This window comes from Brotaphodocola sp. (assembly GCF_050873065.1).
In the GTDB taxonomy this organism is placed as follows: Bacteria; Bacillota; Clostridia; order Lachnospirales; family Lachnospiraceae; genus Brotaphodocola.
The window spans coordinates 1-57671 of the sequence record NZ_JBNMIC010000003.1; the positions used below are offsets into that span (position 1 = coordinate 1).

Consider the following 57671-nt stretch of genomic DNA (forward strand, 5'->3'; position numbering starts at 1 on the left):
CTCGCGCCGAGGCGCGGTTGCTTTGGCAACCATCTTCCCCTGCGCCGAGTGCGCATCCTTGCGGAGCATTTTTTGTATGATAGGACGCAATTTCCTATCATACAAAAAAAATCCCTTAAAGGGATTTCTCAGGGTGGATAAAGGGATTCGAACCCTTGGCCTCCAGAGCCACAATCTGGCGCGCTAACCAACTGCGCTATACCCACCATATATCATTTTGTCATACTTTTCAGTATGCAAATGAGCCTGAAGGGATTCGAACCCCCGACCCACGGCTTAGAAGGCCGTTGCTCTATCCAGCTGAGCTACAGACTCATTCTCGAAAAACAAAAGTTTTTCGGAAGCGGGCGATGGGAATCGAACCCACGTATCCAGCTTGGAAGGCTGGTGTTCTACCATTGAACTACGCCCGCAGATTGGCTTGATCTGCCTTGTTGTGTTGTCACACAGTCGGGGTGACAGGATTCGAACCTGCGACTTCCTGGTCCCAAACCAGGCGCTCTAGCCAAGCTGAGCCACACCCCGGATGTTTTGAAATCGCTTGTTCCAGCTCTGTTTCCGTTTCAACCGCTGTCGAACAACGCGAGTATCATTATAAAACACACTTCGGTATTTGTCAACACTTTTTGCAAAACTTTTTTTATTTTTTTATCTTGCCCATTTTCCGCAGAAAAACCATTCAAAATGCGCGTAATTCCGATCCGCTTTGCCGACAGATTCAAGTCCCTCTGACCGCATCGCCAATCATCATACAGATGTGCAAAGCAATCGGAATCACCACGCATTTCTCTTAGAGGTATCTTAGAGGTAATAGGTGTGGAAATGCACCCTTCCGTCGTCCTCCATATCCATGATCATATAGGATGGACGGCGCCCCTCCTGTCTCGGGTAGGAGAGACTGCCCGGATTGAGGATCGTCACCTGATCGCCAATCTCGAGGTAAGGGCGATGGGTATGGCCATACATCGCAATGTCACAGCCTCTCTCGATCGCCTCCTGCTCAAGCGTCTCAACGCCGAGCGAGACGTTGTAATAATGGCCATGCGTCAGGAAAATCCGATGCGGTCCGAGATCAAGCTCGATCTCCCTCTCGAGCGAGGAGAAAAAGTCGTTGTTTCCGCGAACCATGACAATCTCACATCCCTCATTGACCCACTTGGGAATCTCCACCTCACTTCCCTCTGCATCTCCGAGATGAATCATCATGTCAAGAGGAGCTTCCTCCTTCAGAACCCATTTCAGGTTGTCATCCTTCCGATGCGTATCACTCACAATCAGAATTTTCATCTACTCCATTTCCTCCCCGAGAACTTTTCGCAATTCTTCTTTCATCGCCTCGAGCGCCTTTCCTCGATGGCTGATCTGGTTCTTCTGCTCCATCGTAATCTCTGCCGACGTCTTTCCGAACTGAGGAAGATACAGAATCGGATCATAGCCGAATCCGCCGCAGCCTGCCGGCTCCTTTGCAATCAGCCCTTCCATCGTCGCCTCTGTGTGAAGCACACGACCATCCGGAAGCACAGCCGCAATGTTGCACACAAAGCGCGCAGAACGCTCCCCGCCCTCGGCTCCCTCAAGCCGGTCAATGATCGCCTGGTTCTTGATCTCATAAGAAGTCTCCTCACCGAGATAACGCGCAGAAAGGATTCCCGGCTCTCCCCCGATATAATCCACGACAAGTCCGGAATCATCTGCGAGGACAATACCTCCTGTGCAGTTCCAGACCGCGCGTGCCTTGATCTCTGCATTCTCGGCAAAACTCTGTCCATTCTCCTCGATCTTTGGTGTTGCTCCCGCTTCCTTCATCGATACAATCTCACAGCCGAGATCCCCGAGAATCTCCCGGATCTCTCTCATTTTTCCGGCATTTCCGGTTGCAAATACAATTCTGTGTTTCATTTATTATCCTCTCTCCCTCTGTTTCTCCCCATCAAAGGTTCTATTCATGTATCCATGATTCTGTGTTTCTGAATTCAAGCTGCCGCTCATCCGCTCGTTTTCTCTGTCTTCGTGTAGGCTTTCAGGCACAGGTTGCACTTCTGGGCATCCTCCGTTCTCTCCCACATCGTTCCATCCGGGCTCACATATCCCTCTCCATCGCTCAAATCAACGCGGAAACGGCCGTCTCCCGTGTCGTACTCGACTGCGGCAGGGTGAACTGCCCCCGGCGTCTTTAAGCGCACCATGACCGCAAATCGCGTCCCTGGCAGGACTTGAACCTGTCGGTCAAGAGAGATCGTGTAATATCCCGCATCGTCAACCGTTCCTTTTCCGCAGAGGAACTTTGTCTTTTTTGCACCGCCTGCGGAGAGTTTCGCCTTCGCTGATTCCTGATTTTTCGGAATGTCCGGAATCACATAGACCTCATACTCCGTGTTCGAATCCGTCGCATAAAATCCGACTGCACAGACATTCTCCGCCGTCTCCCCGGACTGATACACATTTGCCGCCCAGACCGTCTCCTCTCCATAACCGATCTGACCGAGCCAGCCGCACAGGTCACTCTGATAAATCCGGCTGTAATTGTCCGGATCTTCCGTCTTTGAATAGAGCAGATTGGTCTTTCCGAGGTTCCGGTCATAATAGGAGACATAGAAATATCCTGCCTCGCCAAACTGGGTGCCCCAGCTGTTCTCACACAGATAAGCTCCGTCGCCCGGGACTTCGGTTGTAAAATTCTCCGCCGGGAAATCATCGTCCCAGCCCACAATCACCACATCGTGGTTCGGCGCCTCGTCCCCCGGATAACAGTAAGCCTGCGTGTTCTGATTGTAGTAAGCCGTGTCATTTCCATCTTTCTGAAGTTCTGTGTAGAGCGAACTCTGCACGCCTCCCGTCGTGTAAACCGCGCGCTTGATCGCCTCGCGGTCCCCGGAGGGCAGAAGGCGGATTTCCTGAACATGTTTGGAAGGGGAGAGTCCCTCCGGCGAAACTCCGTCACCGTAAGGATCTTCCGACTCGAGAACCGGTCCGCGCCACGACAGAAGATAGGCCATCGCCATCACATAGTCACCGCCCTCCTCCGAGCTCAAAATAAAGTCCGGGTCGTGCACCATGTGATCCTCCGAAAAGTCGTATGACTCGTCCGGAAGCAGGGAGCTCTCAAGTGCCTGCATCGCCGCAAAAGCCCAACAGGTTCCGCGTTCTCCCTGATCTTTGACAAAGGACGTTCTTCCGTCTTCCCGCGCATCATAGCGCCTTGGGAGAGCCTCTCCCCGGGACTCCTCTGTCCCGCCTTCCGCCTCCCCGGTCTGTTCTCCCGCCGTCCCATCTACTTCACTCTCACGTTCAGCAAGATCCACACCTGCCGTCTGCCCGGACTCTATCGTGCCCGCATTTTTCTCTCCCCAGCCGCCTGCGCAGCCGGAGACTGCAAGAACAGTGCCCAGAATGATGAACAGGCGCGCAGGAATAAAAAAACCGTTGGATCCGCTGTGTGAAATACTACTTTTCTTCATGCTCCGGTTTGCGCTTCGGCGGCTTCGGTCCGAGGAACTGGTAGAAGTACGTCTTCATCATGCCATTATAGATTTTGCGGTTGCGGTCTGCCTTCCGTCCCATATATCTCTCCACATCCTCATAGGAGGTGATGATAAATGCAGACCAGCTGTCAAGAGCCGCAAACCGCTCCCCGATCTGGCTGTACAGCTCCGGCAGGTTCTTCTTGTCCTCAATACGCTCTCCGTAAGGCGGGTTTGTGATCAGGAAACCATACTTTTTCGGATGACTCAGCTGGCTCACCGGGCGCTGCTGGAAGTGAATCATATGACCGACTCCCGCTGCCTCCGCATTCGCTCTCGCGGACTTGATGATGTCCCCGTCCACATCGTATCCCTGAATATCGACGCTCACGCTGTCATCCACAAGCTCCTCGGCCTCATCCATCGCCTCATACCAGCATTTGCGCGGAATCAGATTCTTCCAGTCCTCAGACAGGAAGGAACGGTTCATTCCCGGCGCCATGTTTGCAGCGATCATCGCCGCCTCGATCGGGAACGTTCCACTTCCGCAGAACGGGTCGACAAGGATTCTGTCCTTATTCCACGGAGTCAGCATGATCAGCGCTGCGGCGAGCGTCTCCGAGATCGGCGCCTTGCTCGTAAGTTTGCGGTATCCGCGCTTGTGCAGGGACTCTCCGGTTGTGTCGAGCGCCACTGTGATCACATCCTTGTAAAATGCTACGCGGATCGGATAGGAAGCGCCTGTCTCCGGAATCACGCCGACGCCATATGCGTGCTTCATGCGATCCACCATCGCCTTCTTCATAATCGACTGGATGTCCGACGGGCTGAACAGCTTACTCTTGATCGAGTTTGCCTTTTTCACCCAGAATTTTCCGTCAACCGGAATATATTCTTCCCACGGAAGTGCCTTCGTCTTCTCAAACAGCTCATCAAAGGTCACTGCCCGAAACTCTCCGACTTTTAACAGAACTCTCTCTGCTGTCCGCAGAAAGACATTTGCCCTGCAGATCGCCTCCGCATCTCCGATGAAAGTCACCTTTCCATCTTCCACGCGAGAAATCTCATAGCCAAGATCCAGAATTTCTCTCTTGAGGACCGCCTCCAGTCCAAAGTGACAAGGTGCAATCAGTTCGTAGGTTTTTATCGCCATATTTTTTATTTTCTCCTGCTGAATAATCTTACAAATGAATCGTAGAATATATTATTTTTTGTTCGTGGCAATCCCCTAGCCCAAGGTGATCTCCTTGACAACCTTTCCGTCAAAGTCCAGAATCCGGAATGTCTTTCCGTCCAGAATCGCATAGGTCGCCGGATTTCCGCCCTTCGGGATCGATACAGAACCCGGATTGAGGATGTAGTTGTCTCCCACCTTGTCTGCGCGAAGCAGATGGGTGTGGCCGTGAACAAGGATATCTCCTGCCTTTAACGGCGGCATATGCTCCTCGTTGAAGACATGTCCATGAGTTGCAAAAAAGGTGAGATCGTTGAGCTCAAGCAGCGCATAGTCTGCCATCACCGGGAAGTTTAAGACCATCTGGTCCACCTCTGCCTCACAGTTTCCGCGCACGGTGCAGATCTCATTTTTGCGCTCATTGAGCATGGCGATCACTTCCTTCGGCGCATACTCCTTCGGAAGATCATTTCTCGGTCCGTGATACAGAAGATCACCGAGCAGAATCAGACGCTCTGCGCCGGAACGGTCATAGGCCTCCAGCATTTTTCTGCAATACCATGCAGATCCGTGAACATCTGATGCAAACATGTATTTTTTCATCATATCTTTCTTCTCCCAGTCGCCCTTCCGTCTCAAAAATTCTGACAGATGCGGCAACGGTTCTCCTTCCTTTTTTTCAGGTAACTGTCGCAATTTTGGCACAGAGCAAACGGCGACAGGTGTTTTTTATCGTCTCCTGATTGTTACATAATATTTTATAACCTTGCCAGATAGTTGTCAACGAAAGACACTATCTGTCCACCGTAATATATTTTCCGCGGTAGCCGTCCATTCCGCCATATAAATCTGCTGTCTGAAAACCCATCGCGGACAGCTGACGCGCTGCAAGCAGACTGTTCGGTCCATGATAACAGTAAAGAACGATCAGACGGTCTCTCGGGAATTCTAAGATCCTCATCCGCCAGGAATCTCCCGGAAAATTGATCGCTCCCTGAATATGTCCTGCCTCATAATCCCGGCGTTCCCTTAAATCCGCCAGAAAGAGCTCCCTTCCTTCGTCAAGATAGCGTTCCAGATCCCTGCTGCTGATCAGACACCACATGCCAGCCCCTCTATCGTCCTCTTTTTATCAGAATATGTAAGGGCACACCACTTTGTCCCAGATTTCTCCGGGATGAAATGGTATGCCACTTTTCGCGTATTTTCGATCTCAATCGGATCTGCTGTCTGAAAGCCCATTTGCGGGCTTCACTCAGATTTACTGTTCTCTCTGATTGTTCTGATTACTCTGATTGTTCATCTTGTTGCGGGATGAATTTCTGCCGTAGCTTTTCTCGTAATCATCGCGCTCTTCCCCGCTGTTGTTCTCACTGCGGTTTGAGTAGGAATCCCGGCTGTTGTTTCTCGCGTTATTTCTGCTGTTGTCTCTGAAGCTGTTTCTGGAATTGTCTCTGGAATTGTTCTGACTGTTGCTGTAAGAATCTTTCATGTCATTTTCCTCCTGAACATCATAATTTTTAATGCAGGATTAGTATGAACCTGTGATGTCTCATCTATACCGCCAGATTCTGGCTTCCAGATCTGGAAATTCATCGCCGTTTTAGAATGCAAAGCACCGACAAAATCCATTGGTGTTTGTGCAACACGAAAACGCCGACACTCCCTGTGATTTGCCCGCTTCCAGACAGTTAATCTCTTGCATTTTTCCGGCGTATAACGTATAATAAACTAGAAGAAAATCGATTTCCCTTAAAATCATTTTCTTCAGCCTTATTAATTATTTTATACTCCCCTCAGAAAGAGTCGGAACAGCTCCCCTGTCCCGGCTCTTTCTCCATTCATGCAGAATTCCGCAAGATAAAAAATCCCCCAACGATTGACATAGAGCCCTGATATAGAACCAGTAATAAAAACAATAATTGAGAACGTGTATCTACGCAAAAAGACGGCAAAAGGCCGTAAAACGCCTCTTCCCGTCTCATTTTTTCTGTCTCGTCCTGCTGTCCTGTTCTATTTTCGCATCTTTCTTTTAACTGATCCTGGTCTGACAGATTATGTGAAAATCAGAATCGATTAGAATACACTGACAATCTTGATCGGTGTGCGGTAATTCCACTTGGAAACCTTAATTCCGGTACGCTCTGTGGAAGCGTGAACGATCTTGCCGTCACCAATGTACATTGCTACATGGCTGATGCTTGATCCCTTTCCGTAGAAAATCAGATCGCCCGGCTGCATATCGTTTGAAGTGATCTTGTGTCCCTGTGTTGCCTGAGAGCTTGAGGAACGGTTCATGGAGATTCCTGCTGCGTGCTCCAGAACGTATTTTACAAATCCGGAACAGTCAGCTCCGGTGTGCGGGTCATTTCCGCCTGCACGGTACTTTCCGCCGACAAACTGAAGCGCATATGCGACAACATTCTGACGAGCATCTGCTTTCGCCTTTACTGCTGCTTCCTCTGCTGCTTTTGTCTCCTCTGCTGCCTTCTTCTCTGCTAAAGCTTTCTGAACAGCGATGTCCGGGCCGGCCTGCATATCAATAACCTCTGCCTCAACATCTGCTGCCTCTTCTTCCTCAACCTGTACTTCTTCCTCGACAACAGCTGCTACATTTGCGATTTCCGGAATCTCAAGCTCCGGAAGATTTAAAGCCTCAGAGATTTTGATTGCCTTTGTTGAGGTCTCTGCACGGGATACCATAGGGTTTGTCCAGAATACAGAACCTGTTGTCAGCACTGCTGCAGCTATGTAAAGTACCGATTTATTCATTTCTTACATCCACTCCAATCCAGAATTTTTCCTATATCTATTTTGCTTGTTTATATGTTCTCAAAGCAATGCCGGCGAGCGCTTTCACCGTCTTACAGCTTCCAGCTCTCTTCCGGCACCTTAATTATTACATAATTATTAAATATGTTACATCGTTATTATACATATCAAGATTGGAGGCGTCAAGTTTTTTGGACCATTGTTTACACTTTATTAATATTTTGTGACGGTTTCTCTTAAAGATTTCTCTGTTTTTTTGTCACTATTGACTTATGACGTTCCTTTATCTTCCTCTCACGAACCACATCACAATCATGACAAGGAAGATAATCGGAAGAATCGGAATCAGGATGCTCAAGATTCCTCCGACAACCGTGATGATCAGTGTGACAACCAGCACAGCCACAAGAACAGCCGCGAGCTTCCAGTACCACTTGTTTAAATCATAGTAATGCACACTGGAATTCCCCGTAAAGATGCCTCCCTGCGCCTGCGGCTCGCCCTCATTCCGGGTCTCACCCGCATAACCGCTATCCGCGCTCGAAGAGCCAAACGGAATGAAGGAGCGGTATTCCTCAAACATTCCCTCTCCGGCTCCCGGAGTCGCATCCATGATCGTTCTCGCAATCAGGCGCGGATCTCCGAGTTCTTCCATCACGTCTTTCTCGGATCTTCCCTTCTGTACCTCCGCCCGGATATAGTCGCTGTAATAGCGCAGATTTTCCCGCACAGTCTCAGGCGGTACATTTCCGGAAAGGGCTGACTGAAGCCCCTGTAAAAATTCTATTTTATTCATAATTGTCCTCGATTCTAGTCGTCTAGTCATTCTGTCTAGTCGTTCTGCTCTTTGATGTCACCTCTGCGGAATGCTGCCACCAGCTCGGTTAAATCATCGATCATCGCTTTCAGCTCTTTTCCCTTGTCGGTATTTCCAACCATCACCCTGCTCTTCATCTTCTCCACGATGGAGACACGCGGAGTGCTCTCCACATTCGGGTTAAACGGTTTGTGTTCAGCGAGCGCTAAATGATTTGAATTGTAGATCAGCGTGTAACCTGCAATTCCGGTATATTTCTGGTAAGCTTTTGACAGACCTCCGTCAATGACAAAGAGTTTTCCGTTTGCCTTCACCGGTGTCTCCCCGTCCTTGATCTTCACCGGCACATGGCCGTTGATGATGTGGGATCCGTGTTTCGGAAGTCCAAACTCCTCAAAAATCCGGTCACAGACTTCCTCTTTCTGACTCAGCTTGTAATACGGATTCATGTGCTCCCTCTGGAGGGACTTGTCCGCAATGAAGTAATGCTCAAACGTCGTCATCTTATCTTTTCCAAAGACCGGCGACTTTGCCCCGCACCACAGATACCACATGAAGTCTCTCGCACGCTCCTTGCCTGGTTCTCCGTCGTTTAAGAAGTACGCCTGACGGATCTGGCCGCTGATGTAGTCCATCAGCGCACGGCCGGACAGTGCCTCCCCGTCACAGATCATCTCCTCAAAGCTGCCGTCCTCCTTCATCGGAATGCATCCGTGATACATGAGATTTCCATTGCAGCACTTGTAGAGTTCTCCGCGCGCATAGAGGAAACGAATGTGGCGGTGGAGAAGTTCACTGTGTTTGAAAGAGAGCACAAGGGTGTGGAGAAGTTCCTCCTCTTCCTTGGAAAGTTTCAGCGGATGCGCCGGATCGATCGTCGGGAAATTCGTGTCGAGAAGCGGATAATTTTTTCCGTCAATGCACACGGTTCCGGCATTGTAATCAACCTGCTCAAGCAGGATGCGGTCATCCATCTTGTACCCCGGATGGCGGCGGATGATCTGTCCCTCCACCTTGAACTGGAGTACAGCAATCGCCTTGTGCATCTTCGCCGCAAGTCCCGGATCTACCGCATCGTAAATATTCTGATCAAGGATCTTCGGCGTAAACCGCGTGCACGGGTCATCGCGGTAAACTTTTGCCGCAAACATCGAAAGCGGGCGCAGGTTGATTCCATATCCATCCTCAAGCACATCAAAGCTGTTGTAGCTGATTGCGATTCTCAGCACGTTGCAGACACACGCCGGGTTTCCGGTCGCCGCTCCCATCCAGGAAATATCATGATTTCCCCACTGGATATCGACATCATGGAACTGCATCAGCTCATTCATGATGATGTCCGCGCGCGGTCCTCGATCAAAAATATCTCCGATGATGTGCAGGTTGTCAATCGTCAGGTTCTGAATCAGCTCACAGATCGCGGCGATAAACTTATCTGCCACCTTCGTGTCGATAATCGCACGGATGATTTCTCCATAATATACCCGTTTATTCTCATCATTATAATCCACATGGAGAAGTTCGTCGATGACGTAGGCGAACTCCTTGGGCATCTTTTTTCTGACCTTGGAGCGGGTGTATTTTGACGCAACCACCTTGCAGATCTCCACAAGGCGATAGATCGTGATTCTCTGCCAGTCTTCGGTGCACTTTTCCTCCGCAATCAGGCGCGCTAAATTCCGGTCCGGGTAATAGATCAGGTTTGCCAACTCCACCTGCTCGTCTTCCGGAATGATATGGCCGAAGGTCTCACGGATCTTCTCACGGATGATTCCGGAAGCACTTCTGAGCAGATAGACAAACGCCTCATACTCTCCATGAAGGTCGCTGAAAAAGTACTCGGTTCCTTTCGGCAGACCACAAATTGCCTTTAAATTAATGATCTCACTTGAAGCTGCCTTGACACTCGGATATTCCCTCGCCAACAGCTTCAGATATTCCAAATCTCTCATACTATGTTTTCTCCTACTCTGTTACGGCCCGCACTACTTACACACTGCACAGCCGGTAACGAACTTTCCCGTCTCTCCCCATCCTGTCATGTCGGCAGAATCTGCTGCCACCACTGTATCATACGGCATTTTCCGTCCAGAAAATGCCTACCCATGTACAGTAACTCCGCTTTTTCTGCGATCCCGTCTTCTCATTGCTTTTTCCATAAAATTATAGTAGCATAAAGTAATGTTGGGGTCAAAGATATTTTGCCACTGTACCCGATAGGCACTGTTACTGTACAGCTTTTGTCCTCTCATGCAAAATCAGAGGAAATCCTACGAAACTGGAGGAAATACACATGGAACAATTATATGTTTTCGGAACCGGAAATGCCGCTGTCACCCACTGTTATAACACCTGTTTTGCCATTAAGCAGGACGACCAGTTCTTCATGGTCGACGCCGGAGGCGGCAATGGGATCCTGCGCATTCTCGAAGATATGCACGTCCGCTATGAGCAGATCCACCATCTCTTCGTGACCCACGAGCACACCGATCACCTTCTCGGAGTCGTGTGGATGGTCCGCTTCGTCGCAACCCGCATCCTGAACGGAAGCTACGAGGGTGACTTCCACATCTACTGCCATGAAGATCTCGTCTCCACAATCGATACCTTCTGCCGCCTGACACTTCAGGGCAAGCTTTACCGCCTGATCGGTGACCGGATCCATCTGACCGCTGTTCACGACGGGGAAACCCTTCACATTTTGGAGAGCGATGTGACATTCTTCGACATCCACTCCACAAAGGCAAAGCAGTACGGATTCACAATGACGCTCAAAAACGGCAAGCGCCTGACCTGCGCCGGAGATGAGCCGTACAACGATCTGTGCGAGAAATACGTTGCAGGCAGCGACTGGCTTCTCCATGAGGCATTCTGTCTCTACGAGGACCGTGAGCGCTTCAAACCGTATGAGAAGCATCACAGCACCGCAAAGGATGCAAGTGAGCTTGCTGAGCGTCTCGGCATCTCCAACCTCGTGCTGTGGCACACCGAGGACAAGACTCTCGCAACCCGCAAGGAACTCTATACCGCGGAAGCCCGCAAATATTTCCACGGGAATGTCTATGTTCCGAATGATGAGGAGATCATCGATCTCTAAACATTCTCCTTTCAACCCATCATTTCCCGTAACGTAAATAAGATAAAAAAGATCTGGCTGTTGAAATTCTTCAGCCAGATCTTTTTTATCATTCATTTTATAAACCTATATACAGGCAACGAGGCGAGTTTGCAGGATTTTACTCGCCATCGGAGCCGTAATTTTTACCAGTTTAGTCCGTCTTCGGTGTTCCGTCAAATCCAAGAATTGTTCCGTCCGGTGTCGTCGTGTTCGTGAGCATCACACCGTTCTTGTCACAGTAATATCTCTTTCCGTTCCAGTCGATCCATCCCGTCTTCATGTAACCGTCCTCACCGAAGAAATACCACTTTCCGTCAATCTCTTCCCAGTTGTTCTTCGTGTAGCTCTTATCGCTGTGCTTGTACCACCAGCCGGTCTGATCGGACAGCCACTCACCCGTCACAGGCATGCCTCCGCCTTCTCCGTTTCGGATTCTTGCGGCATCCTCAGAACTCAGTCTGATGACCGTCGATTCTTTCCAGGTTCCCTTATTTTCCGTATTGACCTTATTGACCGGGCGCACCTTGACCTGATAATCTCCCGGCTTCGTCATCACGTTCTGGAAATTGTAATGAGGCACCTCCGTCGTGAGCATTGTCGCTCCAACTCCCTCACCATTGCGGTAAAGGCGGACTTCATAGCTTCCTGCCCCGCGGACCTCTTTCCAGATCGCATAGCCATTGTTGGTCAGCGTGACATCCGACTGGTCGCCGACACTCTCTGCCAGCGACGGCAGCTTGACAGTCAGCTTCAGGGTCTCGGAGGAATCCTCCTTCGTTGCCTTGACATAGGTCGCACCGGAAATCTTAACGGAACTTGCTTTCGTCAGCGAGAAATAATATCCGGCCTCCGCTCTCAGATAAATGCTGATTTTCGGAATGTCGTCCGTTCCCCACTCAAATCCGTCATTCTCCACATCATAGTAATCGTAGTAATACTTTCCGCCCTTGACGCTCACATCAATGGTCTCTTCTCCGATTCGAGTCTCCGGCTGGATCTGGGCCTCAACCTCGATATTCACAGAACTGATCCTCTTTCTGCTCGCTGCAAAAACAGGCATTGCAGCCATCCCAGCAAACAGGCATCCGAGTACCAACAGGCCCGCTGCCTTCGCTGTTATCTTTGTCTTTCTCACTTGTTCCCCCTCCATCTCCATATCATTCTATCCCGTACGCCCCGTTTTTTCTCTTTCTCTCGGTCACTCTTTTCTCAGAACATACGGGCCTCTCATGGGTGCTGTTTTGTGCACACATTTTCTGTATTTTCACTCTATTACATGACAACTCTTCTGTCAAGGGACTTCCCTGTTTCGTAAACTTTAGAACAAAATCGTAAGAAAAAAGACCGAAGATGTACAGGCATTTCTGCCATATACATCCTCGATCTTTTTGTACTTTATCCAAGCTGATTTATTTTATTTTGCGTAATCAGTTGCACGAGACTCGCGGATCACATTTACCTTGATCTGGCCCGGGTATTCCAGCTCATCCTCGATGCGCTTGGAAATCTCGCGTGCCATCAGCACCATATCATCATCGGAAACCTGCTCCGGAACGACCATAATGCGAACTTCACGACCTGCCTGAATGGCAAAGGACTTGTCTACTCCCTTGAAGGAGTTCGTGATATCCTCAAGCTGTTTCAGACGGTTTGTGTAAGTCTCAAGGGTCTCTCGTCTTGCACCCGGTCTTGCAGCGGAAATCGTATCTGCCGCCTGCACCAGACATGCAATCAGACTCTGAGGTTCTACATCTCCATGATGGGACTCCACCGCATTGATCACAATCGGGGACTCCTTATACTTCCGGCACAGTTCTGCACCGAGCTGTACATGAGAGCCTTCCATCTCATGGTCAACGGATTTTCCGATATCATGCAGAAGACCTGCACGTTTTGCCATGCGAACATCCACACCGACCTCAGCTGCGAGAAGTCCGCAGAGCTGAGCGACCTCAATCGAATGTTTCAGAGCGTTCTGTCCATAACTGGTACGGAATTTCATCTTTCCGAGCAGTTTCACGAGTTCCGGATGGATTCCATGAATTCCAACCTCAAGCGTTGCAGACTCACCGTCCTCACGCATATTGGACTCCACTTCGCGCTGTGCTTTCTCCACCATCTCCTCGATTCTTGCCGGATGAATACGTCCATCCACAATCAGGCGTTCCAGGGCGATCCTTGCCACCTCACGGCGAATCGGATCAAAACCGGAAAGAACAACTGCCTCCGGGGTATCATCGATAATCAGTTCCACGCCGGTCAGGGTCTCCAGAGTACGGATGTTGCGGCCTTCACGTCCAATGATTCGGCCCTTCATCTCATCATTCGGAAGCTGAACAACCGATACCGTGCTCTCAGCCACATGATCAGCCGCACATCTCTGAATGGCGGTTACCACATAGTCTTTTGCCTTCTTATCGGCCTCTTCCTTTGCCTTGTTCTCCATCTCCTTGATCATCTTGGCAGTGTCATGCTTGACCTCCGCCTCAACAGACCGGAGAAGATATTCCTTGGCCTGCTCCGTTGTCAGTCCCGAGATTCGTTCCAGTTCCTCGATTCCCTTCTCGTAGAGGGCCTCTGTCTCGGCGTTGCGCCGGTTCAAAGCCTCCTCACGGGCAGCGAGGGCTGATTCCCGTTTCTCCATGTTCTCTGATTTCTTGTCCAGATTTTCTTCCTTGCTCAGTACACGCCGCTCATAGCGCTGAAGTTCCGCTCTTCTTTCCTTTGTCTCTTTATCCAGCTCATTCTTCGTCTTTAAAGACTCTTCCTTCGCCTCCAGGAGAGCTTCTCGCTTCTTTGTCTCTGCCGTCTTTAACGCTTCATCTATTATCTCTCTGGCTTTTTCTTCCGCAGTCCCGATCTTCGCTTCGTAAGTCTTCTTCCGATTCGCAACTGCCAGACACCAGCTAATAGGCGCCACAACACACAGTGTTATTATAACCGCTATTACTATCATGACACAGGAGCACCTCCTTATTTAGTTTTCATTGTACACCAATACAACACTACAATTTTAAACTGTTTTATGCATTATGTCAAGCGTAACAGGGGTCTGCGCCAACCCTCTGGGTAACTTTTATTTCCATGAAAATCCGTCTGTTTTTGACAAAATTCTCATCAAAAATCCGTGTCGTTCCATTCGCTCCCGGATGCCATATTTTCCATTGTCCTGCGGATCACATCCCAAGAAAATCCCCGCCTTGCAAGCGCCGCTGTCAGTTTCCGGTATGCATCCGCCTCCAGTCTCTCCCCGGCCCGATAACCCTTCTTTTCGAGAAAAGCGCGAACCTGGCGCTCCTCCTCAACCGGCTCCTCCTCAAGGCAGGAGGCGATGATCTCCCGATTCACTCCCTTGCGCTCAAGGGCTGCGCGGATCTGGCGCGCGCTCTTTTTTCCGGACTGGGAGCGGATAAATCTCCCCGCATATGCCTCGTCATCGAGATAACGGTATTCCTTCAAAAAAAGAACGGCTTCTTCGATTTCGTCCTCCGAATACTCCCGTTCCAAAAGTTTCTGTCTGAGCTCCTGTTCTGTGCGATCCCGGTATTCGAGAAGAGAGAGTGCACACTCTCTGGCACTCCTCCTCTCCCGGATACGCGATCCTGCACGGTTCGTGCTGTCACAGCCCTCTGAACCACCAACATCTCCCAAGGCTTTACAGTCTCTTTTGTCGGTGTCAAATTCTGTCCCTGCACGTCGTCGTCCCGCCCAGCCTGTCTGCTTACTCCTCACCGTCAGTCTCCGCCTCATCCGCGGTCTTTCCTGTGCTCTCCGGCATCACCGGGCTTCCCTGAAGACCATGAATGGCGCGGACTTTCTGCTCAACCTCCGCGAATACTTCCGGATGTTCTTTGAGATAAATCTTTGCATTCTCACGACCCTGTCCAATCTTTGAGCCATTGTAGGCATACCAGGCACCGCTCTTCTCGATCACGTTGTCCTTCACTGCCAGATCAATGATATCTCCCTCTCTCGAGATACCCTGACCGAACATGATATCAAACTCTGCCTCACGGAATGGCGGTGCAATCTTATTCTTGACTACCTTGACGCGGACATGGTTTCCGACAACCTCACCGCCCTGCTTGATCGCCTCGACACGGCGCACATCCAGACGAACGGAAGAGTAAAACTTCAGCGCACGTCCGCCGGTCGTCGTCTCCGGATTTCCGAACATGATGCCGACTTTCTCACGAAGCTGGTTGATGAAGATGACGGAACAGTTGGACTTGCTGATGATACCGGTCAGCTTTCGCAGTGCCTGAGACATCAGACGCGCCTGAAGACCGACATGGGAATCGCCCATCTCTCCATCAATCTCTGCCTTCGGTACAAGAGCTGCCACAGAGTCGACAATCACGATATCCACGGCACCGGAACGCACCATCGTCTCCGTAATCTCAAGACCCTGCTCTCCGTTGTCCGGCTGGGAAATATAGAGGTTATCAATATCAACGCCGATATTCTTTGCGTAAACAGGATCCAGAGCATGCTCTGCATCGATAAATCCGGCAATACCGCCTCTCTTCTGTACCTCTGCAACCATGTGAAGTGCAACCGTCGTCTTACCACTCGACTCCGGTCCGTAGATCTCAATCACACGTCCCTTCGGCACACCGCCAAGTCCAAGTGCAATGTCCAGACTGATCGAGCCGGTCGGAGTCGTCTCGATATTCATATTTGCTCCGGAATCTCCAAGTTTCATGATCGATCCCTTGCCATAGGATTTCTCAATCTGCGTAATCGCCGCATCCAATGCTTTCAGCTTATCATCTTTATTCATGTCTTCCTCCATACGAACATACGTTCTTTCTATGCTTATAATCATAGTATAATCTTGGGGTTCTGTCAACTGTTTTTTCTTGGTCAGAAGTCGCCATTAAATTCTTTTGGTTTCTTTTTACGGCTCTGTCCGGTGGATAAAGTCCTGTAAACACGCTCGCGCTCCGGGTTCGACGTAATGGTGCATAAGACCGCAAACTACGCGGTCTAAACACCAACGTCTCACACGGGTTTGCAGAATCTTTCCCGCCGTCAGAGCCTGTTTTCTCTATTTTCACCTTCTCTCCGTAATTTTAGTAAAAGCAAAATATATTTTACATCTAAATCCCCTAAGAAAGAAAACCGGAATGGATTCTAACTTGGATTAGATTTAAACAGAAAAATATATAAAGGAATTATCAAATCGTTGTGTATACAAAAACCTTATAAAATAACTATTATAGTTTGTGAATCTCTGGCGATGCGCCCTGAATAAAACAGATAAAATTTTGTGAACTCTAAAAAGACCTATTTAAAAACCTGCTGTCACAAACACCCTGTGTCGTGATGGGGGACACAGGGTGCTTGTTCGTGTTAGGAATTCCGATTTCAAAAAGGACTAAGGATTGTTTCCTGCATTTATTATGGTCTTAGTATAGCACATCATTTTCCGAAAAAAATGTATATTGTTTAAATAGATTCTGAAGAAATTATTAAGATTCCTACAAAGGATTTTTTCGTCAGATTTTCCTGGATTTTCACGTGTAAGTGTGAAGGTGCGGGAACGTTGCGAATAATCTATAACTAACAGAACAACCAGAAATATCCGGGAGATTTTCATGGATCAAGCAAGACTTCTCATAAATGGAAACGATGACTGTTCTCTGACCGGATCAGGCATTGGTGTTGCCGTGCTCGATACCGGATGCGCTCCCCATCCGGATCTCAATGGACAGATCAGAGCCTTTTTCGACATCATCGGGCGCAGATCCCTGCCCTACGATGACAATGGCCACGGAACCCACGTCTGCGGCATCATCGCCGGAAACGGTTCGCTCTCCGGCGGGCGCTTTCGCGGAATTGCCCCGGGATGTAACCTGATTCCGGTAAAAGTCCTCGATCGTCAGGGAAGCGGACGCGCCTCCGATGTACTCGCCGGGCTGCGCTGGATCCGCCAGCATCAAAAGCAGTTTGATATCCGAATCGTCAACATTTCCGTCGGCTCCTTCTCCCGCAGAAATATGGGGGAGAATTCCGTTCTCGTCCGCGGTGTCGATGCCGCCTGGGATGCCGGCCTTGTCGTTGTCGTCGCTGCGGGAAACCGCGGGCCGGAGCGAAGCTCCATCACTACCCCGGGCATCAGCCGAAAAGTCATCACCGTCGGCTGTTCCGACGATGAAAAGGAGATCCTGATCATGGGGAACCGCATGGTTCATTACTCAGGGCGCGGGCCTACCTGCTCCTGCATCTGCAAACCGGATATCATTGCCCCGGGAGCATCGATCACAAGCTGCTGTGCCTCGTCTCCGGGATATATCGCAAAGAGCGGAACAAGCATGGCGACCCCTCTCGTCTCCGGAGCGATTGCCCTGCTCCTCGAAAAATATCCCGATATGTCAAACCGCGATGTCAAACTTTATTTAAGAGAAAAAGCCGTCGATCTCGGGCTCCCCCACAACCAGCAGGGCTGGGGAATGCTCGATCTCAAACGGCTCTTAGAATAAAAATCGCACGTCAATCACTGCGCACTATATTTTACAGAACACGCACACGCAGAACACCCTGAATTGCATTCAGTTTCTGAACGAGAATATCATCCGGAACGGACTCAAGATCCATCAGCGTGTATGCATACTTATCACGGCTCTTGTTTGTCATGTCGGAGATGTTGATTCCGCCGCCTGCAAGAACGCCGGTGATCTGACCGATCATGTTCGGAATGTTCAGATGAAGCACTGCCACACGGGATGCGCTCTTCTTCACACCCATATCACATGCCGGGTAGTTTACGGAGTTGCGGATATTTCCGTTCTCGAGATAATCCATAATCTCCTTCACTGCCATCTTCGCACAGTTGTCCTCAGACTCTGCCGTGGAAGCACCGATGTGCGGGGTGACAATCGCGCCCTTCATATGTACGGATTTCGGATTCGGGAAATCGGTCACATAGTGCTTTACCTTGCCAGACTTAAGTGCCTCTGCCATCGCATCCTCGTCGACGAGAAGATCACGGGCAAAGTTCAGGATGACAACACCATCCTTCATCTGCTCAAATGCTGCCTTGTTGATCATTCCCTTTGTGCTGTCAAGTGCCGGCACGTGAAGGGTGATGTAATCACACTCCTTAAAGATCGTGTCGAGATTTGTCGTGTGCTTGACATCTCTTGAGAGCATCCATGCCGCCTGAACAGAGATGAACGGATCATAGCCGTACACTTCCATGCCGAGTCCGGCAGCTGCATTTGCGACCTCTGCACCGATTGCACCAAGTCCGATCACGCCAAGTTTCTTTCCGCGGATCTCACATCCTGCGAACGCCTTCTTTGCCTTCTCAACAGACTTCGCGATATTGGCATCCTCCGCATTGTCGATGCACCAGTTGATTCCGCCGAGAATATCGCGGGAAGCCATCATCAGAGCTGCAATCACCAGCTCCTTTACGGCATTTGCATTTGCACCCGGAGTGTTGAATACGACAATTCCCTCCTGTGCACATGCGTCAAGCGGAATGTTGTTGACACCTGCTCCGGCACGGGCAACCGCCAGCAGGGAGTCCGGGAACTCCATCTCGTGAAGAGAAGCACTGCGGACGAGAATGCCCGCTGCCTCCTTCACATTATCCGTCAGCTCATAATCTGCCGTCAGCAGATCTGTGCCGTGTTTCGAAATTGCATTTAAGCAGTGAATTTTTCTCATGCCTGATGTGCCTCCTCAAATTTCTTCATGAACTCTACCAGTTTCTCCACACCCTCAATCGGCATTGCGTTGTAAATGCTTGCACGCATACCACCCACAGTGCGGTGTCCCTTTAAGTTTACAAATCCGGCTGCGGTCGCCTCTTTTACAAACTCCGCATCCAGATCCGGGTTGCCTGTCACAAACGGAACGTTCATCAGGGAGCGGTCTTCCTTTGCAACCGTTCCGTGGAACAGCTTGCTCTGGTCAAGGAAATCGTAGAGAATCTTTGCCTTCTTCTCATTGTACTCTTTCATTGCCTCAAGACCACCCTGCTTCTTGATCCACTTGAATACTTTTCCGCAGATATAAATGCCGTATGCCGGCGGGGTATTATACAGAGATTTTGCATCTGCCTGTGTCTTGTACATGCAGATTGTCGGGGTTCCCTCGAGCACATCCTCCGTCACAAGATCCTCTCTGACAATCACGATGACAACGCCTGCCGGTCCCACATTCTTCTGTGCGCCGCCGTAGAGCAGACCGTATTTTGTCACATCGATCGGCTCGGACAGGAAACAGGAAGAGATATCGGATACTAGCGGTTTGCCTTTCGTGTTCGGCAGAGTTTTAAACTTGGTTCCGTAAATCGTGTTGTTCTCACAGATGTAAACGTAATCGGCATCTTCATCAATCGGCAGATCGGAGCAGTCCGGAATGTAGCTGAACGTCTTGTCTTCACTTGAGGCAACCGCAACTGCCTTTCCGTACTTCTGAGCCTCTTTGTATGCCTTCTTCGCCCACTGTCCGGTGATGATGTAATCCGCAACGCGATTTTTCATCAGGTTCATCGGAATCGCTGCAAACTGCAGATGTGCACCACCCTGCAAAAACAGAACTTTGTAATTGTCCGGAATGTTCATCAGATCGCGCAGATCCTGCTCTGCCTCCTGAATGATCGTCTCAAACGCCTTGGAGCGATGACTCATCTCCATAACAGACATGCCGGTACCCTTGTAATCCAGCATTTCCTCTGCTGCTTCTCTCAGAACTTCCTCCGGCAGTACAGCCGGGCCAGCCGAAAAATTATACACTCTTCCCACGTTTGTTCCTCCCTCTCTCTGTTCTCTCTTGGAGTTTTCCTTCATGTTTCGTCCACAGAAACATGCAAATGAAATGACAGATTTCTGTGAACAGAAGCACTATTACTACATATGCGGGAGCGAACCCCCGCATGTAAGTAGTCAGACATGTTTTCGATGCTATTCAGTTGTTTGTTCTAGTTGTTCATTCTAGTTAATCTTTAAATCTGTATCATCAAAGGCGTCCTGAATCGGAGCACCCGGGGATACCATCGGGTATACCTTGTCGTCACAGTTGATCTGACAGTCAATCACAACCGGACCCTGATGTGCCATCGCTTCCTCAAGAACGCCCTTTAAGTCGTCCTTTCCGGTTACGCGATATGCCTTGACTCCAAGTCCCTCCGCAGTCTTCACGAAATCAACCTGATCGTCAAGCACGGTTGCAGAGTAACGCTTTCCGTAGAACAGCGTCTGCCACTGGCGCACCATACCGAGAACGTGGTTGTTGATGACCACTTCAATAATCGGAATGTTGTAACGGGAAGCCGTTGCAAGCTCATTTAAGTTCATGCGGAAGCATCCGTCACCGGCAATGTTGAAGACCGGAGTATCCGGACATCCCATATCGCCGCATCCCATCTTCGCGCCCATTGCAGCACCAAGGCCGTAGCCCATCGTGCCGAGACCGCCGGAAGTCAGAAGGGTTCTCGGTTTTCTGTATTTGTAATACTGGGCGGCCCACATCTGGTGCTGGCCGACCTCAGTTGCGATAATCGCATTTCCCTGTGTCAGCTCGCTGATCGTCTCCATGATGAACGGACCGGTCAGCTGGCTCTTGTCGTAGCGGAGCGGATACATATCCTTCAGGCGCTCGATGTGCGCAAGCCACTCCTCATGGTTGATCGGGTCAAGACGGGCATTGAGTTTTCTCAGAACCGTCTTCAAATCTCCGACAACGCTTGCATGGGTGCGGATATTCTTGTTGATCTCTGCCGCATCGACATCGATCTGGAGAATCTTCGCGTTCTTTGCAAATTTGGAGGCATTTCCGGTCACACGGTCGCTGAAACGCGCACCTGCAACGATCAGCAGGTCACACTCGGTGATACCGAAGTTGGAAGGCTTTGTTCCATGCATGCCGACCATACCGGTGTAAAGCTCGTCCGTTCCGTCGAATGCGCCCTTTCCCATCAGGGAATCGGCAACCGGAGCCTGAATCCGGTGTGCCAGAGTGCGCAGTTCCTCGGAGGCATTGGAAAGCACAGCACCGCCGCCGACAAAGATAAACGGCTTCTTTGCATTTCGGATCAGGTCAAGTGCCGTCTCGATATCCTCCTCGCGGATCGTATCCGTCTGAGGAACGATCGGCTCCGGATCCTTCGGCTCATACGGATATTCTGCCGCGGTCACATCCTTCGTGATATCGATCAGAACCGGGCCCGGACGTCCGCTCTGCGCAATCTTGAACGCTCTGCGGACAACATCTGCAAGCTTGCTGACATCTTTCACGATGAAGTTGTATTTTGTGATCGGCATCGTCACACCGGTGATGTCGATCTCCTGGAAACTGTCGCGTCCAAGCAGACTCACACCGACGTTGCAGGTGATTGCAACGAGCGGAATGGAGTCCATGTAAGCAGTTGCAATACCGGTAACCAGATTTGTTGCACCCGGTCCGGAAGTTGCAAAGCATACGCCGACTTTTCCGGTTGCACGCGCATATCCGTCTGCCGCATGTGCAGCTCCCTGCTCATGAGATGTCAGGATGTGATGAATCTCATCCTGATGCTTGTAAAGTGCGTCATAAATATTTAAAATTGCTCCGCCCGGATAACCGAATACCGTCTTGACACCCTGCTCTTTCAGGCATTCAATCACGATCTCCGAGCCATTGAGTACTCTCGTTTCCGCCATGGCAAACATTCCTTTCTCTCGCGTTAATTTCCCTGCAGTACTGCTCCCTTGTCTGCGCTTGTTACCAGCTGTGCGTAACGCTTCAGATAGCCGGTAACCTCTTTCTTCTTAGGAGTCCAGTTTGCACGGCGTCTTGCCAGCTCCTCATCGGATACTTTCAGCGTGATCGTATTCGCATTGATGTCGATTGCGATCATATCGCCTTCCTCTACCAGACCGATCGGGCCGCCTGCTGCTGCCTCCGGACATACATGTCCGATGGATGCTCCTCTCGATGCTCCGGAGAAACGTCCGTCTGTGATCAGTGCTACGGAAGAACCAAGTCCCATTCCTGCGATTGCGGAAGTCGGGTTGAGCATCTCTCTCATTCCCGGACCGCCCTTCGGTCCCTCGTAACGGATGACAACGACGTCACCGGCAACAATCTTTCCACTCTTGATTGCGACAATCGCATCATCCTCACAGTCGAAGACGCGGGCCGGTCCCTCATGCACAAGCATCTCCGGAACGACTGCGGAACGTTTTACAACACAGGAATCCGGTGCCAGGTTTCCGCGGAGAACAGCGATTCCGCCGGTCTTGGAGTACGGATTGTCGATTGTGCGGATAACTTCCGGATTGTGGTTGACCGCATCCTTGATGTTCTCGCCAACGGTCTTTCCGGTCACGGTCATGCAGTCGAGGTTCAGAAGTCCGAGCTTGCTGATCTCCTTCATAACTGCATAGATTCCGCCTGCCTCATTCAGATCCTCCATGTAAGTCGGACCTGCCGGTGCAAGGTGGCACAGGTTCGGGGTCTTTGCGCTGATCTCATTTGCGATATCCACGTTCAGCTCCACACCTGCCTCATGTGCGATTGCCGGCAGATGAAGCATGCTGTTCGTGCTGCATCCAAGTGCCATATCCATCGTCAGTGCATTGCGGAATGCTGCCTCTGTCATAATGTCACGCGGACGGATATTTTTCTTGAGCATATCCATAACAGCCATTCCTGCGTGCTTTGCGAGGACAATACGCTCGGAATATACAGCCGGAATCGTACCGTTTCCGCGAAGACCCATTCCGAGAACCTCAGTCAGACAGTTCATGCTGTTTGCCGTGTACATGCCGGAGCAGGAACCGCAGGTCGGGCAGACCTTGCACTCGTACTCTTTTACATCTTCCTCTGTCATTGTGCCTGCCGCATAGGAACCAACTGCCTCAAACATACTAGAAAGGCTGCGCTTACGTCCCTTTACATGGCCTGCAAGCATCGGACCGCCGCTGACAAATACGGTCGGGATGTTCAGACGGGCTGCTGCCATCAGAAGTCCCGGAACATTCTTATCGCAGTTCGGCACCATGACAAGGGCATCAAACTGATGAGCCATCGCCATACACTCCGTGGAATCTGCGATCAGATCTCTCGTCACCAGAGAGTACTTCATTCCTACATGTCCCATTGCAATTCCATCACATACTGCGATTGCCGGGAATACGATCGGAACGCCTCCTGCCATCGCAACACCCTGTTTGACTGCATCTACAATCTTATCCAGGTTCATATGGCCCGGTACAATCTCGTTGTAGGAGCTCACAATACCGATTAACGGTTTCTCTAATTCTTCGTCCGTCAGTCCCAGCGCGCGGAACAGGGAACGTGCCGGCGCCTGCTGCATTCCGGATTTTGCATTATCACTTCTCATTTTTGACTCCTCCTGTACTGTATGTGAATTTCTGATCCTATCAAGTCTCAGTCCATCATTCCGATCAGATCTTTTAAATATTTGCTGCGACCAGATCACCCATCTCGGTGGTTCCGACTTTCTTGCATCCCTCTGCCATGATATCAGCGGTGCGGTATCCATCTGTCAGCACCTTCTGTACAGCTGCCTCAATCGCATCTGCTTCCTTGTCCAGATCAAAGGAATATCTCAGCATCATTGCTGCGGAGAGAATCGTTGCAATCGGGTTTGCAATGTCTTTTCCAGCGATGTCCGGTGCAGATCCGTGGCTCGGCTCATAGAGACCGAACTTCGTCTCATTCAGGCTTGCGGAAGAGAGCATTCCGATGGAACCGGTAATCATGCTCGCCTCATCGGAGAGGATGTCGCCGAACATGTTCTCGGTCAGGATGACATCAAACTGGCCCGGGTTCATCACGAGCTGCATTGCACAGTTATCAACGAGCATATGGCTGAGAGTTACTTCCGGATAATCCTTTGCAACCTCCTCAACAACTTTTCTCCAAAGTCTTGATGAATCCAGGACGTTTGCCTTATCCACGCTGATCACGCTCTTTCTGCGCTTCATCGCAATGTCAAATGCCTTTACTGCAATCCGGCGGATCTCTTTCTCATTGTAGGTCAGGGTATCGGTTGCCTGAAGGCATCCGTCAACCTCCTCAGTATGGCGCTCTCCGAAGTAAAGACCGCCGGTCAGCTCTCTCATGATTACCATATCAAAGCCGTCTCCGATGATCTCCTTCTTTAACGGACATGCCTCTGCAAGCTCTTTATAGAGGTAAGCCGGACGGATGTTTGCAAATAAATTAAGACCTTTGCGGATTGCCAGCAGCCCCGCCTCAGGTCTCAGATTCGGTGCCACATCGTACCATCTTGAATTTCCCACGTTGCCGCCAACTGCTCCAAGCAGGACTGCATCGCTCTGTTTTGCTGTATTCAGTGCTTCCTCCGTCAGCGGAACTCCATATGCATCGATGGAGCAGCCTCCCATCAGGATCTCTGTATAATCAAATTTATGTCCATATACCTCGCCGACACGGTTCAGTACCTTACATGCCTCACGCACAATCTCCGGTCCGATTCCGTCTCCAGGAATCGTTACAATCTTACAGTCCATGGCTTTTCTCCCTCTATTTCTCCGTTTTTCTTAAATTTTTTATCGTTTCTTCCCATATTAACGCATTTGATGGGTTTTTTCAACTCTATCCCCCGAATTTATTCCAGAAAATCCATACGAGATTGGAATTGACTGCATAATCTGGAGTTATGGAGAAAACAAAAATTATGCAAAAAACGGCAGGATCCGCGGAGATATTCTCTCCACAGCCCTGCCGCCTGTGTATTTTGGTCTGTATTCCAGCCCGTATTTCCGTTTTTATTTCTGTTTCTCCCGGTTTCTGTTTTCGATGTCACTTCTGAATCCAGGCACCGTCCTTGCCGACATAGTAACTGTTGATATACTGGCTTGTCGCCATCGTGTGATCCTCGAAAAAATAATACCATTTTCCATTGATCTGCTGCCAGCCCGTGACTGCACATCCGCTCGCATCAAACCAGTACCAGATCTTTCCGTCCTGGTGCCACTCATTGACCAGCATGGTTCCATCTCCCTGAATCCAGAAAAGAGAATCCCCATCTTTGAGCCATTGATTCTCCGCGAGTGTCCCGTCTGCGCTGTAATAATTCCACGCAGATCCATTATAGACCCATCCGGTCTTCGCATACGCCGTGACAGTCATCGCAAGGAAAAAGATTATCGTCAGTGCGGTCCATCCTGCTGTCCGTCTCTTTTCTCTCATCCGCATCCCTCTTTGCCGGATTTAATTCTGCACCCATTTTCCGTCTGCGCCGACCCGGTAACCGCCCGGAACAAGCGCATCTGCTGCCATCACTCCGTTTTTCAGGAAGTAATAGTAATCTCCGTCAATCAGCTTCCAGCCGTTCTTGATTGCACGACCGTTCGCCTGCATGTAGTACCACTTGCCCTCTTCATTCTGAACCCACTCATTGACTGCCATCTTTCCGTCTTCCTTGAGCCAGTAAAGATCGGAGTTCTGCTTGAGCATCTGATTCGTCAGGCGCAGCCCATCCTCACCCACATAGTACCAGGCATCATCAGTATTTACCCACTGTCCGGCTGCCATCACTCCGTCGACGCCGACCCAGTAAGCCCCGGTTCCGTCAGCGGATGCAATCCACTGATTCTTTGCAACCGTACCGTCCTCCTGGTAATAAAAATATCTCTGTCCAACTTTTCCCCACTCACCTGCAAACGCTGCCGTCACAGACATTGCAGACATCGCAAGTGTCAGAACTGCTGCTTTCATCCATGCTTTCTTCATCTCTATCGTCTCCTTCTATTCTAACTGGTTAACCATTAACGGATAAATCTTACAAGTAATTCTCTGTTATACTTGATTTTACCTGATTCTACTTGCTCTGGATTTATTATACGTTCTGCCAGATACACCGTCAACGAATTTCTGCTTACACATTCTGACGATTTTCTTTCGATTCCATATTTTGTAGACATAATTTGCGGATTTGTACAATTTCTGCTCGATTGAGGCAAGTATTTACTTCTCTGCCTCCACAAGTCCTCCGACAAACGGAAGCTCTGCAATCGAAACTTCCCGCACCCAATCGATCAGATTTGAGGAAATGATCGTCGTCATCACGGAAAACAGGATTCGATAAACTGGAATATAGCTCAGGGAAAGTGCAAGCACTGTGAAATCCGTGAACATATACGTTCTCGCAAGTTTCCATTTTGTCAGGTGTGAGATCGTCAGCGCAAGCGCATCATCGCCTCCGCTCGATCCACCCTGACGCACGACAATCCCGACTCCGACTCCGACAAAAATTCCGCCGAGCACTGCGGCAAGAAATGGATTGCCGCTCAGATCTGGAAGAACCGGCGGAAACTGCTCCCACAGCCGGAAGAAAGCGGACATGCTGAACGTCGACACAATCGAGATCCGGATAAACTTTCCGCCAAGGTATTTCAGAGCGAGTGCATAACAGGTCAGATCGAGAAGCGAGGTCAGAATGGAGTTAGAAACACCGAACCAGTGGTTCAGCACGAGAATCATTCCGAGCACACCGCCCTCCGTGATCCCCGACTGGCGGTGAATGTTGTAGATTCCAAATGACGCAATCGCGGTTCCGACAAGAATTGCCGCTACCTTTGTCCACGTCAGCTCCTCCGACATCAGTCTCAGATTTTCTTTTATAAAACCAGTCATTTTACTTTTAAAACGCATGATAATTCAAATCAATTCCTTTCTCTTTCTTGAAACTCTTCTCAATCTTATTCCTATTCCGCGCAGCCCGCAGCTGTTCTTTTGACCAAGTATCTGAACGGTACAGCAGACAAAACGCAAAACCGCCAGAATACATTTTCTTCTGGAAAATATACTCTGACGGATTCTTCTGTCATATTCCTTTCGAATGCCCATAAAACCCCACAGACATTCTGATGTGCAATGATTATAACTGTACTGACTGTATTCTAAATTAATTAGTCGTCCAGATCCTCTTCGCTTACCAGCTCATCAAATTCCTGATCGTCTAACAGCTCATCAAAAGCGTCGGAAACAATCTCATACTCCTCATCATCCTCGATGTTGTCCAGGTTTGGATTGCCGTCTGCATCCTCGCTGTAACGATACAGATATACTTCGCCTTCCTCTGCCTCGATGCCCTCGCTCGGAAGAAGTGCAATGTAATCACGGTTTCCTGCCTCAAAAATGGTGAGCACTACGCACTCCAGCTCACTTCCGTCATCCAGAGTCAGGGTAACGGTCATCTCCTCCTGCTCCATATCCATGTTCTGATCCTTCTGATTATTTGCCATGTCTGTTCCTCTCTCTTATTTCGGGGTATGCCAAGACACACCCCAAATCTTTTTATGTTTCATAGATCCACTTTATCAGAATGAGCGAGCAAAATCAAGCAGTATTTAATACTCAATCCCTTCCCGTGCCCCGATTCCCTTTGTGTAGGGATGTTTGATCATTTTGATTTCTGAGACATAGTCAGAAAGAGCGATCAGGCGCTCAGAAGGATCTCTTCCGGTCAGAACAACTTCCATTGTCTCCGGACGATTCTTAAGAAACTCTGCGACGTCTTCCTCTCTCACCATTCCATAATTGCAGGACGCCATGATCTCATCAAGCACCAGCATATCAAATCCACCGTCCACAGCTTCTCTGACTGCCGTCTCAAATCTTTTCTGAAAATATTCTGCCGCCTCGCGCTTCTGCTCTTCATTCATCCGAAATACGAATCCAAATGTCCGGTCGCACGGCGTGACAGTGATTCCGGGAATGTTTTTAAGGACCTCAACCTCTCCCGAATTATCGGTCTTTAAAAAGCGCACAACCAGCACTTTTCTTCCCCGTCCCGCTGCCCGAACTGCCAGTCCGACTGCCGCCGATGTCTTTCCCTTTCCGTCTCCGCAGTAAATGTGAACGCATCCTCTCATAAATCGAACCCTCCCGTCCTAATTTATCCTACGCCGATAGGATTTTTGCCTTCTGGCCTATGTTTTCTTACGGTCAGCGCATCAAGTGAGCAGACCTACTGTGACCTAGTCTAACTTATCTGCCGCCTTTCTCTTATCTGGTTTTCCCGTCTCTGCTTTCCTGTATTCCTGAATAAACCGGGATGGCTCCTGCTGTTTTCCGTATCGCTGTCTTGCAAAACAGACATGAAGCCGGTCTTTTGCCCTCGTCATCGCAACGTAAAACATCCGCCGCTCTTCCTCGAGATCTGCCTCGAGCACCGCCTTGTGATGCGGAGTGATCCGCTCATTCGCATCCAAAATATACACGATCGGAAATTCCAGACCTTTTGAGCTGTGCATCGTCATCAGCGTCACGCAGTCGATTCTCTGCCCGGCCTCTCTGCCAAGCCTCTGTCCCTGTTCTCTCAGTTTTTCCGCATACTCTCTCTGATGTGTCTCCCAGTCCCCGAGTGTCTGATATCCGGCAGCGCTCTCCTGAATCTGGTCTGCCACCTCAAAGAGTTCCTCCGGATTCATTCTGCGAAATTCTGCATACTCCCTGAGATACTCATCATACCCGACTGCCTTGCGGATATAGTTGATCGCCGGAGCCGGAGCCATTCTTCCGATCATCTTTAAGTCGCTGCACAGATCATCGATCCGTTCCATCATCCAGTCCCTGTCCTGATACCAATTTTCTACCTGATCCCACGAAATCACACTTCCCTCAAGTGCTTCCCGGCTGATATAACGCTTCGGGCGGTTCACAATTCGGAGGGCATCCTCTCGCTTTGCCTTGCGTCTCGCACACAACTCACTGTGTCCAATCCGCAGATAAGAGAGAAAATCTTTCGCAATCCAGTGTTCATACAGATTCGGCAGGGCATCACGCATCTGAAACGGAATGTTGTACTCCATCAACCGCTCCATCAGAAGGCGCGGTTCCATGCTCGTCCGGTAGAGAACGGCAATGTCAGACAGCTGATACCCCATCCGCACATAGTTCTGGATCTCCTGCACAATCCCTCTCGTCTCCGCCTGCGCGTCCGACCAGCCTTCTGTCACAACCGGATGACCCGCCCCACGATTTGCACGAATTTCCTTCGGATACCTCGTCTTATTGTGCGCGATCAGTCTCTCCGACGCATCCACAATCTCCTTCGTTGACCGGTAATTTATCCCCAAAAGCACCTGCCTGCTCTGTGGATAGTCCTTTTCAAATCCAAGCATGATCTCCGGCTTCGCCCCGCGAAAACGATAAATCGACTGATCATCATCCCCGACAATAAAGAGATTGTTTTCGGGAAGAGCCAGCATTTTCACAATCTCATACTGAACCCGGTTGATATCCTGAAATTCATCGATCAGGATAAATCGGAACTTTCGCTGCCACGCACTTAAAATATCTTTTCTCTGGGTAAACAGCTCATAGCACATCACAAGCATATCCTCGAAATCAATTTTACCGCTCCGCTCAAGTTCCGACTGATAGCCCTGATAAAGTCTGCGAAAAATCTCCTCCGAGCAGTTTTTTGAGTAATAATAATCAAGACTCATCATCTCGCCCTTGACCACACCGATCTCTGAAAGAATCGAGGCGATAAACTCCTTCTCATCCTCGACCTCAAGATGCATCTTTTCAATCATCTTTCGGATGATCTCCACCCGCTCCTCCTCCCGCACGATGTTGGAGGCATCGTATCGGTAAGCATATCTGAGGATGTTGAAAAACACTGCATGAAACGTGCCAAAATTCACCGGCGGATGTGCCATACCCCCGCCTCCGGCACGGTTCTGCTCCTGTACGTTTGCCCCTGTCTTTTCCGACTCCATCCCCTCCGGCGAAGTCTCCATCAGCTTCCAGAATCGCTGCCTCATCTCCTCCGCCGCTGCACGGGTGAACGTAATCACAAGAATACTCGATGGATTCACCCCACACTCCTCAATCAGATATTTCACCCTGTGTGTGATCACGGTTGTCTTTCCCGATCCCGGACCTGCAAGCACCATCATCGGTCCCTCAAAATGATGAATCGCCTCAATCTGTGACTTATGAAATGCCATGCCTGCTATCCTTTCCCAAAACTTTTTCTATATATATCTGCCGCTTAACCTGACATTTTTCTGTATGTTTACGATATTCCAACATCAATGCCAGCATAAAATCATGCACCAAATTTTCGTGAATGCCGACCTGATTTTTCATGTCTGCTTGATCTTCCATATAGTAGAGGAAAAAAGACTGCCACAAAACAGGATATTCTCTTCTCACTGTCTTATGGCAGTCTCGCCAATTTACAAATGTACTTGTATTTTAGTTGCAAAAATACTTTAACTTTTCATGGAAGCCATTCTGTTTCCGGCGACGTAAGGCGAGAAAGTACAGGCAAACCCGTTGGAAACGTCGGTGCTTAGGTTGCGTATTTTGCAACCTTATGCACCGCTACGTTGGAAGCCGGAGCGCGAGCGCGTTTGCATGACTTTACTCGCCGTCGTCGCCCTTAGACACACCTTAAATACAATATAAGAATCTTTCTCTTCTTACAGGTTACTCAGCTTCTCAATTCCCTTGCGGATACGTGCCAGAGACTCTTCTTTTCCAAGCACTTCCATGATCTCGGTTGCGCCTGCCGGTGTCATCTGCTTTCCGGAAACAGCAGTGCGGATCGGCCACATTACAAATCCGGTCTTCACGCCTGTATCTGCCACATACTTGGACAGAACCTCATACAGCGCGTCATTGCTGTAATCTTCCTGTGCCTCCAGAAGCGGAAGAACCTCATTCAGGACCTTCAGAGAAGTCTCTGCATTCGTCTTCATCTTCTTGTGCGTGTACATCGCAGTGTCATACTCCGGAAGCTCCTCAAAGAAATCAATGTGATCGATGATATCCGGGAAGATCTCGATTCTCGTCTTCACCATTCCAGCAATCTTCTTTAAGTCAAGATCCTTCTTAATCACTGCCTTCAGATACGGCTCCGCCATCTCGTAGAAGCGGTCTGCATCCATTGCCTTGATGTACTCGCCGTTCATCCATTTGAGCTTCGTCATATCAAATACAGCCGGGGACTTGCTGATATTGCGGTAGTTGAATGCCTCTACCAGCTCCTTTAAGGAGAAGATCTCGCGGTTATCCTCCGGAGACCATCCAAGCAGTGCCACATAGTTGACAACTGCCTCAGCCACAAATCCCTGCTCGATCAGATCCTCAAAAGAAGAATGGCCGCTTCTCTTGCTCAGCTTCTTGTGGTTCTCATCGGTAATCAGCGGGCAGTGTACATATACCGGGATCTCCCAGCCGAATGCATCGTAGAGACGATTGTATTTCGGTGAAGAAGACAGATACTCATTTCCGCGGACAACATGGGTGATTCCCATCAGATGATCGTCCACAACGTTTGCGAAGTTGTAGGTCGGATATCCGTCGGACTTGATCAGAACCATGTCGTCAAGCTCGCTGTTATCAACCGTGATGTCTCCGTAGATCTCATCGTGGAAAGTGGTTGTTCCCTCAGTCGGGTTGTTCTGGCGGATGACAAACGGCTTTCCTGCCGCTAAATTTGCCTCAACCTCTTCCTTGGACAGATGCAGGCAGTGCTTATCATAGGTCATGATCTCCTCGCCGTTTACCACATGCTTCAGAGAATTTAAGCGCTCCTGATCGCAGAAGCAATAATAAGCCTCTCCTTTTTCGATCAGCTTCTTCGCATACTCCATGTAGATGCCTGCCTTCTGGCGCTCACTCTGTACATACGGACCACAGCCGCCATCCTTGTCCGGACCCTCATCGTGAATCAGACCGGTCTCCTCAAGCGTGCGGTAAATGATCTCGGTTGCACCCTCCACGTAGCGCTCCTGATCGGTATCCTCAATACGCAGAAGGAAATCTCCTCCCTCATGCTTTGCAATCAGGTATGCATACAGCGCGGTACGCAGATTTCCCACGTGCATACGTCCTGTCGGGCTCGGTGCATATCTTGTACGAATCTTAGTCATATCCATTCTCCTCGTGTTTCTGTTCTTTTCTTTTTCTTTCTTCTTTTTCTTTTCACGGACGTGTCAAAGCTGTTTCTGTCACAGTTTGCTCACGCCCGATTCAATTCTTGGCAAATGTCATTATATACCCGACTTTCCCAAAAAGAAAGTCCTTTATTCGGCAAAATTCACCGCCACATTTCCGTCCCCGTCCGATTTCACAGAGCTGGAAAACAGCACTCTCGCCGCCTCAATCAGATATGCGGTGTCTCTGCTTCCCGCCGTCTCATAGTTGGAATGCATCGCAAGCTGGGCAAGTCCGATGTCCACAGTGTTGAGAGCGACCTGGTTGCCGGAAATATTTCCGAGCGTGGAACCTCCGAGAATATCGGAGCGGTTGTGGAAGATCTGCACCGGGATCTCAGAATGACTGCACATTGTACGGAAAATGGCCCCGGAAACCGCATCCGTCGTATACTTCTGGTTTGCGCTGTACTTGATCACGATTCCCTTGTTCATATACGGGCGGTTCGTCGGATCTGCCTTATCCGGCTGATTTGGATGCACGCTGTGTGCATTGTCCGCGGAAACCATGAAGCTCGATGCGAGCGCAGTCAAATACTCTTCTTCACTGCGTCCGAGTGCACTGTTGATCCGGTGCAGAACATCCTTTAAGAAAGTAGATGCCGCACCCTGCTTTGTCCCGCTTCCGACCTCCTCATTGTCGAGGACACAGTGAACCGCAATGCTCTGTGTCGGCTCCGCCTTGAGAAATCCGTTCAGGGAAGCGAAAGCACACTGGAGATCATCGAGACGCGGCGCCGCGATAAACTCGCCGTCAAGACCGACAACCGTTCCCTTCGTTCTGTTGTAGAGGAAGAGATCCATGTCGAGAATGTCCTCCGCCTTCACACCGGCTGCTTCTGCAATCATCTCACAGAATTTCTCTCTCGCCGTCGCTGCATCGCTCTGTGCAAGCAGAGGAAGCATGTCCTTCTGTGCATTGAATTCATATCCGTCATTCGCTTTCCGGTTCATATGAATTGCGAGATTCGGAATAATCATCAGATCGCGGTCCACATTCACGAGACGGCTCGAAATCCCATGGTCCGTGCGGACAACGACTCTTCCCGCAACGGAGAGCGGCTTGTCAAGCCACGGTGCAAGGAGAAGTCCGCCATATTTTTCGACATTCAGCTTCACATAGGTCTTATCCACCTCAATCTCCGCATTCGCCTTGATCTTGAGCGCCGGAGAATCGCTGTGGCTCGCCATGATCTGAAAACCTGCAAACGCTGTCTTCGGAATCTTAAACGCGATCAGTGCGGAGTCATTTCTCGTCACATAGTAGCCTTTTCCCGGCTCTAAGTTCCAGCGCTGTCCCTCAAGAAGGCGCTCACAGCCGGCATCCTCAAGGCGCTTTCTCATATTTGCGACAGCCTGAAAACTTGTCGGGCTGTCATTTAAAAATTCCAGAAGCTCTCTTGTCGTCTCCTGAAATAAGGACTCTGTAAATTCCATTTTTTGTTTTCCTTTCCAAATCCAATCTTTCCAATCTTTTCAGCCGCATTCCAAATCAGCAAAACCTGCTGTACGGCGCAACGCTATCTGAACGATCCGGGGCTATCCGGGCAGATTTGCCTTTTCCACCTCTTTAAGAACAGCATCGAGATGGCTCACATTCCCATCCTCGTGGCAGTATCCATCCATTCCGCAGGCGCGCGCACCCTCAATATTCATGCGGACATCATCGATGAAAAAGCACTCCTCCGGCTTGAGAGAAAAGCGCGAAAACAGATGCTGATACATCTCCTTCTGCGGCTTCATGCAGAGAACTTCCGCGGAAAACAGCGCTCCGTCAAAAAGTTCTGCCTCCGGAATCAGGCTCCTCCACTTTGCAGGCAGACGCATACTCGCATTCGAGCAGATGTAAAGCCCGAATCCCTCCTGTTTCAGACGGCGAAGAATCGGCTTCATCTCCTCAATCTGCCACATACATTTGCTGTCCCAGTTCTCCAGACAGAGACGTGCTGCCTCGTGGAGACGCTCCGGCAGACGGCTGCACACCTGGCGCAGTGCCTGCTCCTCGGAGATGATTCCCATATCAAGCTGAACCCACTCCGGAGATACGAAGAGTGCTGTGCAGACTTCTCTCTGGTCTGCCTCATCCTCGATATAAGCCTTGCAGGCCCGCATCGACTCGTAATCCATCAGGATTTTTCCCATATCAAAAACAAAATTTTTAATCATTCTGTCCTCCAAGTGTATTTTTCGGTGAGATTTCGTGTGATTTCGTTTAATTTTGTTTGGTTTTTGTCGTCCTTTCATTATATCGAAAAGCCCGTGAAAAGTCTACCTTCCGCCGTTGAGCATTCTCCAGAGCACCGGCGAAAACCGTTTCAGCACCCATGATGCCGCTCCACAGATCAGAAGGACGATGACCGGCATGGCCAGATATAAAGCAAGAGGCGTCCACTTGCTTGCGGGCAGAACGATCGCCGCCGCTTTGTTGATAAAGCGCACCACCGCGAAATGCGTCGCATAGAGAAAAAAGTTGCAGCGCATAAACGGGTAAGCCGCCGGAAGCCACTCTCCAGGAACCATCATCCACAGACCGCTGACCGCCGCCAGACGGCTGATCACAAATCCCGGAATGAAAGCGGTCCTGAGTCCAAATCCGTAAAACCAGATTCCCCAGAACAGAAACAAAACTCCGACAAGGCCGCGCCGGATGTTCCAGCTTCTCTCCGGAATCGGGACAAACTCTTCATTTTTCTTTTTTCGCCTGCGATCCAGCGCAAGGCAGGCTGCAAACGCATAATAAATCAGCGCATCCGAATTTAACGGTATCAGATCGATATTCTTCCAGACTGCATACCACAAAACAGCAAACAGCAAAATCCGGCTCCAGAGATGCTTCAAAACCGGATAAAGAATCGGTGCCAGCATAATCAGCATAATCAGCTGATACAGATACCAGAATACATAGTTGTATGTATAGTTGATGACTGCATCCGCAAGCGCCGGAAGCGAAAACGGAACCACTCCTTTTCCGACGATCGCCGACACGCCCGTCAGCCGGCTTCCAACAACATATCCCATATAGTAAAGGAAATTCCAGAGAATATAAGGGACAAGGACACTGGAAATCCTGCGCTTCCATTTGCTGGCAAGCAGGTTCCAGTCAAAATCCCGATAAAACAGATAACCCGATATCATAAAGAATCCCGGCACCGCAATCTGACCGAAACGGTCTCCGATCCAGTGCTCTGTCAGATAAACTTCAGCCGTCTCCCCGCAGATTCCAAGAAACATCTGCGCGTTATACGAGTGCACCCACACCACAAGAAGGCTGAAAAAAAAAGAAAACCACACCACTTTATTGCGAAACTGCGGCTCCGTCATCCGGTCGCCTCCTTCCGTTTCCCGACACCCCTGCCTCACGTCTCTGTATCCGTCTCACACTTTCAAAAACGTGAACCCGGTAAATATCTTTATAAGAAAATTATACCAATGCAGGATAAAAAGTCAATGGACCCGGCTATGTAGGAGACGGCATTGTCTGCAGTCCGCTGCCGTCTCCCAGGTTTCCCTGATCTATGAAAAGCATCCTCCGGATGCGGAGCCCAAGTTGCTTTGCAGCCTAATCTATATCTATGAAGAACGCGCCTCTGTTGTGACTGCCTGGCGGTCGATCTCTTTGACGAGAATCAGACAGTCCCCGGCCTTGATTTCCTCGCCGTTTAAGCCGTTTTCCTCGATCACATTCTCTGGCGTCGTGTGAAAACGTTTTGCAATCTCCCAGAGCGTATCGCCCTCCTGGACGAGATAGCCGACAATGCCCGGAAGTTCCCTGAGTTTCCTGCGATCCGCCTCATCGACCTGCACCCGCTCAATCACCGGACAGGAGACCGGCTGAAGAATCAGAACATCCAGATTTACAACCGCCTTGATCTCTGCAAGGTTTCCTCCGGTCATCACCGCAGTCAGCTGCTCCGTACTGCTGTCAAGGTACCAGATGCTGTCCGGATGAATCCCCGGCGCATCCGCCTCATAGTGAAACGGAAAGAGTTCTGTCACCGACTGAATCGGTCTCTGATCGTCATCCGTCAGACAGAGAAGTTCCACCTCAAGTGCCCCGTCAATCGAGAGAATCTCCTTTCCCGGTTCAACCGCATCGAGTTTGACATTCCCGCTGCTGTGACAGATCTGAAGAATTTTCCCAATCCGCCCAAGATCCATCTTTTCGGCCACTCTGCAATTTCCCGCATTGTGCGTCAGAATCCGGTCAAATCCGGCTTTTCCGACTTCGAGCGCAACCTCCCGGTTTGTCGAATAGAGATCGCTCAAAATCTCAAGCTCACTCTCCTCATACAGGCGGATGTCAAGCTCTGCGACCGCATCCACCTCAATCTGGCGCATTTCTCCATCGGAATCCGGTTTTTCTTCCACACCGCGGTGGACAAGTTTCGGGCTCACTGACAGAATCAGATCCGGTCTGCATCCCGGCATCTCAAGTTCGCCGGAAAACGGTATGCTCTCTTCCATCCACGAGACAGTTTCCTCGCCATTCTCACCCTCGTAAATGACAAACACCGTCAGAACTCCTTCCAGATGGACTTTTCCATCTTCCGGGCGAACCTGGATATTTCCAAGGCACGTCTGCGTCCAGAGCAGTCTCCCGACCGCCGGCTTGCTCGGCGGAAGCGTCAGCTCTTCCTTCATTCTCCACGTATCTTTTCTGTGGAGCACGAGTCCCGCCACCTCAATTTTTTTATGCTGCATCAAAAATTTAGGCTGGTCCTGCGCCGCTTCGCTCCCGCCATCTCCCATGCCGGTGTCCACCACATCCACAGTCACCTCCGTGTCCACCCGCGTCTCCGCCTTGATCTCAAGGCGCACGACCGCGCGGATCCCGAACTTTCTGGAGTGAATCAGCTCCGCGTTCAGATCTTCCAGATACCCCGACGCTGTCACATCATCCTGCGCAGTCACATCCGGGACATTGACCGGCTCCTCAAACGGGATCGAACCGCCGAGTGTCTGCATCCCGCCCTCCTCTTTCCGGTATAAGACGTGAAAATCCAGCTTTCCCCGCATCAGGACTCTTCCGTCCTGAATCTTTAACGGTTCCAGCTGGATTTCTCCCGCGCTCAGAATCATCTGATCCGCATCGCTCATCGTATCCGGTATGATAAAATCATCATCAAGCGTCACCTGCGTGCCCACCTGATTTTTCCACCGGTTCATCTGTATCTGTTTTTTCTCCAGTTCCAGCATCTCCATCTTCTCTCTCCCCGCCTGCATCACCTTTTTGTCTGTGATAAGTCTATGCAAAACTTTGAGAAATATGAATTTTCTGGGACTCCTGCTCTTTTTCCTGCTTTTCCTGATGCTCTCTTAATACTCTCTTACTGTTCATGGGAGGCGGCAAGTTCCTCCTGAAGCCGTCTGAGTTCCTGCTCAAGTTCAAGCACACGCTCTTCCATACGGTTGTAAGTCTCAACGGAGACATGCTTTTCCGGTTTCTTGATTGGAACGCCTCCAACCTTGACCGGGCGCGCCGGAACACCCACCGCCGTCGTGTCATTTTCAAGCGGCTTTAAGAGCACGGCGTTTGCCGCAATCTTACAGTTATCTCCGACCTCAAAAGCTCCGAGAATCTTTGCTCCCGCTCCCACCGTGACATTGTTGCCAAGTGTAGGATGGCGCTTGCCCTTATTCAGACCAACACCGCCGAGCGTCACACCCTGATAGATCGTGCAGTTGTCTCCGACTTCCGCAGTCTCTCCGATCACGACACCACAGCCGTGATCGATCAGAATTCCATGTCCGAGCTTTGCTCCCGGATGAATCTCAATCAAGGTAAAGAAACGCGCAATCTGGGAAATCATACGCGCGATGAAAAACATATGGTGCTTATAAAACCAGTGTGCAAACCGATGCCAGATCAGGGCATGAACTCCCTGATACAAAATCAGAACCTCCAGCGCATTGCGTGCCGCAGGATCTCTCTCCTGAACTGCTTTCACATCCTGCCAGATATCTTTTAAAATCATTGTTTCGACCTCACCTGTTCTTCCTTCTAGTTTATGACTCAAGCCCCGAAACAGCTTCTCTATCATTTTCATTAACTCCCACTATATAATTTTGATGACAAATTGTCAATCCTAAACCTGAGGTTGTACGAAAAATTCCTACTATTTTTGTAGGAATTTATTTTTCCAACAGAAAAACTGCCGCGAACGACCAGAACAGTCTTTCACGGCAGTTTTCTGTCATGTGCAAATGCAATTATATTTTCAGGGGGAGTGCATTTCTTTTTTGTTGCTGTTTTCTGTTTTTACTTCAGGCCGTTGATGGTGTCTACCAGATAAGTGGTGAACTCTTCTGCAGTTGCACCGTCTTTGTCGGTCGTCACAACGAGCTTGCGCTCCGTAATGGTGCAGATGTCGAGAGCGCGGTCAAGCAGCTGTTTTCTGTCGCCGTATCCGATATGAGCAACCAGCATGCCGACTGCACGGATCAGGGAGCACGGATCTGCGTACTGGCCTCTTCCGTGGTTGATCAGGAACGGAGCGGTTCCGTGAATTGCCTCGAACATCGCATACTTGTTTCCGATGTTGGAGGAAGAAGCGGTTCCTAAACCTCCCTGATGCTCTGCTGCCACATCGGTTACGATATCGCCGTACAGGTTCGGAAGCACGATTACCTCGATGCCCTTGTTGAACTCCGGATCCAGCATCTTTGCACACATTGCATCTACCAGACGCTCCTGAATCTCGATCTCCGGATACTCCTCGCCGACTTTGCGGACACCCTTGATGAAGTTTCCGTCAGCCAGCTTTACAATGTTTGCCTTTGTAACGATCGTCACGTTCTTCTTGCCGTTCTTTCTTGCGAAATCAAAGGCAGCGCGTGCGATTCTCTCAGTTCCCTGCTGGGTCTGTACCTTGAAGTCAACTGCAAGATCATCATTTACCTGAATACCCTTGTTGCCCCAGATGTACTCACCCTCGATATTCTCACGGAAGAAGGTCCAGTCGATGTTCTTGTCCGGAATCTTGATCGGACGAACGGCTGCAAACAGTTCCAGATTGCGGCGCAGCAGGCTGTTTGCGCTCAGCAGGTTCGGCCACGGATCGCCAGCTCTCGGGGTTACCATCGGTCCCTTGAGGATGACATCGCACTTCTTGACTTCTGCCAGAACCTCATCCGGAAGGCTCTGAAGAGTCTCTGCGCGGTGCTCGATCGTCATGCCTTCGATCTCACGGATCTCTACTTTGCCAGACTCCAGCTCATCTTTCATCAGAGTCTTCAAAACGCGAAGTGCCTGTGCCATGATGATCGGTCCGATGCCATCGCCCGGCAGTACGCCGATGACGATCTTCTCCAGCTTGGAGAAATCCTTGATCTCATTGTCCTGCTTCATGCGCTCGATACGCTCAAACTCGGACTTAATCAGCTCTGCAAATTTTTCCTGTGCCACTTCAATGTTCTTGGTGTTGTCGCTCATTGTAAATACCCCTTTCTTCTCCCTATCTAAATTTACTTTGCTTCCTTCTCCATCTCTTCAAGCTGATGCTTTAAGTATCTCAACTGACCGCCGCAGAGGATAACCTCCAGCTCGCTGTCGGACAGATCCAGTTTAGCCTTGAACGTTACGTTCTTGTCCTTATCCTTAATCACAACTTCTCTCGTCTTGATCTGCTCTCTGAGGTTCTCGATCTCAAGCTCATCCATCAGCTCTACTTTGTCATAGTCTGCCGGATCCTCAAACAGCATCGGGATGATTCCGTGGTTAACCAGATTGCCCTTATGGATTCTTGCAATGCTCTTTGCAATGACAGCCTTGACGCCGAGATACATCGGGTTGATCGCCGCATGCTCTCTCGAAGATCCCTGACCGTAGTTCTCGCCGCCGATGATGATGCTCTTTCCGAGGTTCTTTGCTCTCTCGGAGAATTCCGGATCGTAACGGTGATAGCAGTACTTGGACATCAGCGGGATATTGGAACGCATGCTTGAAAACTCTGCACTTGCCGGGGTGATATCATCTGTTGTGATATTGTCCACGGTCTTCAGGCTGATTCTCGCATCCAGATGATCTTCCGGAGCATCCGGAACCGGAAGCGGAGCGATGTTCGGTCCGCGCTTGATCTCAACCTTCTTAGCCTCCTCAAGCGGAAGCGGCTTGATAATCATGGAATCGTCGATCTTGAACATCTCCGGCTCTTTGATCTCTGCAAGTTTCTTTACATCCTCACCCATGATCTCCTCTGCGGTTGCGAAAGTTCCGACAACTGCGGTTGCAGCAGCGCTCTCCGGGCTTACCAGATAAATCTCCGCATTCGGATTGCCGGCACGTCCCTTGAAGTTTCTGTTGGAAGTACGGACTGCAACTCCCTTCGTTGCCGGTGACTGACCGATTGCGCAGCACGGTCCGCAGGCAACCTCAAGGAAACGAACACCTGCGTCAAGAAGCATCTCTGCATATCCGTCTTCCATCAGCTTGCGGTAAATCTGCTTGGAGGAAACGGCACAGGTACAGCTCACATTCTCTGCCACATGATGACCCTGCATCACGAGAGCTGCCTTTGCGATATCGGAGTAGCTTGCATTTGTACAGCTTCCGATAAATACCTGCTGAACCGGCTTCTTCTCGACCTGGCTCATCGGGATTACGTTGTCCGGCTGATGTGGGCAGGCAATTAACGGCTCAAGCTCACTTAAGTTGATCTCCATCTCGTCGTCGTACTCACATCCCTCATCCGGTCCGAGCTCTACGAACTCATCCTCACGTCCCTGGGATCTCATAAACTTGCGAACCTGCTCATCTGCCGGGAAGATGGAAGTTGTTGCACCCATCTCAGCTCCCATGTTTGTGATCGTCACACGCTGGGAAACCTCAAGAGTCTTTGCACCCGGTCCAACGTACTCATATACATTTCCAAGACCACCCTTGATCGTCACGCGGCGCAGCATCTCAAGAATGACTTCCTTGGAGTTCACACCCGGACGAAGCTCTCCGGTCAGGTTTACCTTGATAACTCTCGGCATCTTCAGACGCATCGGAACGCCGGTCATTGCCGTTGCAATGTCCATACCGCCGACACCGATACACAGCATACCGATCGCACCGCCGTGAGGAGTATGGCTGTCACCACCCATGGAGAGCTTTCCCGGTGCACCAAAGCGAGCCACCTGAACAGCATGGCAGATTCCGTTACCCGGACGGGAAACATGTACGCCGAAACGCTCTGCTGCCGACTGTAAGTAAATGTGGTCATCCGGAGTCTTGAAATCCAGATACAGCAGGTTGTGATCGAGATAGCTGACTGCTTTCTCCACACCGATGCGGTCAATGCCGATCGCCTCAAATGCAAGATAGGTCATAACTGCATTGATGTCATGGGTCAGCGTCTGATCTACCTTCAGATAAATCTCCTTTCCCGGAATCATATCCGACGGTTTTGCAAGATGCGCCGCAAGAATTTTTCTTGTTAAGTTCTGAGCCATAGTAACCCTTCTCCTTTACATGTGAAATATATGACAATTCATGTCATGTCCGCTCAACTTTCAAACCTTTGAGGTTTTGTCCCTCTCATTTGATAATTCGATTATAGCAAGTGTGCATCCAGTTGTAAAATGCCATTATTTTCTTGATTACCATGAGCTTTTACTCATGGTATTTTCTTGCAAACGTGAGGGCTTCGTGATACACTGACATTATAGATAAAATCAGATCGGAAAATGATGCCAATAAGATAGCGATACATAAGTGGCGCTCCTACGGCTGAGTAAAATTCATGCAAACTCGTTCTCACTCCGAGTAAATCAGCGGAAGCGTCACTGGCGCTTCCTCGATACGCAGAGCGGACGTAGCGGTGCATAAGACTGCAAAGTACGCAGTCTAAACACCGACGTCTCACACGGGTTTGCATGTAATCTTCTCAGCCTCCGTCGCGCCCCAAAATCGAATTTTGATCAAAATACTGGAATTAATAAACACTTTATTCATTAATATTTTTAAAATGAAAACTTAGGGAAGGAGAAAAGTAATTTTATGGACTTCAGACAGCTTCAATATATTACCACCGTCGCCCAGTACCGGAATATCACAAAAGCTGCCGATGCTCTTTTCATCTCGCAGTCTGCACTGAGTCATTACATTCAAAAAGCAGAAAAAGAACTCGGGATTCAGCTTTTTGACCGTTCTACGACACCGCTGACTCTGACGCTCGCCGGAGAACACTATATCGAGACAGCACGCCGGATTCTGCTTGAAAACGATCAGCTGATGAAAGTCTTTCGCGACATCACCCACCACATGACCGGAACACTCCGCATCGGCACTTCCAGAGAACGCGCCTCCCACATGATCCCGCGTCTTCTCCCGCAGTTTTCTGAGCGTTATCCGGGGATTGAAGTGACGATTCTCACTGACAGCGGATATAAGCTGACAGAGGCACTGAGAGAGGGACGGATCGATCTCGTCTTTCTTCCGGTATATGGCAGAGAATCTTTTTCTGGGATCGAGATGCAACCACTCTATCAGGAGGAGCTTGTCCTCGTTGCACGAAAAGGTTACGTTCTCGACAGCCAGCGTCTTCCCGGACACCCGTCAAGCGTAGACCTTCGCACATTTAAAAACACTCCGTTTTTTTTGCTCCATCCCCAACACCGGATCCGCTATGCCACAAATGAACTGTTTAAGGCAAGCCATATCCGTCCACCGGTCAAGATGGAATTTTCCAGCAACGTCACAAGCTTCCAGATGGCAACCACCGGCATGGGCGTTGCAATCATGCCATACCAGATCATCTGCCTGACAAAATCTGAGGAACCGGTCGAACTCTTCTCTCTCGGCGCAGAACCCGTGACCTGGGATGTCCAGGTCTGGACGCGAAAGGGAGCTTATCTCGGTCAGCCGGAGCGTGACCTCATAGAAATGACGAGGGAGAAATTCAAAAATGAATTTCTCCCCCGCCCTGACTCCATGGAACTCACTGAAAAATAACAGGCTGTTCCAGATATTCCGTCTGAACAACGACATATGGATAGGATTTCTCCGTTCCACTCTCCTCGGCACTCTCCGGTCCTTTTAATTCCGTATCGATGACGATCGCATTCTCCGTCAGATACAGCTCATTTACCACAATGCTGTATCCGCCGGAGGGCTGCTCGCCATATCCCACCGCTATGTAAAGTCCGCCGTCATTCGTGTATGTCAGCTTAAACGGAGATGTCTTCTTTTCCTCCGTCAACTTTCTGAGTTCTTCCGGCAGTTCTTCCGCCGCTGTCACCGTAAAATCCAGATCACGCACCTTGTCCTTGTTTTCTCTTGTCACGCTGCATCCAGTCATCACGTGCACCACAAGCACCCAGAGAATCAGACAGCCTGTCAGCAGCAGATTTCCCCCTTTTTTCATAAAAACAGGCCTCCCAGGAACAAATTGTGTACTACTAATCTATTCCAAGAAGACCTGCGATATTCCGATATTTTTATCCATTCATTTTTCAAAAACATTTATTTTCATCCGAAGTGAACACATATTTCTTTGAACACATCTCTGGCACTTCTTTATTTCACTTCCGTCGATGTAGATCAGGCGTTATGTATTATCGATGTTGCGCTCCGAGGCGGGAAAGATTCTGCAAACCCGTGTGAGATGCCGGTGTTTAGGTCGCGTACTTTGCGACCTTATGCACCGCTGCATCCGCCCAGCGTATCGAGGAAGCGCCAGTGACGCTTCCGCTGATTTACCCGGAGCGAGAGCGCATTTGCAGAACTTTCACCGCCAGAGGAGCGCCCATCTAATGCCCATCTAATGTCCATCTAATGTCCACCTAATCCCTAATCACTTATCTCACTCCAAAGCGATACAAAAACTTCTGTCCCGCAAACAGCAGAATCCGGTCTGCAGGAAAACCGAGAAATCCAAGCGTGAAAATTCCGATGAAAATCCAGTCTGTCTTGTAATACAGACGCGAGGTATAAATCAGATATCCGATTCCCTCAGAAGCTGCAAGCATCTCCGCTGCGACAATGCAGATGATCGCTCCGCTTAAACCGAGGCGGATTCCGGTAAAAATCTGCGGGACCGCCGACGGTGCAATCACGGTAAAAAAGATTGTCCGCCCCGATGCCCCGAGAGAGCGCGACGCCTCAACCAGAGACGGATCAACTGCCCGCACTCCTGCGATCGTGTTGATCATGACAGGAAAGATCACTGCGTAGAAAATCAGCGCCGTCTTGGAATTTTCGCCCACACCGAACCACATCAAAAACAGTGTGATAAATCCGATTGCCGGAACAAAACGGAAGAAATTCAGGAACGGCTCCAGCACCCATCCGACCTTCTTAAAATTTCCAATGCAGAGTCCGACCGGAACTGCAAAAATCACACCGAGAAGCCATCCCCGAAGCACTCTCTGGAGACTGACCGCAATATCCATCCCAAGGGTTCCGTCCTCGATCAGAGCTCCTGCTCCGGCAAATGTCGCTGCCGGTCCCGGAAGGAAATCATCTGTATAGAAAAGTGATCCCACCTGCCAGACCACCAGAAGCAGAATCCATGTCACTGCCCCGCATTTTAATATCTGATTGATGCCGTTTTTCACACCAGACACCTCCGCTTTCCCATTTCTTTTTCTCTCACATATATCCTATATCTATGTATCTATATCAGATTCCACGCTTCTGCTCCATTACTCCATTTATTTATCCATTTATTTAGATGTAGAAGACATCTCCCGGAGTCAGAAGCTCATTCTTTAAGAGATGCGCCTCCCCGTCATGGAAGATATAAAGCCGGTAGATCAGCACATCCACTGCATCTCCTTTTTTGAGCGGTTCCTCCTCAAGCGGCCAGGATGCCGCAATCTTCAGCCCTTTCACATTGATCTGCAGTTCCGTGTAGCTTCCACGGAATGCTGTCTCCTCGACAACGCCTCTCTCGTAGGCACTCGGGAAATCGACCGCCTCCCCGGCACGCACCGCCTTGACAAACTCCGGCCGGATGACTGCCTCCGACTCGCCAAATTTTGCTGAAAATCCCTTCAGTCTGTCATATCCGTCCAGCCGGATCGACTCGCCGATAAACTGTGCGACAAACGGAGTTTTCGGATTTTTGTAAATCTCAATCGGGGTTCCGCTCTGCTCCACTCTTCCACGGTTCGTCACAATAATCTCATCTGCGACCTCCACCGCCTCATCCTGATCGTGAGTGACAAAAATACTTGTGATTCCAAGCTGTTCCACCATCTGTTTGAGCCATGCGCGAAGTTCCTTCCGGACTTTCGCATCAATCGCCGCAAACGGCTCATCGAGAAGCAGAAGCTGTGGATCAGGAGCAAGGGCGCGGGCAAATGCCACACGCTGTCTCTGTCCGCCGGAGAGCTGCCCGGGGAGACGGTTTTCCAGTCCCGGAAGACCGACAAGATCGAGAAGTTCCGTCACCCGCTTTTTGATTGTCTGCTTGTCCTGCTTTCTGAGTTTAAGTCCATACGCGATGTTGTCGTAAACCGTCATATAGGGAAACAGCGCATAGTTCTGAAATACAAATCCGATTCCCCGCTTCTCAACCGGCACATCGTTGACACAGACTCCGTCAATCAGAACATCCCCGCTGTCCTGATGTTCCAGTCCCGCAATCATTCTTAAAATCGTCGTCTTTCCACTTCCGCTCGGCCCGAGCAGCGCCGCAAGCGTTCCTTTTTCAATCGAGAATGACACCTGATCCGATGCCTGATAATCTCCAAATTTTTTATTGATATTTTTCAGTTCGAGGTACATATCACTCAGCCACCTTATCCGGATATAATTTCTTGATTGCCGTCAGATCTGTGAAATCTTTCAGATCGTAATCCTTCGCAAATTTTCCATTTTCAAGCGCCCACGCCTTGATGCCGTCAAAATGTTCCACAGCCTCCTCCGGGAAGTCGAGATCCATCTTGTAATTCTCGAATTTATCGATAAACTGCTGTTTCGGAACTTTCAGCTTATTCTCAAGAATTCCGGCTGCCTCATCCGTATTCTCCTCAACCCACTCCTGAGTTGTCTTAACCGCCTTCACAAAACTCTCAACCGTCTCCGGATTCTGTGCCAGATACTCGGTCGAGCTGATCAGGTACTGGTCGGTGTAGAGCCCGATCTCATCCATCGATACGAGCGCTTTCATTCCGGCCTCCTCGAGTTTCTTTGCATCGACTCCGCCGGCCCAGAATGCCACGCCCTGACCGGTCGTCATCACTGCAAGTGCTGCCTGGGAGCTGTCCACTCTCACAAGATTCTGCTGGTCCTCCGGAATTCCTGCCTTTTCATAAGTCACAGCATTCCAGTAATCCCACGCCGTTCCCGGAAGTGTGAGGAAGCCCTGATCTGCCAGATCGGAGAGATCCTTTACCTTGTCCGGATTCACATAGAGAGAACTTCCCGTGCCCTGCGCAAGACGAAACAGAATTCTTAAGTTTGTCTTATCCTGTGTATTTCCAATCCGGTTTACTGCTGCGTAATCTGCGAGATCACCGATGTCAGCCTGACCGGTCACAATCGCATCGACGGTGTTGATTCCTGCCGCAAACTCAGTCACTTCAAGTTTGATTCCCTCGTCCTCAAAAAATCCTTTTTCCGTTCCGACAATCGCAAGCCACTGGTCTAAGTTGTTGGACATGACTGCTTCACGGACGACCGTCAATCCACCGTCTCCACTCTTTTTCGTGTCTGAAGTACTCTGAGCTGAGTTTTCGGTGCTTCCGGCAGTTTCTGCACTCTTGGAACCTGCGGAACATCCGCTCAAAAGACTCATTCCCAGTGCTGCCGCCGTGATCCATGTAAGCATTTGTCTTTTTCTCATAATCATGTCCTCCTCTTTCCCACCTTCGCCTTTTCAAGCCGGCTTCCCGGAAACCGAAACGGGTTTTGCCATCTTTTTCCTATACTTTCTTGTGTCCTTCGGTGTTAGTGCGTATCTTACAGGCAGATCGAAAGAAAGTCAACGTGAGAACAAAAAAGGCGAATTTTTTCATGGATCGTCCGAAAACATTCTGGACTCTCCGAAAAAATTCGCCGAAAAAATACCAATCCGATACCTATACAATACCTATACGATATCCATATAAAATTTTTTTATTCTTTTGCCCTGCTGATCTTTCCTGATCTTTCATGCCCTCTAATGAGCCTCACAGATTTCCTACTGGTCATTTCCCGCAAAATACTCCTGAGTCAGTTTCACAACTGTTCCCGCAAGCAGGAAGAGTGCAATCAGGTTCGGGATTGCCATCAGTCCATTGAAGGTCTCCGCAATGTTCCACATCAGACCGAGATCTGCAGTTGCACCGAGAATCGCAACCAACGAATAGGCAACCATGAACGGACGGATCACGCGCTCAGAAAACAGGAACTCAATACAGCGTGCTCCGTAAAGTCCCCATCCGAGAATCGTGGAGAATGCAAAACAGCACATGGCAACCGCCGTAAAGATGGATACCCAGTTGCCGTAAGTGGAGGTAAATCCCTGGATCGTCAGCTCTGCACCTGCTGCCTGACCGTAAGGAATCGCAACCTGGCTGCAAAGAATGACGAGCGCAGTCAGTGTGCAGATCAGAATGGTGTCCGTAAATACCTCAAAGATTCCAAACATTCCCTGCTTTACCGGTTTTCTCGTATCCGCGCACGCATGAGCGATCGATCCGGTTCCGAGTCCCGCCTCATTCGAGAAGATACCGCGGGAAACTCCCTTCTTCATACTCATAAACATGCTTCCCACAAGTCCTCCGGTGACGGAAGCCGGCTTGAATGCGCCCTCAAAGATGGAAGCAAACACAGCCGGAACATGGCGGAAGTTTACAAGAACCACGCCAAATGCCAGAAGAATGTAGAGCAAAGCCATAAACGGAACCAGTTTCTCGGTAACCTGTCCGATTCTCTTGATTCCGCCAAGCAGAATCAGAGCCACAAGAATCGCAATCACAACACCGATGATGAGATTTGACATTCCGATATTTTCGGAAGTAATCACCTGATAATTCAAAAGTGCAGAATTGATCGCCGTTGTGATCGTGTTTACCTGGGTCGCATTTCCCGTTCCGAATACAGTCAGGACGCCGAAAGCAGAAAAGAGGTATGCAAGCCAGATCCATCTCTTTCCGAGTCCGTTCTTGATGTAGTACATCGGACCGCCGACCTGGTCTCCCTCCGCATTCGTCTCACGGAAGTGAACCGCAAGCGTCACCTCCGCAAATTTTGTGCACATGCCGAGTGCCGCAGAGATCCACATCCAGAAGACAGCTCCCGGTCCTCCGATCGCAATCGCACCTGCAACTCCCGCGATATTTCCGGTGCCGACCGTCGCTGCCAGAGCGGTGCACACTGCCTGGAACGGGGTGATCGCTCCATCAGAGGCATTTCTCTTTCGAAACATTCGCCCGATCGTCGTCCGAATCGCATACGGAAACTTTCGAATCTGGAGAAAACGGGTGCGGATGCTTAAGTAGAGTCCCACTCCGATGATGCAGACCATCGCCGGAACTCCCCAGATGAAATTATTCACAGCGGTGTTAATTGTCTCGATTGTCTGTAACATGAGATTACATTTCCTTTCATAAAAATACCGACCATAAAAACAAAAAATCGGAAAAAAACAGAAAAAGCATACCATAAAATCAGGGGATTGTAAAATTTTCTTTGCTGAGAGCAGAGAAAAACTCACAAAATAAGAGGGAACCGGCATCATTCTCCTGCCGGTCCCCCTTTGAACCTGATTTTTTACCAAAAAAATCTGATTTTCTAAAAAACAATCTCTTTGTTTTCTTTTCTCCACTGTCTGAACTCCGCAGAAGCTGAGAGCAGCAGATCAGAAGAAGAGTTTAACGCCGTCTCGACGGAATCCTGAATCACACCGATGATGAATCCGATTCCAACCACCTGCATCGCAACCTCATTCGGAATGCCGAAGAGTCCGCACGCCATCGGGATCAGAAGCAGGGAACCACCTGCAACACCGGATGCTCCACATGCGGAGAGTGTTGCAAGAACACTCAGAATAATCGCACTCGGGATATCCACATCGATTCCGAGAGTATGTGCCGTTGCGAGTGTCATCACTGTGATCGTGATCGCAGCACCATCCATGTTGATCGTGGAGCCGAGCGGAATCGTGACGGAATAGGTGTCCTTATCAAGTCCCATCTCTGCACACGCCTCCATATTGATCGGGATGTTTGCAGCGGAACTTCTCGTGAAGAATGCAGTGATCGCACTCTTTTTCAGGCACTTGAAAATCAGCGGGAACGGATTCTTGCGGATGCACCAGAATACAAGAATCGGGTTCGTCACAAAATAGATAAAGAGCATGGAGCCGACAAGCACTGCAAGAAGTTTTCCGTACTCCGTGAACGCAGCCAGACCGTTTGTCGACACCGTATTGTACACCAGACCGAGAATACCGAACGGAGCAAAGCTGATAATCCAGGTCACAGTCTTTGAGAGTGCCGCAGATACATCATTCAGCATCTTTTTCGTCGTCTCTCCCGCACTGCGCAGACCAAAGCCGAGCAGAACTGCCCAGAACAGAATGCCGATGTAATTTGCCTCCGTGAGTGCTTTCACCGGATTTGACACGATGTTCAGCAAAAGATTTCTCAGCACATCTGCAATTCCCTGCGGCGCCGCCATGTCGACCGCCTCTGCATTCAGCGTCAGCGAAACCGGGAAAAGCATGCTCGATGCCACTGCAACCACTGCCGCAAGAAAGGTACTGAACATATACAGGATGATAACCGTCCGGATCACGCCGCCGTGGCTCTTTCCGGAATAACAGAGCGAACTGATAACCAGGAAGAAGACGAGAAGCGGTGCCACCGCCTTCAACGCTCCCACAAACGCATCGCCAAGGATTGCGACTCCCCCTGTTCCAGGACATACAAGTCCCAGAATCGTTCCAATGATCAGACCCGCCACAATCCTTTTTACCAGACTGATCTGATTCCATGCCTCAAAAAGCTTTTTCATAGATTTTTCTTCTTTCTCTGTAAATTTTTCGCCCCTCTGGTTCCCTCGCCATGCGCGAATGTTTTTATTATACACAATTCGCCATAAAAATACAAATGTTTTTATACAGCGGACATTTTCATTAAATTGTCTTTGTTGCTGTACGCGGGTAGGCATTTTCCGAAGGGAAAATGCCGTATGATAGCGTGACGGCAGAAGATTTTGCATTTTTTCACACATACTTTTCTTTTTCTTCTAATAGGATGTAAAAAACGTGTTCGGAAGGACATTCATGAAAGATTATATTGAAGAACGGGCGGTTGCTATCGCCAACTACATCATCGACCACAATGCCACTGTACGCCAGACCGCAAAAAAATTTGGAATCAGCAAGAGCACGGTCCACAAGGATGTGACCGACCGGCTTGAACATATCAATCCGTCCCTCGCTGCCCGCGCCCGAATTGTCTTAAACATCAATAAATCCGAGCGCCACATCCGGGGCGGACTTGCAACCCGGGAGAAGTACCAGCACCGGCTCGCCATCTGCAGTCAGGAAGAACCAAAATAATTCCTGTGGATTTTACTCTTGACAAATCCGCTGTTTTTTCATACGGTTATCTCAGTAAATGATAAATTTTATCATTTATGTTTTTCGTTCGTAATTATTACTACATACATAAGAGGTACAGACATGACATTACGAGATTTACCGATCGGAAAAACCGCTACCATTCTCTCCGTCGGAGGTGAGGGCGCACTGCGCCAGCATTTCCTCGACATGGGTTTGATTCCAAAGGGAGAAGTCACCATGGTAAAATATGCTCCCATGGGCGACCCGATGGAACTGCGGATTCACAGCTATGAGCTGACTCTGCGTCTGGCAGACGCGGAAAAAATTGAAATTGAAAACATCCGGGATGCAAAGGCCGTCCCGCCCGCACCGGCGCCGGATGCAGAGGCGCTTCCCCATCCGGGACTCGGTGAGGGCGGACGTTTCCACCAGAAGGAAACGGAAAATCCGCTCCCTGACGGAACGATTCTCACCTTTGCTCTCGCCGGAAATCAGAACTGCGGAAAGACAACCCTGTTCAATCAGCTGACCGGATCGAACCAGCACGTCGGAAACTTTCCCGGCGTGACCGTCGACCGGAAAGACGGCGTCATCCGCGGATACAAGGAAACACTGGTGACGGATCTGCCTGGCATCTACTCGATGTCCCCATATTCAAGCGAAGAACTCGTCACCCGAGATTTTCTTCTGCGCGATCACCCGAAGGGCATCATCAACATCGTCGATGCGACAAACATTGAGCGAAATCTTTACCTGACGATGCAGCTGATGGAACTCGATATCCCGATGGTTCTCGCCCTGAACATGATGGATGAGGTCCGCGAAAACGGTGGCTCCGTGATGATCAACAAGATGGAGGAGATGCTCGGCATCCCCGTCATCCCAATCTCTGCCGCCAAAAACGAGGGAATTGACGAGCTGATCTCTCATGCCGTCCACGTCGCCAAATATCAGGAATGTCCCATGAAGATGGACTTATGCGATGTCAACGACGACGGCGGTGCTGTCCACCGCTGTCTGCACGCGATCATGCATCTGATTGAGGACCACGCAAAGCGCGCAGACATTCCGCTCCGCTTTGCCGCCTCCAAGCTCGCGGAGGGAGATTCCCTGATTCTTGAGAGCCTCCATCTCGATCAGAACGAGAAAGAGACTCTTGACCACATCCTCTGCCAGATGGAAAAGGAGCGCGGTCTCGACCGTGCCGCGGCAATCGCCCACATGCGTTTTGACTTTATTGAGAAAGTCTGTGACGCCTCCGTCATCCGCCCGAAAGAGAGCAAGGAACATTTGAGAAGCGTACAGATCGACCGGATTCTGACCGGAAAGTACACCGCAATTCCCTGTTTCATCGGAATCATGGGACTTGTGTTCTACCTGACGTTCGGAGTGATCGGAGCAGCGCTCTCCTCGCTCCTTGACCTCGGAATCTCCGCTCTGTCCGACTTCGTTCAGAGCTGTCTGATCTCCTGGAATGTCAGCGACGTGATTCAGTCTCTCGTGATGGATGGCCTGTTCAACGGCGTCGGCAGCGTGTTAAGCTTCCTGCCTGTTATCGTGACCCTGTTCTTCTTCCTCTCGATGCTTGAGGACAGCGGATACATGGCACGTGTCGCCTTTGTGATGGACAAGCTGCTGCGAAAAATCGGTCTGTCCGGGCGAAGCATCGTCCCGATGCTCGTCGGTTTCGGATGTACGGTTCCCGGCGTCATGGCAAGCCGGACCCTTCCGTCCGAGCGCGACCGCAAGATGACGATTCTTTTGACCCCGTTTATGAGCTGTTCCGCGAAACTGCCGATCTACGCTTTCTTCGCAGCGGCATTTTTCCCGCATCAGAGTGCACTCGTGATGGCGCTTCTGTATTTTGGCGGCATCATCATGGGAATTCTCATGGCACTCATCTTCGGGCAGACCCTGTTCCGCGGAGAGGCTGTCCCGTTTGTCATGGAACTTCCAAACTACCGGATGCCGGGGGCAAAAAATGTCGGTCATCTGCTCTGGGACAAGGCAAAGGATTTCCTCCAGAGAGCCTTCACGGTCATCTTCATGGCAACTCTTGTGATCTGGTTTTTGCAGACCTTTGACATGCACTTAAACATCGTCACCGACTCGAAGGACAGCATCCTCGCCTGCGCAGCCGGCGTGATCGCACCGATCTTTGCACCGATGGGATTTGGCGACTGGAGAATCTCCACTGCACTGATCACCGGATTCATGGCAAAGGAGAGTGTCGTTTCCACGCTCTCCGTCCTGTTCGGAAACACGTCCACACTGATCTCCACAATCAGCCCGCTTGCAGCTGCAAGCCTGCTCGTCTTCTGCCTGCTCTACACGCCCTGCGTTGCAGCGATCGCGAGCATCCGCAGAGAGCTCGGCGGCCGCTGGGCCTTCGCCGTTGTGCTGATGCAGTGCACAATCGCATGGATTGCAGCCTTTGCCGTCCATCTGATCGGAAGCCTGATCTGATTGTTAACGATCAAAACAAAACCTCTAAATCATTTTTATACATACAAAGAGACAGCCGTAAAACGCATCCTGCGCCTTACGGCTGTCTCCATCTTTTCATTTATGATTTCTAATTTTCCATTATTGATTGATCTCATCACTCCAAAGACCACCGGACCTACTCGGCGCGATAATAAATCTTCCACTTTCCGCTCCGGTAACGCCAGATAAAGCAGGATGCGCGCACAATCCAGTCCACAACCATCGCAATCCACACGCCGATCGCCCCGAGTCCCATTCCGATTGCAACCACATAGCTGAGTCCGATTCGGAAAATGATCATCGATCCGATCGAGATCACCATCGGGAACTTCACATCGTTTGCAGCACGCAGAACACTCGTCAGAGTGAACGAAGCCGGCCACAAAAAGATCGCACAGCCGTCATGGATCAGCACCAGCGTCGATGCAAGTGCAAGCGTCTCATCCGAAAGTCCATATAATTTCAAAATCATCGGCATCGCTCCGAGCACTGCAAGACAGGTCACCGTATTGACCGCATATGTCACTGTCATCAGTTTTTTCGTGTAGTACTTTGCCTGGTCATAATCCCCGGCTCCGACGCACTGACCGATCACGGTGATCATTGCAAGATTCATCGCAGATCCCGGAAGAACTCCCATGGAATCGAGGTTGTTTGCAACTGCATTTGCCGCGATCTGGATTGTTCCAAAGCTTGCAATGATGCCGACGACAAGCACTCGTCCGAGCTGGAAAATACTGTTTTCCACCCCACTCGGAATTCCGATATTCAAAATCCTGTGAATCATTCTTCCATCCAGATGAAGTCCGTTCGTTCCCGCATGAATGTCGAGTGCCGGATTCTTAAGTCTCAGATAGAGAATCACGCAGGCGGTCATTCTCGAGATCAGGGAAGCAAGTGCCGCACCTGCCACTCCCCAGTGGAAGCCGAAAATAAATACATAGTCGCCCACCGCATTCATCATATTCATCAGGATCGAAACCTGCATCGAGATCCTGGAATTTCCCATTGAGCGAAACAGCGCCGCACAGGAATTGTAGACTGCCAGAAACGGGTAAGAGAATGCGGAGAGAATCAGATAAGTCAGCGCATTCTGCATCACGTCAGCCTCGATATCACCGTACAGAATCGAGAGAAACGGTCTTCTGAAAATCAGGCAGAGCAACATCATTCCGACTGCAATCAGTGCCGTAATCAAGAGCAGCTGGTCCGCCGCCTGACACGCCTTCCCCTTGTCCTTCTGCCCCAGATACTGCGACGAGACCACCGCTCCACCTGTCGCGACCGCCGCAAAAATATTGATGATCAGCGTGTTCACCATATCCACCAGAGAGACGCCCGATGTCGCCGCCTCCCCTGCACTTGAAACCATCACCGTATCCACCATTCCGACCGTCACTGCCAGAATCTGTTCCACCACAAGTGGCGCAATCAACCACCACAGCGCCTGATTGGAAAAAAGTTTCCCTTTTCTCTCTTGTTCTCCCATGATCCGTCACACTCTTTTCCTAAATTTATTATCCTTTACTGCTGTTCGAATTTGTTCTGTTCCATTCTAGTTGATTTTTCCTTTTTTGACAAGATGACTCTGTTTGCTATTTCTTTCCCTGTATGTTATACTGACTCACGGGGATATTTTATATGAAAAAACGACAATTTTCTATTTTTCTTATCGTGATTGCCGCCGTTATCGCGCTGGCATTCAGCCTGATTTTGACTCAGCAAACCTCGACAGACCATTCTTCGTCTGCCCTCCCGCACCTGAAAATCGGATATGCCACTTATCCGCCGTTCACCAACTACAATGAAAACGGAGATCTGATCGGCATAGATGCAGATTTTGCAAAAGAAACCTGCAGGCGAATCGGTTATGAGGCAGATTTTATTCCGATCGACTGGACAGAGAAAGACCAACTTCTAAAAGACCACACGATCGACTGCATCTGGTGCGGATTTAGCATGGACGGGCAAAATGAGAAGTACCAGTGGGCAGGGCCTTACATGAAAAACAGACATCTTCCGATTGTTCTGGCAGACAGTCCCTACCAGACTGCCGCCGATCTGAGCGGAAAACCGATCGCTGTACTGGCAAATTCCCAAACGGAATATCTGCTTCTCAATCATCAGGATTTCATCGAAATTCCGACAACCGATCAGGTTTACTGTTTTTCTGATCTTCTGGAAGTCCGCAGTGCTCTTCTGGATGGATACTGCGAAGCGATTTACGCCAATGCAATCGTCTGGAACAACCTGCTTGAAGAAGAGAAGGAGACGTACCGTTTTCTGGACAGAGATTCCTATCTCTCCGACCTCGGAATCGCCTTTTCCAAGGACACCGATCCTGCTCTGATCGCCAAAATCAATCACACTTTGGAGGAAATGAATCGCGACGGCACGTCCTTTTCCATTCTTCAAAATTACCACCTCGAAACAGACTATTCGATTCCATCAGAATAATCAGAAGGAGAACTGCGATACCATGAATCGCCTTAAAAAGCTTCACCAGACTTTTGATTTGACTCTCTGCGGATGGAAACTGCTCGCCATCACGGGAGTGATTCTTCTTTCCCTGACCTATGCCATTTTTACGGAAATTGATCTCTCCTCGCTGAATGATCTCTCCTCAGAGACGCTTTCTTCCGCAAGCCACCACCTCGCCTACTATATGAATGAGAGCGCCTCTCACCGTACAGACACGCTCACTGCTCTCGCAGATAAGGCAAACGGACTCTGCAAATTTCTTCGCGAAAAAAATGATCCCAATGATCCAGATCTATTAAACCGCGAAGAACTTGCCGACTATACCGAACGTCAGCATCTCGGTGGTCTTTTCGTCGTCGATGACAGCCTTCAGGCAGTCTGCCAGTTTGACAGGGAAAATCTGACCTGCGATGACTGGAGCGAGGAACTTCACTCTCCTGCAATCTCCAGCATTCTCCGTTTTCCCCAGAAACATTACATGAGTCACACCGTAAAAAACGGAATTCCCTACGATTTCGCCGCCATATCCCGGACGGATGCCCCCGGTCTGATTCTTGTTTACTGGAAAAGAATGATGCAGGAGGAAGAATTTCAGGCAAGCGCACTCGGAGAGCTCTTTTCCAACTACACCCTCCAGCGCGGAGGCACAATCCTTCTTCTCGAAGATCTCTCTGACATCTCCGGAATGCCGGCAAGTTCGAACCCCCTGGCAAATCTCTCCGACAGCAAGGAGGATTTTTCAAGACCTCCCGCTTCAGACTCTCTCCTGGACACCACTTCCCTGTTCTCCTGCGACTTTGAGCATCGGTATCACGGTCTTCTGAAAGGGCAGATGCGGGGGCAGACCTGGTACGGAGATGCTATTCGAATGGATGGATACACGATCTGCGTCTTTTTCCCGGACTCAGAAGTCTTCCGTGAACGTTCCATCGCAATGTGCTTTCTCTTCTCGTTTTACATCATATTTATGCTGGTTCTGCTCCTGATCCAGAGACATTTGGATGCCAAAAATATGGCGCAGATCAACCGCCAGTACCGCATCATCGAGGCGATCGGAAATGTCTATGAGACAATTCTGATGCTTGATTTAAAGACAAATATCCTTGAGCCGATCACCGCTCCGGATTACCTGTTTGATGATATTCCGTACCGTTTTCCAGCTGACAAGATTCTTGAGACTTGGGCCAAAAAGTATGTTGCCCCGGACTATGTCCAGAAACACCGCGATTTTATGGAACTCTCCACGATTCAGGAGCGTCTCGGAACAAATTCGCACATTGAGCTCAAATATCTGCTCAACAGCGGTATGTGGTGTCAGGTCATGATGATTCCGAAACGCTATGACGAGAATCATCAGATCGAGGCGGTTCTTCTCGTCACGCGCAACATCACCGAAGAAATGCAGCACGAGCTTGCCGTCACCAGACAGATTCAGGAGGCAGCCGACGAGGCGAAAAAGGCAAACGCCGCAAAGACGGATTTCCTTCGCCGCATGAGCCATGACATCCGCACACCGATCAACGGCATCCGCGGAATGATCGAGATCGCCAACCATTTTCCTGACGATATGGAAAAGCAGAATGAATGTCGGAGAAAGATTCTTCAGGCTTCCGACTTTCTTCTCGATCTCGTCAACAGCGTTCTCGACATGAATAAGCTAGAATCCGGCGAACTGATTTTAGAGGAGGTTCCATTCTCCCTTCGGGAAGTCTCCCACGAAGTCGGTACAATCATCCGCCCGCAGACTTTGGAACATGGTCTGAATCTGAGCACGAAAGCGCTTTTCATCCGCCATCATTACCTGATCGGAAGTCCGCTCTATCTGCGCCAGATTCTCTTAAATCTTGCCGGAAATGCTGTCAAGTACAACCGCCCGGGCGGTTCCATCTGCGTCTCCTGCCAGGAGATTTCAAGCGATGAGACGACGGCAACTT

49 protein-coding genes and 4 tRNA genes (1 of these 53 running past the window's edge) are annotated in these 57671 nt (G+C 49.9%); 7 read left to right on the forward strand and 46 right to left on the reverse strand.

Translation table 11 applies throughout. The features are described from left to right. Nucleotides 1-132 precede the first annotated feature (132 nt). From ACR0QE_RS01500 to ACR0QE_RS01570, 15 genes are all read right to left on the reverse strand, one after another. Nucleotides 133-206 (reverse strand) — tRNA-His (locus ACR0QE_RS01500). A gap of 35 nt (nucleotides 207-241) precedes the next feature. After that, nucleotides 242-315: transfer RNA gene (locus ACR0QE_RS01505), tRNA-Arg, on the reverse strand. 27 nt (nucleotides 316-342) lie between these two features. Continuing rightward, nucleotides 343-413 (reverse strand) — tRNA-Gly (locus tag ACR0QE_RS01510). 37 nt (nucleotides 414-450) lie between these two features. Next, a tRNA-Pro gene (locus ACR0QE_RS01515) sits at nucleotides 451-525 on the reverse strand. Between the two features lie 276 nt (nucleotides 526-801). Beyond that, entirely contained in the window at nucleotides 802-1287 is a 486-nt protein-coding gene (locus ACR0QE_RS01520) for a YfcE family phosphodiesterase (RefSeq protein ID WP_432626620.1), read from the reverse strand. Continuing rightward, a complete protein-coding gene (gene rdgB, locus ACR0QE_RS01525; RefSeq protein WP_432626621.1) occupies nucleotides 1288-1899 on the reverse strand; it encodes an RdgB/HAM1 family non-canonical purine NTP pyrophosphatase in 612 nt (203 codons plus the stop codon). 86 nt (nucleotides 1900-1985) lie between these two features. Then, nucleotides 1986-3458 (reverse strand): lectin like domain-containing protein, encoded by a 1473-nt coding sequence (locus tag ACR0QE_RS01530; protein WP_432626622.1) that lies wholly within the window; start codon nucleotides 3456-3458, stop codon nucleotides 1986-1988. Next, the gene (locus ACR0QE_RS01535) at nucleotides 3445-4608 is read right to left on the reverse strand and encodes a THUMP domain-containing class I SAM-dependent RNA methyltransferase (protein ID WP_432626723.1); all 1164 of its coding nucleotides are present in this window, start codon (nucleotides 4606-4608) and stop codon (nucleotides 3445-3447) included. The genes ACR0QE_RS01530 and ACR0QE_RS01535 overlap by 14 nt, the downstream gene beginning before the upstream one ends. Nucleotides 4609-4689: 81 nt before the next feature. Beyond that, the gene (yfcE, locus tag ACR0QE_RS01540) at nucleotides 4690-5241 is read right to left on the reverse strand and encodes a phosphodiesterase (RefSeq protein WP_432626623.1); all 552 of its coding nucleotides are present in this window, start codon (nucleotides 5239-5241) and stop codon (nucleotides 4690-4692) included. Between the two features lie 187 nt (nucleotides 5242-5428). Next, nucleotides 5429-5740, reverse strand: coding sequence for a rhodanese-like domain-containing protein (locus ACR0QE_RS01545; protein ID WP_432626624.1), 312 nt, complete (start codon nucleotides 5738-5740; stop codon nucleotides 5429-5431). Next, on the reverse strand, nucleotides 5728-5877 hold the full coding sequence (locus ACR0QE_RS01550) for a hypothetical protein (RefSeq protein ID WP_432626625.1): 150 nt from the start codon (nucleotides 5875-5877) through the stop codon (nucleotides 5728-5730). Before ACR0QE_RS01550 ends, ACR0QE_RS01545 begins: the two co-directional genes overlap by 13 nt. Nucleotides 5878-5896: 19 nt before the next feature. Further along, entirely contained in the window at nucleotides 5897-6127 is a 231-nt protein-coding gene (locus ACR0QE_RS01555; RefSeq protein ID WP_432626626.1) for a hypothetical protein, read from the reverse strand. 584 nt (nucleotides 6128-6711) lie between these two features. Continuing rightward, nucleotides 6712-7407: a C40 family peptidase gene (locus tag ACR0QE_RS01560; protein ID WP_432626627.1), complete on the reverse strand. Its 696-nt coding sequence runs from the start codon at nucleotides 7405-7407 to the stop codon at nucleotides 6712-6714. Between the two features lie 283 nt (nucleotides 7408-7690). Further along, the gene (locus tag ACR0QE_RS01565; protein ID WP_432626628.1) at nucleotides 7691-8203 is read right to left on the reverse strand and encodes a DUF1700 domain-containing protein; all 513 of its coding nucleotides are present in this window, start codon (nucleotides 8201-8203) and stop codon (nucleotides 7691-7693) included. Between the two features lie 35 nt (nucleotides 8204-8238). Then, the gene (locus tag ACR0QE_RS01570; RefSeq protein WP_432626629.1) at nucleotides 8239-10176 is read right to left on the reverse strand and encodes a fructose-1,6-bisphosphatase; all 1938 of its coding nucleotides are present in this window, start codon (nucleotides 10174-10176) and stop codon (nucleotides 8239-8241) included. A gap of 335 nt (nucleotides 10177-10511) precedes the next feature. Between ACR0QE_RS01570 and ACR0QE_RS01575 the strand changes: the two genes are divergently transcribed. Next, nucleotides 10512-11321 (forward strand): MBL fold metallo-hydrolase, encoded by an 810-nt coding sequence (locus tag ACR0QE_RS01575; RefSeq protein ID WP_432626724.1) that lies wholly within the window; start codon nucleotides 10512-10514, stop codon nucleotides 11319-11321. Nucleotides 11322-11493: 172 nt separating this feature from the next. On the opposite strand, the gene ACR0QE_RS01580 is transcribed toward ACR0QE_RS01575, so the two are convergent. From ACR0QE_RS01580 to recA, 4 genes are all read right to left on the reverse strand, one after another. After that, nucleotides 11494-12477, reverse strand: a complete 984-nt coding sequence (locus tag ACR0QE_RS01580; RefSeq protein WP_432626630.1) for a cell wall-binding protein — start codon at nucleotides 12475-12477, stop codon at nucleotides 11494-11496. A 279-nt stretch (nucleotides 12478-12756) separates the two neighbouring features. Continuing rightward, nucleotides 12757-14298 (reverse strand): ribonuclease Y, encoded by a 1542-nt coding sequence (gene rny / locus ACR0QE_RS01585; RefSeq protein WP_432626631.1) that lies wholly within the window; start codon nucleotides 14296-14298, stop codon nucleotides 12757-12759. A gap of 161 nt (nucleotides 14299-14459) precedes the next feature. Continuing rightward, nucleotides 14460-15092: a regulatory protein RecX gene (locus ACR0QE_RS01590; RefSeq protein WP_432626632.1), complete on the reverse strand. Its 633-nt coding sequence runs from the start codon at nucleotides 15090-15092 to the stop codon at nucleotides 14460-14462. Beyond that, on the reverse strand, nucleotides 15064-16125 hold the full coding sequence (gene recA / locus ACR0QE_RS01595; protein ID WP_432626633.1) for a recombinase RecA: 1062 nt from the start codon (nucleotides 16123-16125) through the stop codon (nucleotides 15064-15066). The genes ACR0QE_RS01590 and recA overlap by 29 nt, the downstream gene beginning before the upstream one ends. Nucleotides 16126-16942: 817 nt before the next feature. Here recA and ACR0QE_RS01600 point away from each other — a divergent pair. Further along, entirely contained in the window at nucleotides 16943-17827 is an 885-nt protein-coding gene (locus ACR0QE_RS01600) for a S8 family peptidase (RefSeq protein WP_432626634.1), read from the forward strand. A gap of 31 nt (nucleotides 17828-17858) precedes the next feature. Here the strand turns inward: ACR0QE_RS01600 and ACR0QE_RS01605 are convergent, their stop codons facing one another. The 19 genes from ACR0QE_RS01605 to ACR0QE_RS01695 form a co-directional block, all read right to left on the reverse strand. Next, nucleotides 17859-19019, reverse strand: a complete 1161-nt coding sequence (locus ACR0QE_RS01605; RefSeq protein ID WP_432626635.1) for a phosphoglycerate dehydrogenase — start codon at nucleotides 19017-19019, stop codon at nucleotides 17859-17861. After that, nucleotides 19016-20101, reverse strand: coding sequence for a 3-phosphoserine/phosphohydroxythreonine transaminase (gene serC / locus ACR0QE_RS01610; RefSeq protein WP_432626636.1), 1086 nt, complete (start codon nucleotides 20099-20101; stop codon nucleotides 19016-19018). Before serC ends, ACR0QE_RS01605 begins: the two co-directional genes overlap by 4 nt. 189 nt (nucleotides 20102-20290) lie before the next feature. Beyond that, nucleotides 20291-21997, reverse strand: coding sequence for a biosynthetic-type acetolactate synthase large subunit (gene ilvB, locus ACR0QE_RS01615; RefSeq protein WP_432626637.1), 1707 nt, complete (start codon nucleotides 21995-21997; stop codon nucleotides 20291-20293). Nucleotides 21998-22020: 23 nt separating this feature from the next. After that, nucleotides 22021-23682: a dihydroxy-acid dehydratase gene (ilvD, locus tag ACR0QE_RS01620; protein ID WP_432626638.1), complete on the reverse strand. Its 1662-nt coding sequence runs from the start codon at nucleotides 23680-23682 to the stop codon at nucleotides 22021-22023. A 73-nt stretch (nucleotides 23683-23755) separates the two neighbouring features. Continuing rightward, nucleotides 23756-24838 (reverse strand): 3-isopropylmalate dehydrogenase, encoded by a 1083-nt coding sequence (leuB, locus tag ACR0QE_RS01625; protein ID WP_432626639.1) that lies wholly within the window; start codon nucleotides 24836-24838, stop codon nucleotides 23756-23758. Nucleotides 24839-25130: 292 nt separating this feature from the next. Further along, the gene (locus ACR0QE_RS01630) at nucleotides 25131-25520 is read right to left on the reverse strand and encodes a hypothetical protein (RefSeq protein WP_432626640.1); all 390 of its coding nucleotides are present in this window, start codon (nucleotides 25518-25520) and stop codon (nucleotides 25131-25133) included. 21 nt (nucleotides 25521-25541) lie between these two features. Further along, nucleotides 25542-26063: a hypothetical protein gene (locus tag ACR0QE_RS01635; RefSeq protein ID WP_432626641.1), complete on the reverse strand. Its 522-nt coding sequence runs from the start codon at nucleotides 26061-26063 to the stop codon at nucleotides 25542-25544. 234 nt (nucleotides 26064-26297) lie between these two features. Continuing rightward, complete coding sequence (locus ACR0QE_RS01640; RefSeq protein WP_432626642.1) at nucleotides 26298-26984, reverse strand: YitT family protein; 687 nt, start codon at nucleotides 26982-26984, stop codon at nucleotides 26298-26300. A gap of 257 nt (nucleotides 26985-27241) precedes the next feature. Next, nucleotides 27242-27577 (reverse strand): DUF1292 domain-containing protein, encoded by a 336-nt coding sequence (locus tag ACR0QE_RS01645; protein ID WP_432626643.1) that lies wholly within the window; start codon nucleotides 27575-27577, stop codon nucleotides 27242-27244. A 105-nt stretch (nucleotides 27578-27682) separates the two neighbouring features. After that, nucleotides 27683-28207 (reverse strand): cob(I)yrinic acid a,c-diamide adenosyltransferase, encoded by a 525-nt coding sequence (locus ACR0QE_RS01650; RefSeq protein ID WP_432626644.1) that lies wholly within the window; start codon nucleotides 28205-28207, stop codon nucleotides 27683-27685. A gap of 105 nt (nucleotides 28208-28312) precedes the next feature. Beyond that, nucleotides 28313-30292, reverse strand: a complete 1980-nt coding sequence (locus ACR0QE_RS01655; RefSeq protein WP_432626645.1) for an ATP-dependent helicase — start codon at nucleotides 30290-30292, stop codon at nucleotides 28313-28315. Nucleotides 30293-30769: 477 nt separating this feature from the next. Beyond that, nucleotides 30770-32224 (reverse strand): glutamate--tRNA ligase, encoded by a 1455-nt coding sequence (gene gltX / locus ACR0QE_RS01660; RefSeq protein ID WP_432626646.1) that lies wholly within the window; start codon nucleotides 32222-32224, stop codon nucleotides 30770-30772. Between the two features lie 153 nt (nucleotides 32225-32377). Continuing rightward, nucleotides 32378-33724, reverse strand: coding sequence for a M18 family aminopeptidase (locus tag ACR0QE_RS01665; protein ID WP_432626647.1), 1347 nt, complete (start codon nucleotides 33722-33724; stop codon nucleotides 32378-32380). Between the two features lie 102 nt (nucleotides 33725-33826). Then, nucleotides 33827-34453, reverse strand: a complete 627-nt coding sequence (locus tag ACR0QE_RS01670) for an HAD family hydrolase (RefSeq protein ID WP_432626648.1) — start codon at nucleotides 34451-34453, stop codon at nucleotides 33827-33829. Between the two features lie 102 nt (nucleotides 34454-34555). Further along, nucleotides 34556-35608: an acyltransferase family protein gene (locus ACR0QE_RS01675; protein WP_432626649.1), complete on the reverse strand. Its 1053-nt coding sequence runs from the start codon at nucleotides 35606-35608 to the stop codon at nucleotides 34556-34558. A gap of 249 nt (nucleotides 35609-35857) precedes the next feature. Then, complete coding sequence (locus ACR0QE_RS01680) at nucleotides 35858-37489, reverse strand: DUF3794 and LysM peptidoglycan-binding domain-containing protein (protein ID WP_432626651.1); 1632 nt, start codon at nucleotides 37487-37489, stop codon at nucleotides 35858-35860. Nucleotides 37490-37614: 125 nt separating this feature from the next. Continuing rightward, the gene (cysE, locus tag ACR0QE_RS01685; RefSeq protein WP_432626652.1) at nucleotides 37615-38262 is read right to left on the reverse strand and encodes a serine O-acetyltransferase; all 648 of its coding nucleotides are present in this window, start codon (nucleotides 38260-38262) and stop codon (nucleotides 37615-37617) included. A 284-nt stretch (nucleotides 38263-38546) separates the two neighbouring features. Beyond that, the gene (locus ACR0QE_RS01690; protein WP_432626653.1) at nucleotides 38547-39719 is read right to left on the reverse strand and encodes an isocitrate/isopropylmalate family dehydrogenase; all 1173 of its coding nucleotides are present in this window, start codon (nucleotides 39717-39719) and stop codon (nucleotides 38547-38549) included. Nucleotides 39720-39751: 32 nt separating this feature from the next. Continuing rightward, nucleotides 39752-41722, reverse strand: a complete 1971-nt coding sequence (locus ACR0QE_RS01695; RefSeq protein ID WP_432626654.1) for an aconitate hydratase — start codon at nucleotides 41720-41722, stop codon at nucleotides 39752-39754. A 547-nt stretch (nucleotides 41723-42269) separates the two neighbouring features. Here ACR0QE_RS01695 and ACR0QE_RS01700 point away from each other — a divergent pair. Further along, nucleotides 42270-43223, forward strand: a complete 954-nt coding sequence (locus ACR0QE_RS01700; protein ID WP_432626655.1) for a LysR family transcriptional regulator — start codon at nucleotides 42270-42272, stop codon at nucleotides 43221-43223. On the opposite strand, the gene ACR0QE_RS01705 is transcribed toward ACR0QE_RS01700, so the two are convergent. From ACR0QE_RS01705 to sstT, 7 genes are all read right to left on the reverse strand, one after another. Further along, nucleotides 43210-43635 (reverse strand): protease complex subunit PrcB family protein, encoded by a 426-nt coding sequence (locus tag ACR0QE_RS01705; protein ID WP_432626656.1) that lies wholly within the window; start codon nucleotides 43633-43635, stop codon nucleotides 43210-43212. The two genes, ACR0QE_RS01700 and ACR0QE_RS01705, sit on opposite strands and share 14 nt — an antisense overlap. A 272-nt stretch (nucleotides 43636-43907) precedes the next feature. Next, nucleotides 43908-44042 (reverse strand): hypothetical protein, encoded by a 135-nt coding sequence (locus ACR0QE_RS01710; protein ID WP_432626657.1) that lies wholly within the window; start codon nucleotides 44040-44042, stop codon nucleotides 43908-43910. A 26-nt stretch (nucleotides 44043-44068) separates the two neighbouring features. Next, complete coding sequence (locus tag ACR0QE_RS01715) at nucleotides 44069-44827, reverse strand: ABC transporter permease (protein ID WP_432626658.1); 759 nt, start codon at nucleotides 44825-44827, stop codon at nucleotides 44069-44071. Nucleotides 44828-44939: 112 nt separating this feature from the next. Then, on the reverse strand, nucleotides 44940-46001 hold the full coding sequence (locus tag ACR0QE_RS01720; RefSeq protein ID WP_432626659.1) for an ABC transporter ATP-binding protein: 1062 nt from the start codon (nucleotides 45999-46001) through the stop codon (nucleotides 44940-44942). Nucleotide 46002: 1 nt separating this feature from the next. Continuing rightward, the gene (locus tag ACR0QE_RS01725; RefSeq protein WP_432626660.1) at nucleotides 46003-47061 is read right to left on the reverse strand and encodes an ABC transporter substrate-binding protein; all 1059 of its coding nucleotides are present in this window, start codon (nucleotides 47059-47061) and stop codon (nucleotides 46003-46005) included. 336 nt (nucleotides 47062-47397) lie between these two features. Then, nucleotides 47398-48789: an alanine/glycine:cation symporter family protein gene (locus tag ACR0QE_RS01730; RefSeq protein ID WP_432626661.1), complete on the reverse strand. Its 1392-nt coding sequence runs from the start codon at nucleotides 48787-48789 to the stop codon at nucleotides 47398-47400. Nucleotides 48790-48992: 203 nt separating this feature from the next. Then, nucleotides 48993-50216, reverse strand: coding sequence for a serine/threonine transporter SstT (sstT, locus tag ACR0QE_RS01735; RefSeq protein WP_432626662.1), 1224 nt, complete (start codon nucleotides 50214-50216; stop codon nucleotides 48993-48995). Between the two features lie 271 nt (nucleotides 50217-50487). Here sstT and spoIIID point away from each other — a divergent pair, with 271 nt between their 5' ends. Together spoIIID and feoB are read left to right on the forward strand one after the other, a co-directional pair. After that, nucleotides 50488-50766 (forward strand): sporulation transcriptional regulator SpoIIID, encoded by a 279-nt coding sequence (gene spoIIID / locus ACR0QE_RS01740; RefSeq protein WP_432626663.1) that lies wholly within the window; start codon nucleotides 50488-50490, stop codon nucleotides 50764-50766. Nucleotides 50767-50889: 123 nt separating this feature from the next. Beyond that, nucleotides 50890-53235 (forward strand): ferrous iron transport protein B, encoded by a 2346-nt coding sequence (feoB, locus tag ACR0QE_RS01745; protein ID WP_432626664.1) that lies wholly within the window; start codon nucleotides 50890-50892, stop codon nucleotides 53233-53235. 157 nt (nucleotides 53236-53392) lie between these two features. On the opposite strand, the gene ACR0QE_RS01750 is transcribed toward feoB, so the two are convergent. Next, nucleotides 53393-54745, reverse strand: coding sequence for an MATE family efflux transporter (locus tag ACR0QE_RS01750; protein WP_432626665.1), 1353 nt, complete (start codon nucleotides 54743-54745; stop codon nucleotides 53393-53395). A 152-nt stretch (nucleotides 54746-54897) separates the two neighbouring features. Here ACR0QE_RS01750 and ACR0QE_RS01755 point away from each other — a divergent pair, with 152 nt between their 5' ends. Together ACR0QE_RS01755 and ACR0QE_RS01760 are read left to right on the forward strand one after the other, a co-directional pair. Further along, complete coding sequence (locus ACR0QE_RS01755; RefSeq protein ID WP_432626666.1) at nucleotides 54898-55713, forward strand: transporter substrate-binding domain-containing protein; 816 nt, start codon at nucleotides 54898-54900, stop codon at nucleotides 55711-55713. 22 nt (nucleotides 55714-55735) lie between these two features. Then, a protein-coding gene (locus tag ACR0QE_RS01760; RefSeq protein WP_432626667.1) for an ATP-binding protein crosses the window boundary here: on the forward strand, nucleotides 55736-57671 show its 5' portion. The gene runs 686 nt beyond the window's last position; 1936 of the gene's 2622 nt are visible here — the first part of the coding sequence; its start codon is at nucleotides 55736-55738; its stop codon lies beyond the right edge, outside the window.

What these genes read in the sequence shown, in the direction of transcription:
- ACR0QE_RS01750 (WP_432626665.1), bottom strand. Translation starts at nt 54,745, where the DNA reads ATGGGAGAACAAGAGAGAAAAGGGAAACTTTTTTCCAATCAGGCGCTG.
- ACR0QE_RS01555 (WP_432626626.1), bottom strand. Translation starts at nt 6,127, where the DNA reads ATGAAAGATTCTTACAGCAACAGTCAGAACAATTCCAGAGACAATTCC.
- ACR0QE_RS01560 (WP_432626627.1), bottom strand. Translation starts at nt 7,407, where the DNA reads ATGAATAAATCGGTACTTTACATAGCTGCAGCAGTGCTGACAACAGGT.
- ACR0QE_RS01670 (WP_432626648.1), bottom strand. Translation starts at nt 34,453, where the DNA reads ATGATTAAAAATTTTGTTTTTGATATGGGAAAAATCCTGATGGATTAC.
- ilvB (WP_432626637.1), bottom strand. Translation starts at nt 21,997, where the DNA reads ATGGCGGAAACGAGAGTACTCAATGGCTCGGAGATCGTGATTGAATGC.
- ACR0QE_RS01720 (WP_432626659.1), bottom strand. Translation starts at nt 46,001, where the DNA reads ATGTACCTCGAACTGAAAAATATCAATAAAAAATTTGGAGATTATCAG.
- spoIIID (WP_432626663.1), top strand. Translation starts at nt 50,488, where the DNA reads ATGAAAGATTATATTGAAGAACGGGCGGTTGCTATCGCCAACTACATC.
- ACR0QE_RS01700 (WP_432626655.1), top strand. Translation starts at nt 42,270, where the DNA reads ATGGACTTCAGACAGCTTCAATATATTACCACCGTCGCCCAGTACCGG.
- ACR0QE_RS01530 (WP_432626622.1), bottom strand. Translation starts at nt 3,458, where the DNA reads ATGAAGAAAAGTAGTATTTCACACAGCGGATCCAACGGTTTTTTTATT.
- ACR0QE_RS01565 (WP_432626628.1), bottom strand. Translation starts at nt 8,203, where the DNA reads ATGAATAAAATAGAATTTTTACAGGGGCTTCAGTCAGCCCTTTCCGGA.
- ACR0QE_RS01690 (WP_432626653.1), bottom strand. Translation starts at nt 39,719, where the DNA reads ATGAGCGACAACACCAAGAACATTGAAGTGGCACAGGAAAAATTTGCA.
- ACR0QE_RS01675 (WP_432626649.1), bottom strand. Translation starts at nt 35,608, where the DNA reads ATGACGGAGCCGCAGTTTCGCAATAAAGTGGTGTGGTTTTCTTTTTTT.
- ACR0QE_RS01725 (WP_432626660.1), bottom strand. Translation starts at nt 47,061, where the DNA reads ATGAGAAAAAGACAAATGCTTACATGGATCACGGCGGCAGCACTGGGA.
- ACR0QE_RS01520 (WP_432626620.1), bottom strand. Translation starts at nt 1,287, where the DNA reads ATGAAAATTCTGATTGTGAGTGATACGCATCGGAAGGATGACAACCTG.
- cysE (WP_432626652.1), bottom strand. Translation starts at nt 38,262, where the DNA reads ATGATTTTAAAAGATATCTGGCAGGATGTGAAAGCAGTTCAGGAGAGA.
- ACR0QE_RS01650 (WP_432626644.1), bottom strand. Translation starts at nt 28,207, where the DNA reads ATGAGAGGATGCGTTCACATTTACTGCGGAGACGGAAAGGGAAAGACA.
- ACR0QE_RS01665 (WP_432626647.1), bottom strand. Translation starts at nt 33,724, where the DNA reads ATGGAATTTACAGAGTCCTTATTTCAGGAGACGACAAGAGAGCTTCTG.
- yfcE (WP_432626623.1), bottom strand. Translation starts at nt 5,241, where the DNA reads ATGATGAAAAAATACATGTTTGCATCAGATGTTCACGGATCTGCATGG.
- ACR0QE_RS01550 (WP_432626625.1), bottom strand. Translation starts at nt 5,877, where the DNA reads ATGGGCTTTCAGACAGCAGATCCGATTGAGATCGAAAATACGCGAAAA.
- recA (WP_432626633.1), bottom strand. Translation starts at nt 16,125, where the DNA reads ATGAATAAAGATGATAAGCTGAAAGCATTGGATGCGGCGATTACGCAG.
- rny (WP_432626631.1), bottom strand. Translation starts at nt 14,298, where the DNA reads ATGATAGTAATAGCGGTTATAATAACACTGTGTGTTGTGGCGCCTATT.
- sstT (WP_432626662.1), bottom strand. Translation starts at nt 50,216, where the DNA reads ATGAAAAAGCTTTTTGAGGCATGGAATCAGATCAGTCTGGTAAAAAGG.
- ACR0QE_RS01645 (WP_432626643.1), bottom strand. Translation starts at nt 27,577, where the DNA reads ATGGCAAATAATCAGAAGGATCAGAACATGGATATGGAGCAGGAGGAG.
- ACR0QE_RS01630 (WP_432626640.1), bottom strand. Translation starts at nt 25,520, where the DNA reads ATGAGAGAAAAGAGACGGACAGCAGGATGGACCGCACTGACGATAATC.
- ilvD (WP_432626638.1), bottom strand. Translation starts at nt 23,682, where the DNA reads ATGAGAAGTGATAATGCAAAATCCGGAATGCAGCAGGCGCCGGCACGT.
- feoB (WP_432626664.1), top strand. Translation starts at nt 50,890, where the DNA reads ATGACATTACGAGATTTACCGATCGGAAAAACCGCTACCATTCTCTCC.
- gltX (WP_432626646.1), bottom strand. Translation starts at nt 32,224, where the DNA reads ATGACTAAGATTCGTACAAGATATGCACCGAGCCCGACAGGACGTATG.
- ACR0QE_RS01755 (WP_432626666.1), top strand. Translation starts at nt 54,898, where the DNA reads ATGAAAAAACGACAATTTTCTATTTTTCTTATCGTGATTGCCGCCGTT.
- ACR0QE_RS01640 (WP_432626642.1), bottom strand. Translation starts at nt 26,984, where the DNA reads ATGCGTTTTAAAAGTAAAATGACTGGTTTTATAAAAGAAAATCTGAGA.
- ACR0QE_RS01600 (WP_432626634.1), top strand. Translation starts at nt 16,943, where the DNA reads ATGGATCAAGCAAGACTTCTCATAAATGGAAACGATGACTGTTCTCTG.
- ACR0QE_RS01570 (WP_432626629.1), bottom strand. Translation starts at nt 10,176, where the DNA reads ATGAGAGATTTGGAATATCTGAAGCTGTTGGCGAGGGAATATCCGAGT.
- ACR0QE_RS01705 (WP_432626656.1), bottom strand. Translation starts at nt 43,635, where the DNA reads ATGAAAAAAGGGGGAAATCTGCTGCTGACAGGCTGTCTGATTCTCTGG.
- leuB (WP_432626639.1), bottom strand. Translation starts at nt 24,838, where the DNA reads ATGGACTGTAAGATTGTAACGATTCCTGGAGACGGAATCGGACCGGAG.
- ACR0QE_RS01545 (WP_432626624.1), bottom strand. Translation starts at nt 5,740, where the DNA reads ATGTGGTGTCTGATCAGCAGCAGGGATCTGGAACGCTATCTTGACGAA.
- ACR0QE_RS01605 (WP_432626635.1), bottom strand. Translation starts at nt 19,019, where the DNA reads ATGAGAAAAATTCACTGCTTAAATGCAATTTCGAAACACGGCACAGAT.
- rdgB (WP_432626621.1), bottom strand. Translation starts at nt 1,899, where the DNA reads ATGAAACACAGAATTGTATTTGCAACCGGAAATGCCGGAAAAATGAGA.
- ACR0QE_RS01730 (WP_432626661.1), bottom strand. Translation starts at nt 48,789, where the DNA reads ATGTTACAGACAATCGAGACAATTAACACCGCTGTGAATAATTTCATC.
- ACR0QE_RS01680 (WP_432626651.1), bottom strand. Translation starts at nt 37,489, where the DNA reads ATGGAGATGCTGGAACTGGAGAAAAAACAGATACAGATGAACCGGTGG.
- ACR0QE_RS01655 (WP_432626645.1), bottom strand. Translation starts at nt 30,292, where the DNA reads ATGGCATTTCATAAGTCACAGATTGAGGCGATTCATCATTTTGAGGGA.
- ACR0QE_RS01590 (WP_432626632.1), bottom strand. Translation starts at nt 15,092, where the DNA reads ATGAGGCGGAGACTGACGGTGAGGAGTAAGCAGACAGGCTGGGCGGGA.
- ACR0QE_RS01635 (WP_432626641.1), bottom strand. Translation starts at nt 26,063, where the DNA reads ATGAAGAAAGCATGGATGAAAGCAGCAGTTCTGACACTTGCGATGTCT.
- ACR0QE_RS01710 (WP_432626657.1), bottom strand. Translation starts at nt 44,042, where the DNA reads ATGGACATTAGATGGGCATTAGATGGGCGCTCCTCTGGCGGTGAAAGT.
- ACR0QE_RS01695 (WP_432626654.1), bottom strand. Translation starts at nt 41,722, where the DNA reads ATGGCTCAGAACTTAACAAGAAAAATTCTTGCGGCGCATCTTGCAAAA.